Source organism: Prevotella dentalis DSM 3688, from assembly GCF_000242335.1.
GTDB classification, from domain to species: Bacteria; Bacteroidota; Bacteroidia; order Bacteroidales; family Bacteroidaceae; genus Prevotella; species Prevotella seregens.
Genome location: NC_019968.1, coordinates 288357 through 346027, shown reverse-complemented (window position 1 = coordinate 346027; position 57671 = coordinate 288357). Strand labels below are relative to the sequence as shown.

The 57671-nt window shown below is 59.4% G+C and carries 38 protein-coding genes and 1 tRNA gene (2 of these 39 cut by a window edge); 20 read left to right on the top strand and 19 right to left on the bottom strand.

The window, feature by feature from the left end:
- The 13 genes from PREDE_RS08715 to PREDE_RS08655 form a co-directional block, all read left to right on the top strand.
- Positions 1 to 1576: the 3' portion of a fasciclin domain-containing protein gene (locus PREDE_RS08715; protein WP_005846602.1), read on the top strand. Its footprint begins 23 nt before the window's first position; only the last 1576 of its 1599 coding nucleotides appear in the window; the start codon falls outside the window, past its left edge; the stop codon is at positions 1574 to 1576.
- 3 nt (positions 1577 to 1579) lie between these two features.
- Positions 1580 to 4741, top strand: a complete 3162-nt coding sequence (locus PREDE_RS08710; RefSeq protein ID WP_005846600.1) for a SusC/RagA family TonB-linked outer membrane protein — start codon at positions 1580 to 1582, stop codon at positions 4739 to 4741.
- 34 nt (positions 4742 to 4775) lie between these two features.
- On the top strand, positions 4776 to 6473 hold the full coding sequence (locus tag PREDE_RS08705) for a RagB/SusD family nutrient uptake outer membrane protein (protein WP_005846599.1): 1698 nt from the start codon (positions 4776 to 4778) through the stop codon (positions 6471 to 6473).
- A gap of 33 nt (positions 6474 to 6506) precedes the next feature.
- Complete coding sequence (locus PREDE_RS08700; protein WP_005846597.1) at positions 6507 to 8012, top strand: glycoside hydrolase; 1506 nt, start codon at positions 6507 to 6509, stop codon at positions 8010 to 8012.
- Positions 8009 to 9940 (top strand): sialate O-acetylesterase, encoded by a 1932-nt coding sequence (locus tag PREDE_RS08695; protein ID WP_005846595.1) that lies wholly within the window; start codon positions 8009 to 8011, stop codon positions 9938 to 9940. Before PREDE_RS08700 ends, PREDE_RS08695 begins: the two co-directional genes overlap by 4 nt.
- Before the next feature lie 48 nt (positions 9941 to 9988).
- Positions 9989 to 11524 (top strand): MFS transporter, encoded by a 1536-nt coding sequence (locus PREDE_RS08690; RefSeq protein ID WP_005846593.1) that lies wholly within the window; start codon positions 9989 to 9991, stop codon positions 11522 to 11524.
- On the top strand, positions 11514 to 12617 hold the full coding sequence (locus PREDE_RS08685; protein ID WP_005846591.1) for an endo-1,4-beta-xylanase: 1104 nt from the start codon (positions 11514 to 11516) through the stop codon (positions 12615 to 12617). The genes PREDE_RS08690 and PREDE_RS08685 overlap by 11 nt, the downstream gene beginning before the upstream one ends.
- A gap of 18 nt (positions 12618 to 12635) precedes the next feature.
- Positions 12636 to 13601 (top strand): glycoside hydrolase family 43 protein, encoded by a 966-nt coding sequence (locus PREDE_RS08680; protein WP_005846589.1) that lies wholly within the window; start codon positions 12636 to 12638, stop codon positions 13599 to 13601.
- Positions 13602 to 13716: 115 nt separating this feature from the next.
- Positions 13717 to 17634, top strand: coding sequence for a hybrid sensor histidine kinase/response regulator transcription factor (locus PREDE_RS08675; RefSeq protein WP_005846587.1), 3918 nt, complete (start codon positions 13717 to 13719; stop codon positions 17632 to 17634).
- A 350-nt stretch (positions 17635 to 17984) separates the two neighbouring features.
- Positions 17985 to 21275: a hypothetical protein gene (locus tag PREDE_RS08670; RefSeq protein WP_005846586.1), complete on the top strand. Its 3291-nt coding sequence runs from the start codon at positions 17985 to 17987 to the stop codon at positions 21273 to 21275.
- Positions 21276 to 21481: 206 nt separating this feature from the next.
- On the top strand, positions 21482 to 23188 hold the full coding sequence (locus PREDE_RS08665) for a glycoside hydrolase family 43 protein (protein ID WP_005846584.1): 1707 nt from the start codon (positions 21482 to 21484) through the stop codon (positions 23186 to 23188).
- A 16-nt stretch (positions 23189 to 23204) separates the two neighbouring features.
- Entirely contained in the window at positions 23205 to 25151 is a 1947-nt protein-coding gene (locus PREDE_RS08660) for an alpha-glucuronidase (RefSeq protein ID WP_005846582.1), read from the top strand.
- A gap of 104 nt (positions 25152 to 25255) precedes the next feature.
- On the top strand, positions 25256 to 27799 hold the full coding sequence (locus PREDE_RS08655) for a glycosyl hydrolase 115 family protein (RefSeq protein WP_015310386.1): 2544 nt from the start codon (positions 25256 to 25258) through the stop codon (positions 27797 to 27799).
- 57 nt (positions 27800 to 27856) lie between these two features.
- Here PREDE_RS08655 and PREDE_RS08650 read toward each other — a convergent pair whose 3' ends face one another.
- The 4 genes from PREDE_RS08650 to glmS all read right to left on the bottom strand — a co-directional run bounded on the left by PREDE_RS08650 (position 27857) and on the right by glmS (position 32165).
- Entirely contained in the window at positions 27857 to 29113 is a 1257-nt protein-coding gene (locus PREDE_RS08650; protein ID WP_005846579.1) for a type IX secretion system plug protein, read from the bottom strand.
- 68 nt (positions 29114 to 29181) lie between these two features.
- Positions 29182 to 29256, bottom strand: a tRNA-Val gene (locus tag PREDE_RS08645).
- Between the two features lie 136 nt (positions 29257 to 29392).
- Entirely contained in the window at positions 29393 to 30310 is a 918-nt protein-coding gene (locus PREDE_RS08640) for a GYF domain-containing protein (RefSeq protein WP_005846578.1), read from the bottom strand.
- 10 nt (positions 30311 to 30320) lie between these two features.
- On the bottom strand, positions 30321 to 32165 hold the full coding sequence (gene glmS, locus PREDE_RS08635; protein ID WP_005846576.1) for a glutamine--fructose-6-phosphate transaminase (isomerizing): 1845 nt from the start codon (positions 32163 to 32165) through the stop codon (positions 30321 to 30323).
- A gap of 212 nt (positions 32166 to 32377) precedes the next feature.
- Between glmS and PREDE_RS08630 the strand changes: the two genes are divergently transcribed.
- The 3 genes from PREDE_RS08630 (at position 32378) to pdxT (ending at position 35002) form a co-directional block, all read left to right on the top strand.
- Positions 32378 to 33490 (top strand): bifunctional hydroxymethylpyrimidine kinase/phosphomethylpyrimidine kinase, encoded by a 1113-nt coding sequence (locus PREDE_RS08630; RefSeq protein ID WP_005846572.1) that lies wholly within the window; start codon positions 32378 to 32380, stop codon positions 33488 to 33490.
- A gap of 97 nt (positions 33491 to 33587) precedes the next feature.
- Positions 33588 to 34460 carry a pyridoxal 5'-phosphate synthase lyase subunit PdxS gene (pdxS, locus tag PREDE_RS08625; RefSeq protein WP_005846571.1) on the top strand — a complete coding sequence of 291 codons (873 nt, stop codon included), beginning with the start codon at positions 33588 to 33590 and terminating at the stop codon, positions 34458 to 34460.
- A complete protein-coding gene (pdxT, locus tag PREDE_RS08620; protein ID WP_005846568.1) occupies positions 34457 to 35002 on the top strand; it encodes a pyridoxal 5'-phosphate synthase glutaminase subunit PdxT in 546 nt (181 codons plus the stop codon). The genes pdxS and pdxT overlap by 4 nt, the downstream gene beginning before the upstream one ends.
- A 579-nt stretch (positions 35003 to 35581) precedes the next feature.
- Here the strand turns inward: pdxT and PREDE_RS08615 are convergent.
- The 5 genes from PREDE_RS08615 to proS all read right to left on the bottom strand — a co-directional run bounded on the left by PREDE_RS08615 (position 35582) and on the right by proS (position 39706).
- Positions 35582 to 35782: a DUF4250 domain-containing protein gene (locus PREDE_RS08615; RefSeq protein WP_015310385.1), complete on the bottom strand. Its 201-nt coding sequence runs from the start codon at positions 35780 to 35782 to the stop codon at positions 35582 to 35584.
- Positions 35783 to 35794: 12 nt separating this feature from the next.
- Positions 35795 to 36367, bottom strand: coding sequence for a WG repeat-containing protein (locus PREDE_RS08610; protein WP_005846564.1), 573 nt, complete (start codon positions 36365 to 36367; stop codon positions 35795 to 35797).
- Positions 36368 to 36478: 111 nt separating this feature from the next.
- The gene (gene ald / locus PREDE_RS08605) at positions 36479 to 37579 is read right to left on the bottom strand and encodes an alanine dehydrogenase (protein ID WP_005846563.1); all 1101 of its coding nucleotides are present in this window, start codon (positions 37577 to 37579) and stop codon (positions 36479 to 36481) included.
- A gap of 232 nt (positions 37580 to 37811) precedes the next feature.
- Positions 37812 to 38207 (bottom strand): uroporphyrinogen decarboxylase/cobalamine-independent methonine synthase family protein, encoded by a 396-nt coding sequence (locus PREDE_RS08600; RefSeq protein ID WP_235777516.1) that lies wholly within the window; start codon positions 38205 to 38207, stop codon positions 37812 to 37814.
- A gap of 17 nt (positions 38208 to 38224) precedes the next feature.
- Complete coding sequence (proS, locus tag PREDE_RS08595; protein ID WP_015310384.1) at positions 38225 to 39706, bottom strand: proline--tRNA ligase; 1482 nt, start codon at positions 39704 to 39706, stop codon at positions 38225 to 38227.
- A gap of 269 nt (positions 39707 to 39975) precedes the next feature.
- Between proS and PREDE_RS08590 the strand changes: the two genes are divergently transcribed.
- From PREDE_RS08590 to PREDE_RS08575, 4 genes are all read left to right on the top strand, one after another.
- A complete protein-coding gene (locus PREDE_RS08590) occupies positions 39976 to 40644 on the top strand; it encodes an OmpA family protein (protein WP_005846556.1) in 669 nt (222 codons plus the stop codon).
- A gap of 92 nt (positions 40645 to 40736) precedes the next feature.
- Positions 40737 to 41456 (top strand): monofunctional biosynthetic peptidoglycan transglycosylase, encoded by a 720-nt coding sequence (gene mtgA, locus PREDE_RS08585; RefSeq protein WP_027952486.1) that lies wholly within the window; start codon positions 40737 to 40739, stop codon positions 41454 to 41456.
- Positions 41457 to 41559: 103 nt separating this feature from the next.
- Positions 41560 to 44133: an ATP-dependent helicase gene (locus tag PREDE_RS08580; RefSeq protein WP_005846553.1), complete on the top strand. Its 2574-nt coding sequence runs from the start codon at positions 41560 to 41562 to the stop codon at positions 44131 to 44133.
- 553 nt (positions 44134 to 44686) lie between these two features.
- Positions 44687 to 44971, top strand: a complete 285-nt coding sequence (locus PREDE_RS08575) for an HU family DNA-binding protein (protein WP_005846548.1) — start codon at positions 44687 to 44689, stop codon at positions 44969 to 44971.
- Positions 44972 to 45066: 95 nt separating this feature from the next.
- On the opposite strand, the gene rpiB is transcribed toward PREDE_RS08575, so the two are convergent.
- The 10 genes from rpiB to galK all read right to left on the bottom strand — a co-directional run.
- The gene (gene rpiB, locus PREDE_RS08570) at positions 45067 to 45504 is read right to left on the bottom strand and encodes a ribose 5-phosphate isomerase B (RefSeq protein WP_005846546.1); all 438 of its coding nucleotides are present in this window, start codon (positions 45502 to 45504) and stop codon (positions 45067 to 45069) included.
- Positions 45505 to 45624: 120 nt separating this feature from the next.
- Positions 45625 to 47646: a transketolase family protein gene (locus PREDE_RS08565; protein ID WP_005846544.1), complete on the bottom strand. Its 2022-nt coding sequence runs from the start codon at positions 47644 to 47646 to the stop codon at positions 45625 to 45627.
- Positions 47647 to 47666: 20 nt separating this feature from the next.
- Positions 47667 to 49238 carry an alpha-N-arabinofuranosidase gene (locus PREDE_RS08560; RefSeq protein WP_005846542.1) on the bottom strand — a complete coding sequence of 524 codons (1572 nt, stop codon included), beginning with the start codon at positions 49236 to 49238 and terminating at the stop codon, positions 47667 to 47669.
- A gap of 18 nt (positions 49239 to 49256) precedes the next feature.
- A complete protein-coding gene (locus PREDE_RS08555; RefSeq protein ID WP_005846540.1) occupies positions 49257 to 50855 on the bottom strand; it encodes a xylulokinase in 1599 nt (532 codons plus the stop codon).
- Between the two features lie 119 nt (positions 50856 to 50974).
- Positions 50975 to 52519, bottom strand: a complete 1545-nt coding sequence (gene araA / locus PREDE_RS08550; RefSeq protein WP_005846538.1) for an L-arabinose isomerase — start codon at positions 52517 to 52519, stop codon at positions 50975 to 50977.
- 80 nt (positions 52520 to 52599) lie between these two features.
- Entirely contained in the window at positions 52600 to 53301 is a 702-nt protein-coding gene (locus PREDE_RS08545; protein WP_005846536.1) for an L-ribulose-5-phosphate 4-epimerase, read from the bottom strand.
- Between the two features lie 68 nt (positions 53302 to 53369).
- Positions 53370 to 54047, bottom strand: a complete 678-nt coding sequence (locus tag PREDE_RS08540; protein ID WP_005846534.1) for an NUDIX hydrolase — start codon at positions 54045 to 54047, stop codon at positions 53370 to 53372.
- Positions 54048 to 54123: 76 nt separating this feature from the next.
- A complete protein-coding gene (locus tag PREDE_RS08535) occupies positions 54124 to 55875 on the bottom strand; it encodes a sodium:solute symporter (RefSeq protein ID WP_005846532.1) in 1752 nt (583 codons plus the stop codon).
- Between the two features lie 89 nt (positions 55876 to 55964).
- Positions 55965 to 57158 carry an aldose epimerase family protein gene (locus PREDE_RS08530; protein WP_005846530.1) on the bottom strand — a complete coding sequence of 398 codons (1194 nt, stop codon included), beginning with the start codon at positions 57156 to 57158 and terminating at the stop codon, positions 55965 to 55967.
- 333 nt (positions 57159 to 57491) lie between these two features.
- Positions 57492 to 57671, bottom strand: the final stretch of a protein-coding gene (galK, locus tag PREDE_RS08525) for a galactokinase (protein WP_005846528.1). 981 nt of this gene lie beyond the right edge of the window; 180 of the gene's 1161 nt are visible here — the last part of the coding sequence; the start codon falls outside the window, past its right edge; it ends in the stop codon at positions 57492 to 57494.

The following is a 57671-nucleotide window of genomic DNA, read 5'->3' as shown; positions in this document are numbered from 1 at the left end:
AGCCCTCATGGCTGCAGCCGGCGCCCTGCTGACGGCGTGCAGCGACTGGGCCGACCATTACGACGGCAAGGCAGACACCACCAGCAGCGAGTCGCTGTGGGCCAGCCTGCAGGCCAACCCCCAGCTCAGCGATTTCTGCGAAGTGCTGCAGCAGTCCCGCATCTTCCGCCACCATCGCCGCACGTCGGTGAGCTATGCCCAGTTGCTCGATGGCGGACAGTCGTTCACGGTTTTTGCGCCGGTCAACGGTACGTTCAACAAGGATTCGCTGCTCAGCCTTGTGCAGACCAACCGTGGTGACTCCACGGTAGAGAAGTTCTTCATCCGCAACCACATCGCCGCTTCTCCCAATTCGGCCGTTGGTACCGGCAGTGAGGTGCGGCTGCTCAATGGCAAGCACGTCAGTCTGTCGGCCGGCGACGTAGAGGGCACCCCCATCGCTACGGGCAACGTCCACGCCAAAAACGGCACGCTGCATGTGCTCGGAGCCCGGATGCCTTACCAGTACAACCTCTATGAGGCTATGACCGATCGGCCTGACTATCAGCCAGTAGGCGATTTCCTGCGCGTCTACAACGAAGACTATTTCGACGAGGATGCCTCTATCTCAAGCGGTCTTGTCGATGGGGTGCCCGTTTATGTGGATTCCGTTATCCATGAGCGCAATACCATGCTGCAGCAGATAGGGCTCCTTGCAGCCGAAGACTCCAGTTATTGGATGGTTGCTCCCACACAGACAGGCTGGAACAAGGCCTATGCCATGGCCCGCCAGTACTTTGTATACGACAAGACAGTGGACAAGCGCGACTCCGTGCAGCATTATTGGACCAATCGTTCATTGCTCGAAGACGCCATCTTCAACATGAACATCCAGCCCTCTTGGCGCGACTCGTTGAAGTCGGTGCAGTACAATGTGCTCACCCCGGAGTACCATGTCTTCTACAGGCCGATGGACGGCGGCATCCTGTCAGGGGCCACGCCGGTAGCCTGCAGCAACGGTACGTTGTATCAGACCTCCGACTGGCCTTTTACGCCCGAGCAGACTTTCTTCAAGGTGCTGCGCACAGAGGGTGAGCGCACGGGCTACATCACGTCTTATACCAGTTGCACCTACAACACCCGTTCCGTGTCGGCCGACTCTGTGTCGAAGAATGCCTATCTCGACATTCTGCCCCAGACGGCCACTTCCAACTGGACGGTCACTTTCCGTGTCGACAACACGCTGTCGGGGACTTATGACATCTGTGCCATCATCCTGCCGCAGACAGTCTACAACCCCAACCAGACCAATCTGCGTCCCTGCAAGTTCCGGGCCAACATCAACTATGTCGACACGGCTGGCGTGCCCCAAACCTATAATTGCGGCAACGTGCAGTTCACCACCGACCCGGCGCGGGTCGACACCGTGGTTCTGGCCAAGGGTTTCACGTTCCCAGCCTGCAACTTCGACCAGGACAACCTCAAGGTGAGCGTACAGCTCCGCTGTTCCATCCTGGCCCGTGAGACCTCCAGATACTCTCGCGAGATGTATCTGGACTGCATCTACTTACGTCCTTCAACCTCAAAAGAAGATTAAACGATGAAAAAACAAATACTGACAGGAGCCCTGCTGTTTGCAGTTGCGTCTGCAATGGCACAGAGAGACAGCATCACCATCAGCGGCGTTGTGACCGATGCCGCCAGCGGTACGCCCGTCCCCGGTGTGCGCATAGAGGCTTATGGCAACAACCGGCTCACGGCCATGACCAACGGAAAGGGTGAGTACAGCTTGCAGCTCCCGGCTTATGTCTCCTCGGTAACGATGATGGGTGTGGGCTATCAGGTGCAGCAGGTGCCCATTGGCCGCCATTTCAATCAAGTGAACGGGCTTCTTTACAGCGACAGCTTCAGCGGCAACTACAGTCGTCGCACCGTGGCCACCGTTGATAAGACAGTGACAGGATTTGAAAATAATGCCGAAGAGAGCATCGATCCACTCATTCATCAGCGGCTGGGTGCCGACGTGCGAACCATGTCGCGGGGCGGCAACGAGGGCGTGGGCTATGTGATGTTTATCGGAGGTCTCAATTCTTTCCAGAGCAACGCCCAGCCGCTGGTTGTGGTCGACGGCGTCATCACTGACCTGCAATACGGCAGCGGCATGCTTCACGACGGCTATTTCAACAATATCCTCTCCAATTTCAATGTGAACGATATTGAGAAAGTGACGGTACTGAAGAATGGAACAGCCATCTATGGAGCCAAAGGAGCCAATGGTGTTATCCTCATCAATACCAAGCGCAACAACAGTATGGCTACCAAGATAGACGTAACCGTCAACGGACGTTACGAGCTCACGCCACGCCTTCCCGAGATGCTGGGAGCTGAGGACTACCGCATTTACGCCACTGAATTGCTGGGCAACCAGACCGATGACGTGTCGGCGTTGCGTTTTGTCAATACAGATCCCACCTATTATTATTACAAGCCCTATCACAACCAGACCAACTGGAAGAACGAGGTCTATCGCAACAGCTTCTCCAGCAACTATGGCATCAATGTACAGGGCGGCGACGAAGTGGCCAGCTACAACCTGTCTGTAGGTTATAGCATGGCTAACAGCACACTGAAAAACAACGACTTCTCGCGGTTCAACATGCGTCTCAACACCGACATCTCTGTGCTTAAGAATCTTGACCTCAGGTTCGATGCCAGTTACAGCGACGTCAACCGCAACCTGCGCGACGACGGCATCCCCAGCGATGTCACGGGTTCCACCATCACTTCGCCGGGTTTCCTGGGTCTCATCAAGGCTCCGTTCCTCTCGCCCTACGCCTATGATGTCAGTGGTCACCGGAGCAATTATCTCTCCGCTGCCGACGACTATCTCTCCGAAGTGTACGGTTCGGATGTTTCTCTGGCCAATCCCAACAGCATTTTGGAATTTGGCGAGGGCAAGAACCGCAATACTTTCGGCAATCGTTTCATCACCCTGAGTGCTACGCCGCGCTATCAGTTCAATCGCCATCTTTCTCTGAGCGAGCACTTTTGCTTCACCTTGCTCAATACCAACGAGAACTATTACCTGCCGCTCACCGGCGTTCCGGCGTTCAGAGTGAAGAGCATGTCCAACAGCTATGTCAACAACATGGCAGAGAGTCTGGCCGGCCGCCAGAACAGTATTCAGAGCGATACGCGTCTGGCGTGGGACAATCGCTTCGGGGCCCACAGTCTGAACGTCTTCGGTGGTGTGCGCTATCTCTCCAGCAACTACAAGCTCAATGTACAGCGTGGCTACAATACAGGCAACGACAAAACCCCCAACATGAGTACTTCCCTGCAGTACAAGTCGACCGAGGGGGCCGACAACAAGATCCGTGACATCACTTGGTATGCCAATGCCGACTATAACTTTGCTGAGCGCTACTATCTCGCGGCCACGCTGTCGGCCGAGGCTTCCAGCCGTTTTGGCAGTGCTGCAGCAGGACTGAATCTTTTTGGCACCGTGTGGGGTCTCTTTCCCAGTGTCGAGGCAGCCTGGGTACTCAGCAATGAAAGGTGGTTTGACACCCGTGGTGCTGTCAATTACCTGAAACTCAATGTGGGCTTCGATGTGACAGGAAACGACGACATCGACTACACGGCTTCTCGTACTTACTTCGTGGCCAACAACATGTTGGGCAGAAGTGTCGATGGCAAGTCCATTGGCAACATCGGCAACGATGAGCTGAAGTGGGAGACTACCCGTCGGTTTACCGCCGGTCTCACGGGCAACTTCTTCAACAATCGTCTCTCTCTGGGCATCCATGCCTACAAGAGCTGGACAAGTGACCTGCTCACGCTGGGCCGTCTGGCTTGGACCAGTGGTATCAAGCAGAACTGGACCAACGGTGGCAAGCTCGAAAATGTGGGCTTCGATGTCAGTGCCTCCTGGCGTATGCTCAACGAGAAAAACGTGAAGTGGGAACTGTCTGCCAGTGTGGGCCATTACAAGAACAAGCTCACCGCCCTTCCCAATGACAATGTCCCCGTGGAGACTTCGCTCTATGGAGCCACGGTGCTGTCGCAGGTAGGGATGCCCGTGGGTGTGTTCTACGGTTACAAGACAGCCGGTGTCTTCTCTACCCAGGCCGAAGCCGATGCAGCCGGTCTCTACCTCCTTGACGAGAGTGGCAACAGGCAGGCTTTTCGGGCGGGCGACATGCACTTTGTCGATGTAGACGGCAATCATGAAATCAATGCCAAGGATCGGCAAGTCATTGGCGACCCCAACCCCGACTTCTATGGCAATCTCACCACATCGATTAGCTGGAAACGTTGGAATCTTACAGCCATAGCCAACTATTCTTTGGGAAACGACATCTACAACTATCAGCGTTCCGTCATCGAGGGAGGCAGCTATTTCTACAATCAGACCACGGCCATGAACCAGCGTTGGACCACCGAAGGGCAGCACACGTCCATTCCTCGTGTGAACTATTCTGACCCGATGGGCAACAGTCGCTTCAGTGATCGCTGGATCGAGGATGGTTCCTACCTGAGTCTGCGCACCGTGACGCTCAGCTACACATGGCCCATGGACTACCAGTATCTCAAGGGACTCACGCTCTGGGCCAGTGTCGGCAACCTCTTCACGCTGACCCATTACCTGGGCTCTGACCCCGACAACATTCTCTCGGGTAGCGTGCTCAGTCAGGGCATCGACCGTGGGCTCTTGGGTCATGGGCGCAGTTTCTCGATGGGTGTCAAGATCAATTTGTAAGGCCATAGTGCCATAACTTTCAACCAAACATATCATGATGAAACGTCATATCTCTTTCCTGGCCCTCTTGCTTCTGCTGGGTTTGTCCTCGTGCTCTGACATGCTCAACACCCATTCAGACCTTGTAGAGTTTGCCGAAGACAACAAACTCGACACCCCCGAGGACTCCGTCTACAGTGTCATGGGCATCCTGCACCAGATGCAGAAGATTGCAGACCGCACTGTGTTGCTGGGCGAGCTGCGTGCCGACCTCATGGAACCCACGGCCAAGGCCTCTGCCGATCTCAAGGCCATTGCTTCCTGCATCGTTCCGGCCACCAATCCCTACAACAGTATCAGCGATTACTATGCAGTCATCAACAACTGCAACTATTTCCTGCACCATGTCGATACCACGCTGCGCAAGCGCAATCGCAGTGTCTTTGCCCGTGAGTATGCCGCAGTAAAGGCTTTCCGTGCTTGGACTTATCTGCAGGCGGCCCAGGTCTATGGTGCCATTCCTTTGCTCACCGACCCCGTCCTTACGGAGTCTGAGGCCCGTGAGGCCATGGCCAAGTCACCGTCCGACATCCCGGCTATTTGCAACTACTTCATCTCCGACCTTGCGCCAGAAGTCGATACTGAGCTGCCGGCCTATGGCAGTATCTCTGCGCAGGAGTCGTCCAGGTTCTTCATTCCTGTGCGTGCTTTGCTCGGCGACCTCTGTCTTTGGGTCGGTCGCTATCAGGAGGCAGCACAGTATTACCACGACTATCTTACCAGACAGGGTCAAGAGATTGTCACCGGAACCAGTGGGGCAAGATGGGGAGATACATCGTACAAGGGTGTTGTAAATGGCTATACCACAGACATACAGTCTTCAAGCGGCGGCGAGGTGCTGTCGTATATCCCCATGGAGTCTTCGGTCTTCAATGGGGTCAAGAGCGGGCTGGCCACTATCTACAACTCCATTTCGGAAAACTATTCCTACTTCCAGGCCAGGCCATCTGCCCGTCTGCGCGAGCTGAGTGCTGCCGAAGACTATTGCATGGTGTATGAGGGTATGGACTCCCACCGTGACACCATTTATGTACCCAAGGTCAATCTGCTTAGTTCCGATGCTGTCGGCGACCTCCGTTTCTTTGCAAGCTATATCCATCGGGTTGAGCTTCAGGGAGCCCATTCACGTTACTCCTCCGACATTCAGATACTGCGCAAGCTCAACAACAATGGTATTACCACCTATCGTCGCACGGTAGTTTACCTTCATTTTGCCGAGGCACTCAACCGTGCGGGCTATCCGCAGTCGGCCATGGCCGTACTGAAGTATGGGCTGTACCCCGAGGCCATCGACAATTATGTAGACTCTGTGGAGCGTAAGGCTGCCGGTACGTTGCTTAGCTTTTCCCAGACCGTGTTCACTCGGAACAACACCCAAGGCATTCACAGTCGTGGTTGTGGTGACAGCGACGCCAATGCCCACTATGTGTTGCCTCAGCCCGAGACTACGCTGGCCAGCCGGGCCGACACAGTAAACTGGCAGGTTCCTCTTGTCGAGGATATGATTATGCGTGAGCTGGCCCTTGAAACAGCTTTCGAGGGCTGCCGCTTCTACGACCTCATGCGGGTGGCCCTGCGCCGTGGTGAACCGGCCTATCTGGCCACACCCGTGAGTCTGCGTGCCGGACAACGCGACGAGTCGCTCTTTCAACTGCTCATGACCCCTTCCAACTGGTATCTGCCCAAGAACTAATCCCATCCTAAGATCGAACAACAAGAACGAATCATGAAACGCATACAAAACCTCCTTGGCCTGTTGATGGGCATGGCCGCTTTGCCAGCTATGGCCCAGACGGTCAACATTACGGTCAGCTCCGGCCGTCTACACACCATCACCGGATTTGGTGCGGCCGCGATGAGCGGCCCTATGGCCCCCATCAATGATGTCAGTGTCATTGACAAGCTCTACGGTCCCGACTCCGAGGTGGGGCTCAACATCCTTCGCATGGAGGTGTCGCCCAATACCATTGGCGATGTCACCACTCCTTGGGACACGCCCTACGACTGGCACGGGTTCCTGCCAGCCGTAAAACGTGCCCGACAGTATGGGGCTATCATCTTTGCCGCACCTTGGAGTCCTCCCGCCAGTTTCAAGACCAATAACAGTGCACGCGGCCAGCTCGCCGACGGTACCATCGGCAAGCTCCGCCGCGACAAGTACAAGGATTTCTTCCCTTGGCTCAACACTTTCATGCGCTATATGCGCAACAATGGGGCCCCGGTCGACGTAGTGTCTATCCAGAACGAGCCCGACTGGCATCCTGATTACAGCGGTTGCTACTACACTCCGCAGGAACTTGATACGCTGGTTCGCGAGTATGGTTCCCGTTTCGACAAATCGTCTGGAGTCAAGCTGATGAGTGGTGAGGCCCTGGGCTACACGCCCAATTATTATGCGCCCACGCTCAACGATTCCGAAGCTCGACAGTACATTGACCTGCTGGGCGGCCACACTTATGGTCATGCTCCGTTCAAATACATGAAACATGCGGCTGCCATGGCCGCCCCCTACGGCATCGGCGCATGGATGACAGAGCACATCGTAGATCCGCGGGCCGACACCGACGGCGACAGCCAGTCGGACACCAAGGTTCGCGACCTTCCCACTTGGCACGAGCAACTGCTTTTTGCCGAGGATGTCAACGAAACGATGCTGGCCGGTGGCTCGGCCTATGTCTACTGGTACATGGTGTCCCATTACAGTTTCATTGGTAGCGGTGAGACTACCATTCAGCCTGGCAACACCTATGGCAAGGTGCTCGACCGTGGCCGCATCATGGGGCAGTTTGCCCGGCACCTTGTGGGGGCCACCATGCTCGACCGTAACAGTAGCATCAACAAGGAGGCCCAAACCTTCGAGTCATCGGCTTTCATCAAGGGCGATTCGCTCATCGTCAATGCCATTGACACGCTGCCACGCCCCCTCACGCTCAATCTCGTATTGCCCTATAAAGCAATCTCCGGCGAGCGCATCACCTCTACCGAGGGCCATATTGGCATCACCGAGACACTGCTTGTCGAGGCTCCCACCCAGCGGTTCAGTCTTCCTATTCCGGCACGCAGCTTCTCCACGTTCATTTTCCGCATCGACCGTTCTGCCACAGGCATCTCGGAGCCAGTCTGTATGCCGCGCATGGTCGACGATGCGTGGTACAATCTGCAGGGCCAGCGTGTGGCCCGCCCACAGCGCGGCATATACATCCATCAAGGACATCAAGTAGTGGTACGATGAAAAAAACGCTCCTTCTTCTCTTCTGCTGTCTCTTGGCCTGTGGGGTACAAGCCGAGGTCGTTCCGGCCCGCATCTTCCAGAGCGGCATGGTATTGCAGCGTTCCAAGCCTGTTCCGGTGTGGGGCACGGCATCGCCCGGCGAGCAGTTCACCATTGTGTTCAACAAGAAATCCTATGTCGTTCGGGCCGATGCCAAGGGGCGGTGGCGCGTGGATTTGCCCGCCATGAAGGCCGGTGGCCCTTACACCATGACCTTCGCGCACTGTCAACTCGACGATATTCTTATCGGCGATGTCTGGCTCTGCACGGGTCAGTCCAACATGGACCTCCCCGTGAGCCGTGTACAGCCCCAGTATCCTGGGTTCACCGAAGATTATGCCAACGACCGCGTGCGTCTGTTGCGGGTCGATCAGGTTGCCTCCGTCAGTGGGCCGCAAACCGATTTTAAAACCTCGGGCTGGCAGACGCTCACGCCCGCCAGCTCCCGTGATTTCTCGGCTCTGGGCTATTTCTTGGGTCGTCGACTGCAATCCGAGACAGGCATTCCGCAGGGCATCATCTGCAACAGCTGGGGCGGAACACCCATCGAGGCTTGGCTCCCGGCCGACTCGTTACAGCGCGACTTTCCGCAGTACACGGCCCGCACCTCGCTTTACACCCCCGACTATGTGGCTTCTCAGACACGTGCCAACCAGTTGATGAACGACCGTTGGCAGCAGTTGCTCGATGAGACCGACCCTGGCATGCACCAAGGCTGGACGGGACTTGATTTCGACGACGGCACATGGCCCGCCGCCAACCAGTATGCCCGCGACTGGGCCCAGGTGGATGGCCGAGGTGTCGTGGGATCAGTCTGGATGCGCCAGCATGTCCATATTGATGCTGCCCACGCCGGCCGGCCGGCCTTGCTTGTGCTGGGCATGCTCTATGATGCCGACCACACCTACGTCAATGGCCGGCGCGTGGGTGTCACCTATTACCAGTATCCACCGCGTCGCTATGCCGTGCCGGCCGGTTTGCTGCACGAGGGCGACAATGTGATTGCCGTTCGTTTTGTCAACAAGACGGGCACCCCCGCTTTCACGCGGGGCAAGAAATACCAGCTTGAGTTCACTCCCGACGACGTGCTTCAGCTCTCCGAGCAGTGGCGCAGCCACATCGGAGCCCGCATGCCCGCCTGTCCGCAGCAGGATGTCACCACGCAATACCTGCCCACCGTGATGCACAACAGCATGCTCCATCCGCTCATTCCTTATGCGCTGGCAGGCGTGGTGTGGTATCAGGGTGAATCCAATACCGACCGTGCCGGCGAATACCGCACGATGCTGCGTAAGCTCAAAGGCGACTGGCGCACTCAGTTTGCCGACTCCAGTCTGTCTGTAGTCATTGTACAACTGGCCAATTTCATGGCTCCCAGTTCCCAGCCGCAGGAGTCGGGATGGGCCGAGTTGCGCGAGGCCCAGCGACTCTCTGCCCTCGAAGACCCCCATGCCGCACTGGCCGTGGCCATAGACTTGGGCGAGGCCAACGACATCCACCCCTTGCGCAAGCGAGAGCTGGCCGACCGCGTGGCTTTGGCCCTTGACCGGCTGCGCGGCAACAGGCACGCAGCCTTGTCGCCCCAGCCAGTGGCGGCTCGGCTGATGAGCCGTGGAGTAGGGGGGCAGTCCCAACCGTATGTGGTGGTACGTTTCGACCAGAAACTGCGCCCGGCCGACACTTTGAGCGAATTTGAGCTGCGGAGCGAAGACGGGCGGTTCCACAATGTGGAGGCCCGCGTATCGGGCAATACGGTGGTCATTGCCTTGGGTACCGTGTCCCGGCCCACGGCCGTGCGCTATGCTTGGAAGAACAACCCCGAACAGGCCAACCTCTACAATCCCGAGGGTCTGCCCGCCTCGCCATTCCAAATTACCGTCGAACCCTAAGTATTTCTCCCGAACTCCACTGTTTCGTTTTTGCTTCAATCTCTGCTTATGCCCGTAAACCAACAGAAACTACCGGCCCGCGAGAAGATAGGCTACGCCATGGGCGATGCCGCTGCCAATCTCGTTTTCCAGATGATGCTGATGTTCCAGCTGATGTTCTATACCGACGTGTTCGGTCTCGAAGGACTTGTAGCTGGCACCGTGCTCCTCATAGCCCGCGTGGCCGATGCCTTTGTCGATCCGGCCGTGGGCATTCTCTCCGACAAGACCAGCACGCGCTGGGGCAAGTACCGGCCGTGGATACTCTGGACGGCATTGCCGTTCTGCGTGTTCTACGTGCTGGCTTTCTGGAATCCCGGCATTGCCGACAAGGCCCTTGTAGCCATCTATGCCACGGTGAGCTATGTGCTGCTCATGTCGTGTTACTCGATGGTCAATACGCCCTACTGCTCGCTGGGCGGTGTCATGACGAGCGACATCGGCGAGCGCACCTCGCTCAACACCTACCGTTTTGTGGCCGTGACCATCGGCCAGATTGTGGTACAGGGGGCCACGCTGCCCCTTGTCGACCATCTGGGTGGTGCCAACCGGCAACAGGGCTGGCTGCTCACGGTGGGGCTCTTTTCCGTATTGTCGTTCTGCTGTCTCATGGCCACCTTCCGCATTACGCGCGAGCGTGTCTCGCCGCCGCCCTTGCAGCAGACAAGCCTGCGTGAGGATCTGCGCGACACCATCTCCGATGCTTCGTGGCGTGCCGTGGTGCTGCTCACGTTCTTTCTGTTCATTGCCTTGGCCATGTGGAACTCGGCCATGAGCTTTTATTTCCGTTATGCCGTAGACCACAAGTCGCTGGCCGACTTCTTGAATGTGTTGGGCATGCAGGTGGACAGGCATTATGCCTACAGCGTGGGCTTCTCCGTCTTCAACATTTCGGCCGCTCTCGTCCAGTTGTTGGGCATCCTCTGCCTGTCGCAATATCTGGCCCGCCGCTATGGCAAGAAAGAGGTGGTCACCGTCTGCCTGTTGCTCACGGCCCTGTTTACAGCCCTGTTTTGGATTCCCCAGAAGACCGACGTGCCCCTCATGTTTGTGCTCAACCTGCTGCGCAGTCTGGCCTACGCCCCCACCATTCCTTTGCTCTGGGCCATGATGGGCGACGTGGCCGACCATGTGGAGTATCTCTCCAACCGCCGATCCACGGGGCTTTGCTTCTCCGGCATGACGTTCTCGCTCAAGCTGGGGCTGGGCTTCGGCGGCGTGCTCACGGGGTTCCTGCTCTCTGTTTTCGGCTATGCGTCGGGCGACGGCTCGGGGGCCGTGCTTGTGCAGAGCGAGATGGCCGAGACGGGCATCCGGCTCACGTCGAGCCTTGTGCCGGCACTCTCGCTGGCCGTGGGCGTGTGGGCGTTGCACCGCAGCCCCATCACCAAGGTCTACAATGAGCGGATGCAGTCCGAACTCTCCGGCCGCCGCTGGATTCGGCTGCTGGGTGCCGGCCGTTACACATCGGGCGCAGGGGCACCCACACCCTCTGCCGTCTCAGTTCAATCATCCGTCAAACATTCTGTTTCCAATGAAGAATAAACTCATGCTCTTGTCGGCTTTCTGGGCCGGCCTGGCCGCTCAGGCCCAACAGCCGGGGCTGAAAGACGCCCTCGGCCCTTACTTTCAGGTGGGCGTGGCCCTCAACACCCGCATTACGGCCGGCGGCGACGCGCAGGCCGATGCGCTGGTCGACCGACATTTCAACACCATTGTGGCCGAGAACTGCTTCAAGGGCGGCGAGGTCACCCCCCGCGAGGGAGTCTACGATTTCACGGATGCCGATGCCGTGGTGAGCTATGCCGAGAAGCACGGGTTGCGCCTCATCGGCCATTGTCTGGTGTGGCACTCGCAGGCTCCCGACTGGTTTTTCAAGCATGCCGACGGCACCGTCGTCTCGCGTGACGAACTGATTCGCCGTATGCAGACCCACATCCGCACCATGGTGGGCCGCTACAAAGGCAAGGTCTATGGCTGGGACGTGGTGAACGAGGCCGTCGAGGACAATGGCGAGTTCCGCCGGTCACCTTATTATAATATCATCGGTCCCGAGTTCATCGACATTGCCTTCCGCACGGCCCATGAGGCCGACCCCGATGCCGAACTCTACTACAACGACTACTCCATGGCCAAGCCTGGCAAACGGACGGCCGTGTGCCGCCTCGTGCGTCACCTCCAGTCCGAGGGGCTGCGCATCGATGCCGTGGGCATGCAGAGCCACCAGGGACTCGATTATCCCGACCTGGCCGACTATGAGGCCAGCATCGACAGCTTTGCAGCCTGCGGTGTTAAGGTGAGCTTGAGCGAACTCGACCTCAACGTGCTGCCCTCTCCCCGGAATTTCGGAGGGGCCGGCATAGAGCAGAATTACGCGTTCCAGCAGCCGATGAACCCCTATGCCGACGGAGTCCCGGCCGACGTGCAGCGGCAGATCGACGCACGCTGGATGGACTTCTTCCGCATCTACCGCCGCCATGCCAGCCAGATAGAGCGCGTCACACTGTGGGGACTCACCGATGGCGGCTCCTGGCTCAACGACTGGCCCATCCGTGGACGCACCAATTATGGGCTGCTCTTCGACCGCCAAGGCAGGGCCAAACCGGTGGTGGATCAGATTGTCAACCTCTTCAAATAACGCCAAACCCTTATTCTTATGAATCATCCCCGTTATCTTTTTCCCGAGGACTATATGGCCGATCCCTCGGCCAACGTGTTTAACAACCGCATCTATATCTACCCCTCCCACGACAGGGACAGCGGCTCTGCCGAGGACGACGACGGCGGTCACTTCGAGATGCGCGACTACCATGTGCTCTCGCTCGACCAGGTGGAACAGGGTCCCGTGACCGACCATGGCTGTATTCTCTCGCTCGAGCAGGTGCCCTGGGCCGGCCGTCAGATGTGGGACAACGACGTGGTGGAGAAGAACGGCAGGTACCATCTCGTCTTTTCGTGCAAGGATAAGAACGATGTTTTCCATCTCGGTGTGGCCGTAGCCGACCGCCCCGAGGGCCCCTTCGTTCCCCAGCCCGACCCCATTCGCGGCTCCTACAGCATTGACCCTTGTGCCTTCAAGGACGACGACGGGGCCGTTTATGTCTATTTCGGCGGCATCTGGGGCGGCCAGCTCCAGTGGTATCGCGACAACAAGATGCTTAAGGCCGAGCGGTTGCCCGAGGGCGATGAGCCCGCCCTGCCCGGCCGGGTGGCCCGTCTCACCGACGACTGTCTGCAGTTTGCCGAGGCTCCGCGCCCCGTGCCCGTCGTCGATGCCCAAGGCCGTCCGTTGCGGGCCGACGACCCGCAACGCTTCTTCGAGGCCAGCTGGATGCACAAATATCGGGGTCGCTACTACTACTCCTACTCCACGGGCGACAGCCATCTGCTTTGCTACGCCACAGGCGACAACCCTTATGGCCCTTTCACCTACCGGGGCGTGATTCTCGATCCCGTGGTGGGCTGGACCACACACCACTCTATAGTCGAGTTCAGGGGCTGTTGGTACCTGTTCTATCACGACTGCGTGCCCAGCCGTGGTACCACTTGGCTGCGTTCGCTCAAGGTGCAGGAGCTGTACTACGACGAGGACGGCGCCATCCAAAAGGTGAGCAATGACTGATTTTTGGCAAGGAAAAGCCCTCGTCGGCGTGGAAAAAGGGGCGGACGTGCAGAATGCTGTCATATTTTGTGTAAATTTGCATCGGTAAAACCATGCCGCCTAACCTTTTCACCTGATGAGGAGAATCTTTTTATTATGGCTCTTTGTCCTGGCCGTCGTCGGTCAGCGCTTGCAGGCCCAGTCAGGATATTTCTATGATTCAGACCGGGTCTCCAGTAATCTCATTACCCAAATCATTCAAGACCGTGCCGGCCAGATATGGATTGCGAGCGACCGTGGACTGAACAAGTTCGACGGCTACCGTTTCACCAGTTACCTGCACAATTCGTCCAATCCGCGCTCGTTGATGAGCAATGCCGTGTCATGCCTGTTTGTCGACCGGCAGGGCAACCTGTGGGTGGGAACCGGTGACGGCCTCATGCGCTACGAGCCCCACTCCGACGACTTCCAGCCCTACGCCGAGCCTCATCAGCCACGCATCAGCAGCATGGTGCAACTCCCCGATGGCCGGTTGCTGGTGGGCACGGCCGGCTACGGCCTCTTTTCCGTGGACGAGCAGAACCACCGGCTGACACCAGTCCACGGCTATGCCAGCAAGGCCGAGGACCATTATTACAGCCGCATCTTCATTGACGGGCAGGGTAATTTCTGGCGGGGCGGAGCCAACAACGTGTTCACCTGCCGCGATCGCAGCGGCCGCATTGTCGAGCGCAGGCTGGGTCAGGGCAAGGTCGAAGCCTTCATTGGCTATGCCGGGGGCGTGCTCATTGCCACTCGCAGCAGTCTGTTCTTCGTCAAGAACGGCCGGCTGGCCGAGTGCCCCATCGACGTGAGCGAGATGCTGGCGGCTCATGCCACCTACAAGTCGATGGCGACTGACCATTGGGGCAACCTCTACATCGGCACGCTTGGCTCCGGTCTCTTCATCGTGCCCAAGGGGCAGCGCAAGGCCCAGCGCGTGGCCAATCCCATTTCATCCTTCAATCTGAACACGGCCAACGTCTATGCCCTCTTTGTCGACCGCACCAACAACCTCTGGGTGGGCTGCCAGAAGAAGGGCGTACTCATGATTCCCGACCACAAAGCCATCTTTTCCAACTGGGATTTTGCCGCCCAGGGGCATCCCGTGGGCTCGTCGGTTTCGTCGGTCTGCTTCGGCGACGGGGGCACGGTGTGGACGGTGGTGCAGAACAATGGAGTCATTGGTTTCAACCGTGAGGGCCGCATCACGGCCCACCCGGCCTCGCCGGCCAACGCCTATTCCATCTGCCGCGACCGCAAGGGCCGCTACTGGCTGGGGGCCGGGCGCGGGCTCTACAGCTACAATCCGGCCACCGGCGGCTCGCAGCTCGTGGCACCGTCGGATGGCGATTTCGTGAACCAGGTGGTCGAAGGCAGCGACGGCAATCTCTATTTCTCCACTTTCGGCAAGGGCTTCGGCGTCTACAACCCCGACACCCGGGCCGTGCGTCATTACTCCATGTTCCAGAAGGGCAGCCCCGATGGCAGCCTCTGCAACGACTGGATACACTGCATGCTGCCCACCGCCGACGGCATGATATGGCTCGGCACGTCGTCGGGCCTCTCGGCCTACAACACGCGCATGGGTAGCTTCCGCCTGTTGCCGCCCGACTTCTTCGCGGGTACATCTGTCACCGCGCTGGCCCGCAACACCGACGGCAACATGGTGGTGGGCACCGGGAAAGGCCTCTACCTGCTCGACGTGCGCCGCCGCCGCATGCTGCCGTTCCCCGGTGCGGAGACCTTGAGGGACGAGGCCTGGCGCAGCATCGTGGTGGAACCCAACGGCGATTTCTGGTGTGCCACGTCGATGGGCATCTGGCAGTACCAGCGCCGCCGCCGCAAGTTTGTGGGCTATGTCCACGGCAACGGGCTGTCGTCGCGCGAGTATGTGTCGAACACCGAAGCCAAAGGCCCCGACGGGCGCGTCTATTTTGTCACCGGCTCGGGCCTCACCGTGTTCCGCCCCGCCGACCTCGACCGGGCCAAATGGACGCTCGGCGAGATTCACCTCACCAACTTCCTCATCAACGGCGAGCCCATCAGCGGCTCCACCCTGTCGTATGGTTCGCAGATTGCCGACGGCCCGGTCTTCGACAACAACCACTTCACGCTGTCCTATCAGGACGACAGTTTCGTCATGGAGTTCTCGTTGCTCAACTACAACAATGCCGAGAACATCACCTATTACTACCGCATCAACGGTGCCAGCAAGTGGCAGCACACGGGCGAGGGCGTGAACAGCGTGGCCTTCAACCACATGGAACCGGGCTCCTACAGCATCGAGGTGCGCGCGTCCGACTATGGCATGCTCTCGCCGGTCAAGGTGTTTACGGTGGTCATCCGCTCGCCGTGGTATAGCTCCACACTGGCCTGGATGGTCTATCTGCTGCTCATCGGCGCCTTCGCCTACCTGGCCCTGTTCTACTATAACCGGCGTAAGACCCACCAGTTTGAGGAAGACAAGATGAAGACCCTCATCAATGCCACCCACGACATCCGCTCGCCGCTCACACTTATCATGGGTCCGCTCCACTCGCTTATGAAGCGCGAGGGGCTGGATGGCGCGGCCCGCGAGGAGCTGAGCCTCATCGAACGCAACGCCAACCGCATTCTTTCGCTCGTGAACCAGATACTCGACCTGCGCAAAATGGACAAGAAACAGATGCACCTGCACTGCCAGGAAACCGACCTCGTGGCCTTTGTGGGCGGCGTGGCCAAGATGTTCGAGTTTGCGGCCCGCGAGCGCAACATGGAGTTCCGCTACGAGCATCCCGAGGGTAGCCTCATGGCTTGGGTGGACCGCCAGCAGTTCGACAAGGTGGCGAGCAACCTGCTTGCCAACGCCTTCAAGTACACTTATGACGGCGGCATCGTCACCCTGCGCCTCAGCGAGGGCCACGACGGCGAGGCCGGCACGCCGCTGGCCCACTATGCCCGGCTGGAAGTCGTCGACAGCGGCGTGGGCATCAAGGAGGGCAATATAGACCGCATCTTCGACCGTTTCTTCCAAGGCGTGGGCAAGGGCAGCGCGCATGTCGAGGGAACGGGCATCGGATTGAACCTCTGCAAGATGGTGGTGCAGATGCACCACGGCACCATTCATGCAGCCAATCGCACCGGCGCGCCGGGCAGTGTGTTCTGCGTGCGCATACCGCTGGGCAACAGCCACTTCACGGCCGAGGAGCTCAAGCCCAAGGAGGAGCCCCCCATGCCGGAGAAAAGCGGCAGGAAACGCACGGGAAACTACCGGGTGCTCATCGTCGACGACGACCCCGAGATACGCCTCTACGTGGCTCGGGAGCTGGGCGAATACTATAAGTTCGAGACGGCGGCCAACGGCAAGGAAGCCCTGAAACTGCTGCTCACGGAGCATTTCGACTGCGTGGTCTCCGACGTGATGATGCCCGAAATGGACGGCCTCACCCTGTTGCGCATGATAAAGACCAACAGCAACATCAGCGACGTGCCGGTTATCATGCTCACCTCGAAGAGCGACGTGCAGCACCGTCTGGAGGGTCTCAAGAAGGGGGCCGACGCCTACATGGCCAAGCCCTTCAGCCTCGAAGAGCTGCACGTCACCATCAACAACCTGGTGAACAACGTGCTGCGTCTGCGCGGCAAGTTCTCCGGCGCCCAGCAGCAGAGGGACAGAGTGGTCGACATCCAGGTCGAGGGCAACGACGAGCAGCTCATGGACCGCATCATGAAGAGCATCAACGAGAACATGGACAATCCCGAATTCAACGTCGATATGCTCACCCGCGAGGTGGGGGTGAGCCGCGCCCAGCTGCACCGCAAGCTCAAGGACATGACCGGCATCCCCACGTCGGAGTTCATTCGCAACATCCGTCTCGAGCAGGCGGCCCGTCTGCTGTGCGAGCAGAAGCTCAACATCGCCCAGGTGTCGCTCGAGGTGGGCTTCTCCAACCAGGCCCATTTCTCCACCGTCTTCAAGAAACACTTCGGCATGTCGCCCTCGGAATACATCGTCCGGAAAGGCGGCAAGTAGCCGCCCCGGGGCCTCCCGCCCGTTGCAGGAGGCCCGCGTGCCCGTTCGGCCCCGTCGCGCAACCTCCGCGACGGGGCCTTTTCGGTGGTACAATTGCGCCGTAACGGCCGCGCGATTACGCCGTGACGGCTGTGCGATTGCGCCGTAATGGCCGTGCGAATACGGCTTGTTTCTTGTGGCATATCCCCGCTTTGGCGTGCACGTCATGCGGCTGCCAAGGCCCCCGCAGGGAGAATCTACAAAAACAAAATCATCTGAAACAAATCGAAAAGCCCGTAACACCCTCCGTTCATTACCTTTGCAACAGTTTTATAAAGACCTAATCATCAACAACAAAGACCCAGAGGTTTATGAAGAAAGAACTATTACTCAGTTTGGGCTTGCTGGCCATGATACCCGCCGGACTGCGCGCACAGGCGCTGGTCAGCGAGGGATTCAACGCCGAGCAGACCAAGACGGCCACCGACGTGGGCTATTATGAGTTTATCAACCAGCTCGAAGGAGACAAGTGGGACCTAAGCACCGCCGCCAAGAGCGAGGGCGCCGGCTCGCTGCATTTCTACAACAGCGACGCGGCGGAGGGCACCACGTGGCAGCGCTCGGTGAAATTCCGCAACCTGCCCATCGAAGAAAACACCACGTATCGCGTGACCTACTACGTGCAGGGCTCCAAAACCTACAACCTGGACGGCACAAGCGACAAGGGCACCAAGGTGGACTGCAAGCTCATGCAGGGCGTCGAGGACGACGACCTGCCCTTTATTTCGCCCGGCGGCAAGGAGTTCCGCTACAACGACACGGGCTTCGACGAGAACGGTTTCACGAAGTTCACGCACATGTTCTATTACAAGGACGCAGCCACCCAAGCCGCTTATTACAAGGCCAACAGGAACAGGGAGATGGCGGCCGAGGCCAAGGACAAGTTCTTCCTGGCCCTGAGCGTCTACAATCCCGGCGACTTCTATCTCGACGGCGTGACGGTGGAGAAGGCCGGCGTGAGGGCCGTCACCTTCAACTACGACGTGATACGCGTGGACTTTGGCTTTGCCACCAACAACAAAGAACTGCTTGCCGCCGCCGGCGTGGACAAGCTGGTGCTGCCCGAGGGCACCTGCACCGTGAGGATGGACGGCAGCGAAGTGAAGGTGCTCACCACCGAACTGCATCAAGACGGCTACCTCTACGTGTTCCTCGACGACCGGTATCCGCAGACCGGCAACGAGCGGATCGAGGTGAGTTTCAGCAATCCCACCGATGCGGCCTACCAGCTGAAGTACAGCGGCGACATGGCCCCCGAGGGCGTGGTGCCCAATTTTGCGGGCGAGACCGGCGCGCTGGACGCCAACATTACCGACATCAACAGCTCGGCTTACGACCTGCCCGTGATGAAAACCGCCGACCCCGAACAGGGCAGCTTCAACCTGCCGGTGGTCCAAAAGGAGTTCAAGATGAGCTTCAACAAGAAAGCCGATGCCTCCCGCATCGAGGCCACGCTGGACGGCGAGAGGCTCACCGTGACGCCCAACGAGGGCTTTGCCACCGACTTTACCTTTACCCGCACGGGCAGCGGCGACCTCACGGCTGGGCAGCACGACCTGACGGTAACCAGAGTCTACCCCGAAGCCATGCTCGACGAGGCCGTATTTACCAAGGTTACGCTGGAGCTCAGCTTCGGCCAAGTGAGCGGAGACCCCAACGACACCGCCTACTACGTGATGGCCGACAGCATCACCCAAGCCATTGCGGCCAAGGGCGAGGGCACCATCCCCATGGGCTGGTCGGTCTATAACGGAGCCACCGCGGTGCCCCAGGGCACCAATCCCGGCAGCGGCCCGCGCAGTTTCAAGTTTGGCGAGGGCGGCGACTTCGTGGGTGCGCTCTATCTGCGCACGGCGGCGGCCGACGACGGTGGCTGCGGCATCTATGGCGAGACCGAGGGCTACGAGGTGAAACTCGAAGCCGGCAAGAAGTACAAGCTGGCCTACAACGTTGCCGCCTGGAAGGGTGCGCCCTATGTAAAGTTCCAGCTCATCGGCCCCGACGGCAGCGACGCCCTGAGCCGCGTGGATGCCGCACTGCCCAACATGAACGGCTCCAAGGGCACCGTCTCGGGCTCGACACGCGTCGAGGTCAGCCTGCAACCCAAGGCCACGGGCAACTACAAGCTGAAATGGACACCCGCCACCGATGCCGACGGCAAGCAGGGAGCATGGGTGGAGGTGTTGCTGGGCAACGTGCGGTTGCAGTATCTGCCCAATGTGATGGGCGTGGAAGAGACCACACAGCTCAACAATGCCCTGGCATTGGCCAAGGCCGCACTGGACGAGAATAAGGCCGAACGCTATGCCGGCACGGACTTCGACGCGCTGAAGGCCGCCGTCGAGGAGATCGACGGCAAGGTCTACACGGCTCCGTCGGTCTACAAGGCCGTCACGGCACGCCTCACCATGGCTGCCACGGCCCTGAAAGACCACCGCGTGCTCTGCGACACCTACGACCCGATGGTGGAGGCTGCCCAGAAAGCCCGCGACATGCGCACCGGCACCAAGTTTGAGAACCACAGCTCTTACGCCAACGTGGTGGCCGCAATTGCCAAGTACGAAGGCAAGGTGCTGACCGACAACGACGAGCTGAAGACCGCCATCGACGAGCTGAAAACCTCGACCGCTGCCGCCACCAACATCGGCCGCGTGGTAGAGACGCTCACGGCTTCCATGGTCAGCGGGCTAGCCGTGGCCCAGAAACTCGGCTCCGCCACCGACGAGCTCGCAGCAGCTGTAAACCGTGCACTCACCGACGATGCCGACGTGAAGCAGCAGGTGAAAGACGCCATCAGGCAGGGACTCTATGCCCAACTCAAGGACCCCAACAACACGCTCTTCGCCGAGAAGACCGACGAGACCACGCTGGAGAACTATGTGGACAGTTTCAACTGCTCGGTATTCGTGAACAATCCCGACATCTATGTCACTGCTCCGGGCGATGTGGCCGGTGTGGTGAACTCCGAGAACACGCCGGGCTGGACCATCACGCCGGGCGAAGGCTGGACAGGAGGCTTCGTCTACCACTACCCATGGGGTGGCAACGCCCAGTACAAGTATGCCAAAGGCACCTGCGACGTGGCCAACTCGATGATTGCCTCGTGGGGCTTCGGCTACACGGCCGAACAGCAGATTACCGACTTGCCGGCCGGCACCTACAATGTCTTCGCACGGGCTTTGGAGCGTGGAAGCGGCAACACCGACATCTACTTCCATGCCGTTACCTCGGCCAAGGACGACAGTGTGATGGTGCCCCAGGCCGCGGCCAGCGTGGAGCCCTCGCTCGACAACGGCAAGTATTGCGCCATCAAAGACGTGGTGGTGACCGACGGCCAGCTGAAATTGAAGTTCACCTGCGGCGCAGACACGCGCTCGTTCTTCGACGGTGTGCTGCTCGTGCTCAAGGGGTCGGCCCCGGGCTACGACTATGCCACGGGCATTCGCGGCGTGGTGGACAACGGCGGTGCCGGCGTAACCAGGGAGGAATACTTCGACCTCTCGGGCCGCAAGCTCAATGCCGGCACGGCCACGGGCGTGACCATCGTGAAGCAGACCTTGAGCGACGGCCGCGTGCTGACCAAAAAAGTGCTGAAAAAATAGGATAGGACAGACCGGCCCTACGACCGTGGGGCCTCCGACGGGCGCCGGCGACTCGCAGACAGCGGGCTGTCGGCGCTGTTGTTGGGGGAGGCGGTGCAAATGCGGTGTTTCCTGTCGGATGAGACAAATAGAAAACAAAAGAAAACATGCGGCTGGCCCGTTGAGGCGGCTTTTCCTTATCTTTGCACCACCAAAAACATCCAAACATGACCATGACACCAAACCATCAACTCATGAAGTCTGCAAGATTCCTAACCCTACTCATGGCGGCCGCCTTCTCGGCCGCGGCTGCAGGACAAACGGCGCATTTCAAATACTTCAGCTATCAGGGCCGTGATGCCCGGTTCGACAAGCCGCTGGACGCGACCGGCCAGTATCTCAACCCCGTGCGGCTGGGCTTCTATCCCGACCCCTCGGTGTGCCGGGTGGGCGACAACTATTACCTGGTCAACTCCTCGTTTTCGTTCTTTCCGGGCGTGCCCCTGTCGGTAAGCAAGGACCTGGTGAACTGGAAACTGCTGGGACATGTGCTCGACCGGCCGTCGCAGTTGCCGTTGGACGGGCAGCGTGTGTCGGGCGGCATCTACGCGCCGGCCATCAGTTACAACCGGAAGAACAAGACTTTCTACATGATTACCACCAACGTGGGCCGCGGAAACTTCTATGTGAAGAGCAAGAACCCCGCCCGGGGATGGAGCGAACCCATCTATCTGCCCAAGGTAGACGGCATTGACCCCAGCTTCTTCTTCGACGACAACGGCAAGGGCTACATCGTGCACAATGCGCCGGTGACCGGCCAGACCGAGTACAGCGGGCAGCGGGCCATCCGCCTGTTCGAGTTCGACGTGAAAGGAGATTCCATCAAGGGCGACTTCAAGGAGATACTGCGCGGAGGCACCCACGTGCAGAAGAATCCGATATGGATAGAAGGCCCGCACCTCTTCAGGCGGGGCGGCCACTACTATCTGATGTGTGCCGAGGGCGGTACGGGCGACTGGCACAGCGAGGTGGTGCTGCGGGCCAGGCAGCCGCAGGGCCCCTGGGAGGAGTGTCCACACAATCCCATCCTGACCCAGCGGCAGGGACTCGACCCCGACCGCCCCGAAAGGGTGACCTCGGCCGGGCATGCCGACCTGGTGGAAGACCAGACCGGACAGTGGTGGGCCGTATTCCTGGCCTGCCGCCCCTATGAGAAAGACTTCTACAACACCGGCCGCGACACCTATCTGCTGCCCGTGACGTGGAAGGACGGCTGGCCCATGATACTGGAGAAAGGCAAGGCCATTGCCACCGTGAACGACATGCGGGGCATCCAGACGCGGCTCAAGACGGTGAACCGCCAGCGCGAAGACTTGGTGTCGGGCAACTTCGGCTATGCCGACGGCTTTGCTGCCGACACGCTGGACAGCCGTTGGTTCTTCCTGCGCAACCCCTCGGACTTCTGGAAATTGGGCAATGAAGGCCTCGCCATCAACGCCCTGCCCGCAAGCGTGTCCGAGCGCGAGAGCCTGTCGGCACTGTGGGTGCGCCAGCAGCACACGGCGTTCACGGCCGAGACGCGGGTGGACTTCTCGCCGCGGACAGACGCCGGGCTGGCCGGATTCGCCCTGTTGCAGAACGAGGAATACAACTTTGTGTTTGGCAAGACCTGGCTGGACGGCCGCACGGCCCTGGCCCTCTACCGCACGGAAAAGGGCAGGACGCTCATCGCTTCGGCCTTTGTTCCCGACAAGGCCGTGAAGTTGAAGATAGAGGGCCGCGGCCGCTACTACGACTTTTGGTACGCCGTGGACGGCGACGAGGCGTGGAGTTTGCTGGCCCGCGGCGTGGATGCCGTGAACCTGAGTACCCACCGGAGTGGCGGATTCATCGGGGCCTGTATCGGCCTCTATGCCACCACCAAGAATCAGTAAACCTGTGAACGCTTGGATGAAACGCGCCGGACTGCTGTTCGGACTGCTGGCCTGGACGCTCTGGAGCCGGGCCGACGACGGCCGTCTGCTGTGGCTGGGCGGCACCGCTCCGGACTCTCCCTGCCGGGTGAAGGTGCGGGGGATCGGGCCTACGGCTCCGCATGCGACGGAGACCACGGTGGCCTTGGCCCGTGAGGCACTGGCCGACGGCTATCGTGGTTCGGATGTCACGCTGGTGCTCGACACGGCGGCGCGCCTGGGCGACGGCTTCCGGCTGCAGGGCCCGCGCCCGGCCACGGTCACGGCCAGCAGTGCGGTGGGGTTGCTCTACGGAGCCTACGCCCTGCTGCGCCGCCAGAACACACAGGCGGAGACCGGCCCTTATGACTGCATGGAGCGTCCGGCCCTGACCCTGCGCATGCTCGACCACTGGGACAATCCCGACGGGAGTGTGGAGCGCGGCTATGCCGGACGGAGCATTTGGAAGTGGGAGCAGATGGCCGCCGGCCGGATGAGCGACAGTCTGCGGGCCCGTCTCTGCCTCTACGCCCAGGCCAATGCCTCGGTGGGCATCAACGCCGTGGTGCTCAACAACGTGAATGCCAGTCCGAAGATGCTTAGCAGAATCTATCTGGACAAGGTGCAGGTGGTGGCCGATTTGCTGCGTCCCTATGGTATTCGCGTGTATCTGTCTGTGAACTTTGCCTCGCCAATGGCCTTGGGTGACACGCGCACGGCCGACCCGCAGAACGCCCGTGTGCGACGCTGGTGGCAGCGGAAGGCAGCCGAAATCTATGCCCTGATGCCCGATTTTGGCGGGTTTCTGGTCAAGGCCAACAGCGAGGGACAGCCTGGTCCGGGCGATTACCACCGCACGCATGCCGAAGGAGCCAACATGCTGGCCGATGCGCTGGCCCCTTACGGGGGAAAGGTGGTGTGGCGTTCGTTTGTCTACGGCGCAGGTCACAGGCATGAGGATCGTGTGAAGCAGGCCGTCTCGGAATTTGCCGGACTGGACGGACTGTTTCGCGACAACGTGATGTTGCAGTCGAAAAACGGGCCGCTCGACTTCCAGCCACGTGAGCCCTATGCCCCCATCTTCGACCGGATGGAGCGTACATCGCAGCTGGCAGAGCTGCAGATTACACAGGAATACCTGGGCCAGTCAAGGCATCTGGTGTATCTGGCACCGATGTGGAAAGAGTTCTTTGAGCAGGTGAAGCCGTCGCGGTTAAAGGGTGTTGCCGGCGTGGCCAACGTCGGCGACACGGCCAATTGGTGCGGGCACCCTTTCTCACAAGCCAACTGGTATGCCTTCGGGAGGCTGGCCTGGAACCCCGAACTCTCGGCCGAAGCCATTGCAGACGAGTGGTTGAGGCAGACCTTTCACACGGCGGACGCACGCTTCCTCGCTCCTGTGGGCATGATGATGATGACTTCGCGCGAGGCTTGCGTGAACTATATGATGCCCTTGGGACTGCACCATCTCTTCAAGTTCGACCATCACTATGGGCCGGAGCCCGGTGGCTTCAAGGCCAGTTATCCGCGGGAGTGGTGTCCCGTGTACTACCACCGGGCCGACTCGGCCGGCATTGGCTTTGACCGAACCGTGGCCACCGGCAGCGGAGCCACGGCCCAATACCGCGAGCCCTATGCTACGCAGTACGAACGGCTGGAGACCTGTCCCGAACAGTTGCTGCTGTGGTTCCACCATGTGCCCTGGGACTACCGCATGCAGTCGGGCAACACTCTGTGGCAGGAACTCTGCTGCAAATACCGGCTGGGCGTGTCGATGGTGGAGGTGTATCGTGACTTTTGGCGCAGCTCGACGCGCCCCTATGTCGATGCCGAGTGTTGGCAACAGGTGGACGGACTGCTGCAGGTGCAGCTGAACGACGCTCGGGAGTGGCGTGAGACATGCCTGGACTATTTTCAAACTTTCTCCCATCAACCCATCGAATAGACATGACACGGTTTGGAAATCTGGCAGCCGCCCTGCTGATGGCCGCTCCAACGGCTCACGGTGTCAACATTCAACAAAGAAAACAACGCCGAAACCATAAGACCATGAGACACGGTATGAAATGCCTCTTCCTTTCACTCCTTTCGCTTTTGGCCCAATTGGGCTTGTGTTCTAACACGCTCTGGGCAGCCGACCGTCTGGTCAGCTTCAAGGCTGGCGACGTGGATTTGTCCCGGCCCACCATTTGGGTGGATGCGGCCGACCAGAAAGGCGTGCTGCTGGCAGCCCGTAATCTGGCACTCGATTTTGGGCGGGTGACCGGCCATGATGCCACGGTATCGGTCGCTGACCGAGGTGATGGGGCGACTATCGTGGCGGGCACGCTGGGACACAGCCGGGTGATAGACAGAATGGCACGTCAGGGAGGGATCGACGGCAAGGCCTTGCAGGGAAAGACAGAGAAATATATCATCACCCTTGTGGGGCAGCAACTGGTCATTGCGGGCAGCGACCGGCGCGGCACTATCTATGGCATTTACGAGCTGAGCCGGCAGATTGGCGTGTCGCCTTGGTACTGGTGGGCCGATGTGCCCACGGTGCACCATGACAGTATTTATGCCTTGCGGGGTACCTATACCGACGGTGAGCCTGCTGTGCGCTACCGTGGAATCTTCATCAACGATGAGGCGCCGTGCCTCACTTCATGGGTGCAGCACATGTTTAAGACGCGCCGTGGCGGACACGAATTCTATGCACGGTGCTTTGAATTGCTGCTGCGACTGAAAGCAAACTTCATGTGGCCGGCCATGTGGGCCTGGGCTTTCTATGCAGACGACCCACTCAACACGAAGACTGCCGACGAGATGGGCATCGTCATGGGCACGTCGCATCACGAGCCGATGGCGCGCAACCATCAGGAATACGCCAGTCAGCGCAGTTTGTGGGGGGCGTGGAACTATGCGACGAATGAGAAAAATCTGAATCGGTTCTTCCGTGAAGGCTTTGAGCGCATGAAGGGCACGGAGGATGTGGTGACCATCGGCATGCGTGGTGACGGCGATGCTGCCATGAGCGAGGAGGCCGACACGCGGCTGCTGCAACATGTGGTGGACAACCAGCGACGCATCATTGCCGACGTAACGGGCCGCCCGGCGCAGGAGACTCCGCAGGTGTGGGCTCTTTATAAAGAGGTGCTCGATTACTACGACAAGGGCATGCGGGTGCCCGACGACGTGACGTTGCTGCTCTGTGATGACAATTGGGGCAACGTGCGTCGGGTGCCCTCGGTCAAGGAACGCAACCGTAGGGATGGCTGGGGACTATATTACCATGTAGACTATGTGGGGGCGCCGCGCAACACCAAGTGGCTTAACGTGACTCCTACGCAGAACATGTGGGAACAGTTGCAGCTGGCTGCCCAGTATGGCATCCGCCAGATGTGGATACTGAATGTGGGCGATCTGAAGCCCATGGAGTATCCCATCCAGTTCTTCCTCGACATGGCTTGGAACCCGGAACGTTACGATGTGCAGGGAGTTTTGGCGCACACGCGCGACTTCTGCGAGGCGGCTTGGGGAAGAGAGGCGGCTGTCGAGGCTGCCCGCATTCTGAATTTGCAAGGCAAGTATGCCGGTCGGTGCACGGCAGAGATGCTGGATGCAAGAACCTATAACCTGGAGTCGGGCGAGTGGCAGCGAGTGGCCGATGACTATATGCGGCTGGAAGCTGATGCCTTGCGCCAGTTTGTGTCGCTGCGTCCGGAGCAGCAGGACAGCTATCGGGAGCTGATACTCTTCCCGGTACAGGCCATGAGTAACCTTTATCAGATGTATTACGCTCAGGCCATGAACCATGCACGTTACGCCTTGGGCGACCCGTCGGCCAATCTGTGGGCCGACCGCGTGGAGGCGGCTTTCCGTCGTGACTCGATGCTTTGTGCCGCCTACAACCATGATATTGCCGGAGGCAAGTGGAAAGGAATGATGACACAGAAGCACATCGGCTATACCAGCTGGAACGATAACTTTGCCAAGGACATCTGCCCCAGCGTCTATCGGATAGAGAATGACGGGTGGGGGGCATACAGTTTTGCCGAGCGCGACAGCCAAGTGGTGATGGAAGCCGTCCACTATCAGGAGGCCAACGCCGACGGGGGCGGGCAATGGACGGTGTTGCCCTACGTGGGACGCAGCGAGGATGGCATAGCCTTGATGCCCTATACAGTGGGTACGGGCCGCTCAACGCTGGCCTATCGTTTCAGCACGGTGTCGCATGTGCCCACGGTGAAAGTGCATGTCATCGTGAAGTCAACGCTCGATTATCTGAACCAAGGCGGGTTGGTGTTCGTCGTGAACCTCGATGGCAAGAGTCGTGAAGTGAACTTTAATCGCGATTTGAACGAGCAGCCGGAAAACGTCTATACCAAGTTCTACCCCACGGTAGCCCGTCGTGTCGTGGATTGCGTGGTGGAACTGCCGCTTGGCAATCAGACCGTCCATACGCTGACACTCCATCCGAAGGATCCGGGCATCGTCTTCGAGAAGATAGTCGTAGACCTTGGCGGCTATCGTCCGCAATACCTGTTCGGTGTGGAGTCGCCCTACACCATCTTTGTAGACGGACTCCACGCCGCTGGCCGACGGCCTTGAAGCATCCTGTAAGACTGCTGCCGGGAGCAGTGCCGAAGGCTTGGGCAGCCGTCCGGGTCAGTGGTTGGGCTGGCTGTTTGCCCGGCATTGGCCATAGCCCACCAGCCGGTCGGTGCGCCCACCGGCCTCGCGGAAGTAGACCAGAGCCTGATAGCGGTTCTCCGTCTGGTAGAAATTGCCCTCCGAGGGCACAGGCACCGTGGTGCCGTCGGCCTGCAGCAGCAGGTATTGATAGCTGTAGTAGCCCTGCTTGAGCCATACGGCACCCTCGTAAATCTGCTGTGCATCGTCCCATTGCATCCGGTACGGAGGCAGCATTCGGTCGTTGGTCCAGGCCCCGTTGAGATACACCTCGCCCGGCAGCTGCGGCGACTTCAGCCGGAAATGCACCATTGCATATTCCGAGAGTACGTCGTTGCCGTCGTTGTCTGAGTTGCGGATGCAGAAAGCTCCGTCGGCATCTTCGTCGTAGATGTAGCTGGGGCGCGGCTCGTCGGTCCACACGCGTGCATGGTACATCTGCCCGTCCCAGTCGAGGCTTTCCAGTCCGAGCGTGGTGTGATTCATGTCGAGCATTTCGAATTTGTGGTATTCATTGCCGGCATTGAAGATGAAGTCGCGGTTGTGATCCCAGCGCAGTCCGTCGTTCATTACATATTGCGGCTTGCTGTTCACCACGGCATTGTCCCATCGTCCGTTCTGCATCACCACCGTCTTCACCTGTGTAACGGGGTTGGTCACGCGCAAGTTGCCGTAGCCTACGGTCATTGCCACTTGCTGGTGCCGGCCGTTCAGGTCACGGTCTGTATTGGTTGTCACGGCCATGCCCACTTTCATCTGCGGCTCCACCACCATGAAGCAAGCCGTGAGCATCTCGCTGTTGCCGGCATCTTCGTCGTAGACGGTGACCTTGTAGTTGCCGCTCATCTTCAGCCGGCAGCGGTCGTTGGGAATCTGCAACCGGTAATGTGTGTAGAGCTGGTTGGTGTTCACCGAGGGGCTGTAGTCGTCGATGGTGTTGCCTTCGGCAAATCCTGCACAGTAGTCGCTGGCAAACAGCTCCTCCGACACACTCCAGTCGGCCTCGCAGTGTTCCAGCCGATAGGTATATCTGTGGTAGTCGTGGGTCAGGTCGTCAAAGGCGATGACGATGGGAGTCTCCTGTCCCAGGGTAATGAGGGGGATGTCCTGCCAGTTGTTGCCCGCCGTTACCTGCAGTGTGGCCACGCGTGCACTTTTCACCTCGTTGCGCTGGGCGAGGGCGGCGAGGGGCGGGAGGGCGGTGAGCAGCAGGGCCAGAATAGCCTGTTTCATAGTGAAGCCATGATTTGATAAACCCAAAAACGGGCGGTTGAAACTCAACCGCCCGAATGCTTGATAGGTAGGGATAATCGGGCTCGAACCGATGACCTCTGCAATGTGACTGCAGCGCTCTAAACCAACTGGGCTATACCCCTATCGTCTTTGTTATTTCTAACTTGCGTGATGCAAAGGTAGCTGTTTTCCCGGGAACGGCCAAACAATATGGCTTTTTTTTGTGCCTGGCCTTGCATTTCCTTGTCTTTCGAGGAGCGGCAAAGCCGCCCGGCAGGGTCATTCGCCCTTGAAAAACCGGATGATGTCGTCTATCAGGGCTCTGATACCGCTCGAAGTGGTGCTGTCGGTGTGCTCGCTCACCTCTTTTTTCACTTGTTTGCCCACATGGTCGATGATGGCGTCTCCTATCTGTTTGCTGAGCGAGGTGGTGTCGGCATTGGATGTTTGCCTATCGTTGCGGCCGGGTTGTTCGGCTGCCTGGCTGTTATTGTCGTCATGGCTGCCCCTTTCTTTTTCATCTGTCTGCGACTGATCGAAACCCGTAACCGACGACACAGCCGAGGCAATCTTCTCTTCGTCTGCGGTAAACACCTTCCCCAACAGTCCGTAGGACGTGGTGATGGTCTTGTTCTTGCCAACTTGAATGGTGGTGGTGGAGAAGAAAACGTAGTTGTGGTAATCCAACATCTGCGTGAGCATCTCGTTTACCAATGGCCTGGCCACCATTTGCCCGAGCATGCTCCACCCCTTTGTCACCGGGTCAGCATCGTCTGCTTGTGTGCTCTTGGCCAGAGCTTTCATCAGGTTTTCGTTGATGACCTGTTGGTGTTCAGCCTTGTTTGGCCGGGTGACGCCCAAGAGAACGAACAGGGCTAGCAGCCCTACACCAGCCCATTTCAAGGCTTTGTGCACGTCGCGCTGTGGTTCGGGTGTGCCGTCTTCCGGCTGCGGCGTGGGATTTGGAGCGGGCTGTGAAGCAGCCGTTTTCGCAGGATTGAAAGGAGGGGGCGGCGGGGTGGGAGTGCCGTCCGCGCCTTGGACGAGGCTGCGCAGTTCTTCTACTTGCCAGGCGGGAGTCCATTGGCTCATGCCTTGGGCCCACACCAGCGTGTCGGCCGTGAGGCCGCGTTGCCGGAGCTCCTCGAGGGTGAAGGGCCCCTGCTGTACGTTGTTGATGAGAATGAAATAATTCATGGTTGTCGGCTTATTCTACAGTGACACTTTTGGCCAGATTTCGGGGCATGTCCACGTTGAGTCCTTTCTCCACAGCGATGTGGTAGGCCAGCAGCTGCAACGGAATCACCGAGAGCAGCGGGGCCAGCGGGGCCAACGTCTGCGGCACGCTGATGCACTGGTCGGCAATTTTCGACACCTCGGTGTCGCCTTCTGTCACCACGGCAATGATGCGTCCGCCGCGGGCTTTCACCTCCTGCATGTTCGAGATAATCTTTTCATAGCCCTCGTGATGGGTGGCAATGAAGAGCACCGGCATCATGTTGTCCACCAGAGCAATGGGCCCATGCTTCATCTCGGCGGCCGGATAGCCTTCGGCATGGATGTAGCTGATCTCCTTGAGCTTCAGTGCACCTTCCAAGGCCACGGGGTAGTTCCATCCCCGGCCCAGGTAGAGAAAGTTGGTGGCATAGGTATAGGTACGCGCGAGCTGCTGTATCTGGTCGTTGCGGGTGAGCGTCAGCTCAATCTTTTCAGGGATGCGAGCCAGCTCTTGGGTCAGTTCTGCCAGCTCGTCGTGGGCTATGGTGCCCTTGGCATGTGCCAGTGCAAGCGTGAGCAGCGTCAGGCAGGTGAGCTGTCCGGTAAAGGCCTTGGTCGAGGCAACGCCGATTTCCGGCCCCACGTGGATGTAGACACCCGTCTCGGTCTCGCGGGCAATGCTCGAGCCCACGGCGTTGACAATGCCGAAGATAAAGGCCCCGCGCTCTTTGGCCAGTTTGATGGCGGCCAGCGTGTCGGCCGTCTCTCCGCTCTGGGAAATGGCGATGACCACGTCCGAGGAATAGATGACCGGGTCGCGATAACGGAACTCTGAGGCATAGTCTATCTCTACAGGGATCTTGCAGAAGTGCTCGATGAGCTGCTTGGCAATGAGTCCGGCATGCCAGCTCGTGCCGCAGGCCACGATGACCAAGCGCGTGGCCGAGAGCAGTCGGGCGCGGTTGTTGCGCACCGCGCTCAGGATAACGTCCTCGCCGAGTAGCCGTCCGCTCATGCAGTCGTGCAGGCAACGGGGCTGGTCGAATATCTCTTTGAGCATGTAATGGGGGAATCCTCCCTTGTCGAGCATGTCGAGATCGACGTCGATTTGCTTCACGTTCACGTCCACTGGCTTGTTTTTCAGGTCGATGATCTCCAGTGGCTTGCCCGGCTGGCACACGGCAATCTGCTCGTCGTCCACGTAGACCACATCCTGCGTGTACCCGGCAATGGGCGTCACGTCCGAGGCGATGAAGAACTCCGACGAGTCCTTGCCGATGCCGATGACCATGGGCGAGCCCTTGCGTGCGGCCACGACAGTCGACGGGTCGCGGCGGTCGATCACCACGATGGCATAGGCGCCGATGCACTTGCGCAGGGCATGGCGCACGGCCTCGGCCAGCGGGCACCGGTGCCTCTTCTGGGCATACTCAACGAGTTGCACCAGCACCTCGGTGTCGGTGTCGCTCTGGAAGTGGAAGCCGCGGGCCTGCAGCTGGTCGCGCAGCAGGGCAAAGTTCTCGATGATGCCGTTGTGCACCATCGCCAGATTGCCCGACTCGGACACGTGGGGATGGGCGTTGCGCACGGAAGGTTCGCCGTGGGTGGCCCATCGGGTGTGGGCTATACCCACCACCCCCGAGCAGTCCTTGTCGGCCGCCGCCGTCTCCAAGTCGCTCACTTTGCCCTTGGCTTTGTAGACATGGAGCTCGTCTTTCCGGTTGATGAGCGCCACGCCGGCCGAGTCGTAGCCCCGGTATTCCAGCCGGTGCAGTCCCTGAATCAATATGTCATAGGCCTCGCGCGTACCTATATATCCTACTATTCCACACATGTTTGTTTTTGTTTGGTCCGTGGGCCGCGGCCTCCCGCATCCGCCCTTGTCGTTGTTTGCGCGGGCAAAGTTACGAAAAACTGTGCATTCGCAGTTCTCTGCGGGGCAAAAATGTATGCGTTAAAAAATCGGTTTTTTTGTGCACCGCCCAAGGGAATGCCGGCATAAAGCCTTATCTTTGCACCCCTGAATCCTTATGTTTACGACCGATTATGTCCACAACATCCATACATTCCGCGACCTTGCGGCCGGCGGTGCTCACCATTACGGGGTCTGACAACACCGGCGGGACCGGCATCCAGGCCGACATTCGCACCATTGCCGCCATGGGTGGCGAGGCTCTGACGGCCGTCACCTCGGTCACCGTCCAGGATGGTCGCGGCATCCAGACCATCATGGACCTGCCCTGCGACCTCGTGGTGGGCCAGACGAGGGCCGTCGTCGAGGCCCGCCACCCGCATGTGGCCAAGGTGGGCATGGTGCGCGACGCCCGTACCATCCGGGCCCTGCGCGCCGAGTTGGCAGGCTGTCGGCAGCTGGTGCTTGTGCCCGGCATCGTGTCGTCGCGGGGCGAACGGCTGCTCGACGATGAGGCTTTGGCGGCCCTGCGGCGGTGGCTTATTCCCGAAGCCGCCATCCTGTTGCTGCGCTGCAACGAGGCCGAACTGCTGCTGGGCCGCCCCATTGCCACCGATGACGACATGCTGCGGGCCGCCGAGGCCCTGACGGACATGGGGGCGGGGGCGGTGCTGCTGCGCGGCGGCCACCAGACGGCCCGCCGGCTCACGGCCCTGCTCCTGGCCGACGGCCACCCCCGTTTCTTCTCTTCGCAAAACACAGACGGCTGGCAGCGCCACGGCGTGGGCGGCGCTCTCTCCTCGGCCATTGCCACCCGTCTGGCCCTGGGCGACGACGTGCCGACGGCCGTGACCCAGGCCCACGCCTATGTGCACAGCCGGGTGGTCTATGCCGTGGAGGGGCACACAGCCAGCCAGCGGCCGGCCGACCTCTACAATGCGCTGATGACACTCGTGGCCGACTACTACCGCACGTCGCACACCGTCTCGTTCTACGCCGAGCGGCTGGCCATCACGCCGCGCTATCTCTCGCAGGTGACGCGCCGCGTTGTGGGCAAGTCGCCCAAGCAAGTGGTCGACGACTATCTGGCCCAGGAGGCCTCGGCCCTGCTCCTCGGCTCGCGGCTCACCATAGCCGAGGTGGCCCGTCAGCTCGGCTTCTCGTCGCCGGCGGCCTTCAGTCGCTTCTTCAGCGAGAGCCATGGATGCGCTCCCCGCAGCTTCCGCAACGGCTCGGAACACTTGTGATTTTCGGTGCAATACGTTTCGGTATGGGAACGGCCGCTTGGCCGTTCCCTTTTTTGTGCATAGCTTTGCGGCCGCAAACTTTTAAAGAAAACGCAGAATGGAAGACAGAACAACCCTGAACCGCAACCTGGCCCAGATGCTCAAGGGCGGTGTGATTATGGACGTGACCACTCCCCAGCAGGCCCGCATTGCCGAGGCTGCCGGCGCTTGTGCCGTGATGGCGCTGGAGCGCATACCGGCCGACATCCGTGCGGCCGGCGGCGTGTCGCGCATGAGCGACCCCAAGATGATACGTGGCATCCAGGAGGCCGTGACCATTCCGGTGATGGCCAAGTGCCGCATCGGCCACTTCGTAGAGGCGCAAATCCTGGAGGCCATCGAAATAGATTACATCGACGAAAGCGAGGTTCTCTCGCCTGCCGACGACGTATTCCACATCGACAAGCGGCAGTTCCGTGTGCCCTTTGTCTGTGGTGCGCGCGACTTGGGCGAGGCCTTGCGCCGCATCGGCGAGGGGGCCACGATGATTCGTACCAAGGGCGAGCCCGGCACGGGCGACGTGATACAGGCCGTGCGCCATCTGCGCCGCATGCAGGGAGACATCCGTCGTCTCGTCTCTCTCTCGTCCGACGAGCTCTATGAGGCGGCCAAGCAGCTGGCTGTGCCCTACGAACTGGCCCTCTACGTGCACGACAACGGCCGTCTGCCCGTGGTCAACTTTGCAGCCGGGGGCGTGGCCACACCGGCTGATGCGGCCCTGATGATGCAGCTGGGGGCCGAGGGCGTGTTTGTGGGTAGCGGCATCTTCAAGAGCGGCGACCCCGAGAAGCGGGCACAGGCCATCGTGAAAGCGGTCACCAATTACGACAACCCCGAGATGCTGGCCGCCCTGAGCGAAGATCTGGGAGAGGCTATGGTGGGTATCAACGAGAGCGAGATTCAGCTCCTCATGGCCGAGCGCGGACAATGAGCATTGCCGTACTGGCCCTGCAGGGGGCCTTTGCCGAGCACTGCCAGATGCTCGCCCGCCTGGGGGCGGAGCCGTTTCTCGTGCGCAACCGGGCCGACTGGCAGCGGCCTTGCGACGGTCTTGTGATTCCCGGGGGCGAGAGCACGGCCATGCTGCGCATCATCCGCGACCTGGATCTCTGCGAGCCTGTGCGTGCGGCCATCCGGGGCGGGCTGCCCGTTCTGGGCACCTGCGCCGGGCTCATCATGCTTGACGCCGGCCATCTGGACACCATGCACATCCGCGTGCGCCGCAATGCCTATGGCCGTCAGCTGGGCAGCTTTGCCACCGAGGGCGAGTTCCGGGGTGTCGGGCGCATCCCCATGACGTTTATCCGTGCGCCCTATATCACGGAGCTGGGCCCGGGAGCAACGGAGCTGGCCTCTGTAGACGGCCACATCGTGGCCGCCCGCGAGGGCCGTCAAGTAGTCACCGCGTTCCACCCCGAGTTGGGAGACGACACGCGGGTGCACCGGTATTTTCTTGATCTTTGCCGCTCGTAGCTATCGTTTGACCTCAAAAAACTCTGCGTCTCCGCGTGTAGGAGTCTGCTGCTTGGCGCACGCAGGGCTGTCCTTTGGTGCACGCAGAGCCGCAGAGTTTAAGGAGGACTTTTCTAAAAATTGGCGTTCTTTGCCGAACTCTATCTCTAAAAACTCTGCGGCTCTGCGTGCTATCCTTTCGTTGGGGGCACGCGGAGGCGCAGAGTTTTAGAGTTTTTCTTGCCAGAGGTTGTGGGAGAAGCGCGGAGTGCTCCGCCGTCTCCTTGTCTCTGCGTGCGAGCAAATGCCGTCTCTGCGTGGGGTCTCGATGATGAGTTCTCACGCGGAGGCGCAGAGTTTTTTGAGTTTTTTTGCCAGAGGTTGTGGGAGAAGCGCGGAGAGCTCCGCCGCCTCCGCGTCTCTGCGTGCGAGCAAATGCCGTCTCTGCGTGGGTTCTCGATGATGAGCTCTCTCGCAAAGTCGCGGAGTTTTTAGAGTTTTCTTGCCAAAGGTTGTGGGAGAAGCGCGGAGTGCTCCGCTGTCTCCGCGTCTCTGCGTGCGTTCCAAAGAGGCCGTCCCAGCGTGCTCCCTATGTGGGGCTCACCGGTTGTAGCCCTCTGGTCTGAACTGGTGCTGTTTCTCGCTGTACACGTAGCCGTGGCGGCGCAGATAGGTTTTCAGCTCGCGGGGATTGCGGTCAAAGTTGTAGCAGAGCTCCTCGAGCGAGGAGAATTCCTCGTCGCGCAGCAGCATATTGATGCTCGACACCAGGATGGCTGGGTCGTGGGGTAGGTAGTCCATGGTCGTTTTTGTTTAAAGTTCAACGCGGTTGCCCTCGGTGTCGATGTAGAATTGCTCCTTGCCCAGCGTCACCTGCATGGACGAACCGTTGAGTGGACCGATGTCGTCGTATATGGGTTTCACCACCTCGCGCCCCTGCTTGTCCACCAGTCCGAGCTTTCCGGCCAGGCGCACTTCGCAGAGGTCGGGGTAGTGCTCGCTGTAGTTGGACTCGATGGCTTCGTACTTCACGGGGCAGACGACGGTGCCCTTCACGTCGACGATGCCGTATTTCTTGCCGTCGCTCACGATGGCATAGCCACCGCGGAACTCCTGCACGCTCTTGAATCCGCTGGTGCGGCGTAGCTTGTCGGCCTGTTTGGCGTAGTCGATGCTGCCGTCGGTGTAGTACACCTCGGGCTCGTCGTGGGGCCGCAGACCCAGGTAACCGCCGATGGCGGTCACGATGACCACGCCAATGATGATGAGATTGCGCACGAGTCGGCGGCGGTATGCGCGGTCGGCGGCCTCGTTGGCCGCAATCTCGGCCTCCATCTCGCGACGGCGTTCCTCCATGTTTTTCTCCGGGTTGATGTTCTGTTCCATTTTCGATTGTCCGTTAAAGTTGTGCGGGCAAATTTAGAAAAAGATTCCGAATTGGCCAAGGAATCGCATGGAAAACGCGCCGTCGCCGTCGCATGCGGCGCAGGGCGGGCCTTACTGCGGCTGGTAAGGCAGGTCCCAGGCCTCGGCCACGGCCTCGAAAGTCACCCGTCCGTCCACCAGGTTCAGGCCCAGGGCCAGCGCGGGGTCGTCGTGGCAGGCCTGCTGCCAGCCCTTGTCGGCCAGGGCCAGGGCGTAGCGCAGCGTGGCGTTGGTGAGGGCCATGGTCGACGTGTGGGGCACGGCCCCGGGAATGTTGGCCACGCAATAGTGCACGATGCCGTCTACCTCGTAGACGGGCTGGCCGTGGGTGGTGGGTCGTGAGGTCTCGAAACAGCCGCCTTGGTCGATGGCCACGTCCACGAGCACCGTGCCGGGCTGCATCTGTCGCAGCATGTCACGCGTGATGAGGTGGGGGGCCTTGGCTCCCGGCACCAGCACGGAGCCGATCACAATGTCCGTTGCGGGCAGCTGCTGGCGGATGTTGTGCTCGCTGGAATAGAGCGTGTGCACGTTGGCGGGCAGCTCCATGCCCAGCTGCCGCAGCCGTGGCAGGGAGATGTCGGTGATGGTCACGGCGGCCCCCATGCCGGCTGCCATGCGGGCCGCCGCCTCGCCCACGGTGCCTCCGCCCAGCACCAGCACGCGGGCGGGCTCCACTCCTGGCACGCCGCCGACGAGCTTGCCGTTGCCGCCCTTGGTCTTTTGCAGGTAGTAAGCGCCGTTCAGGGCGGCCATGCGCCCGGCCACCTCGCTCATGGGCACCAGCAGGGGCAGCGAGCGGTCGGGCAGCTGCACCGTCTCGTAGGCCAGGCACACGGCCCTGCTGTGCAGCATGGCCTCGGTGAGTGCACGGTCGCTGGCAAAGTGGAAATAGGTGAACACGAGCTGCCCCTGCCGCACCAACGGGTACTCGGGCTCGATGGGTTCCTTCACCTTCACTATCATGTCGGCCGCCTCGTACACGGCTTCGATGGTGGGCAGCACGGCGGCTCCCACGTCGGTATAGTCCTTGTCGCTGAATCCGCTGCCCTCGCCGGCCGTGTGTTGCACGTAGACACGATGGCCGTGGCCCACCAACTCGCTGACGCCGGCAGGCGTCATACCCACCCGGTTCTCGCCCTGCTTAATCTCTTTGGGGATACCAATTCTCATAACTTGTCCTTAGTTTAGGTGTTTGACAATACGGAATGCAAGATACGAAAAAATCGGTTACGCTGTTCGTCGGGGCCGCAAAATCGTGCAAATTTTAACACTTCGTCCTGCCGGCCCGCCGCGGAGCCCTCGCGTTTGCGGCGTAATCGCGCGGTGTTTGCGGTGCAATCGCAATGCGTTTACGGCGCAACGGGAGTGCCGTTACGCCGTAATGACGGGGCGATGAAGCCTTTCACTTCCACACTTCGGCGGCAATCTGCCGCACGAGGTCTATCTTGGCCCACTGCTCTTCCTCGGTGAGCTTGTTGCCAATCTCGCACGAGGCGAATCCGCACTGGGGGCTCAGGTAGAGCCGGTCGAGTGGGATGATGCGGGCAGCCTCGTGGATACGGGCAATGACGGCCCGCGGGTCTTCCAGCTGGGGCGACTTGGTGGTGACGAGTCCGAGTACCACTTTCTTGCCCTCGGCTACTTGGCGCAGCGGCTCGAAGCCCCCCGAGCGTTCGTCGTCGAACTCCAGATAGAAGGCGTCCACGTTCTCGTGGGCAAAAAGAAAAGGCGTAGGGCCGCGCGACACGTCGCGCGGCCCTACGCCGGATGAGGTAAAATGCCTTATAATTGCGCCCAAGGCGGTGGGCGCGCCGCTTAGTACGAGCGGGCGATGATGACCCGATGCTTGGCGGGCTTGCCGCTCACCATGTCGGTGCCGGGGGTCTGCTCCACGCCGAAAGGCACGCAACGGATGGTGGCCTGGGTGTCTTCCTTGATCTTGGCCTCGGTCTCGGCCGTGCCGTCCCAGTGGCAGAGGAAGAAGCCGCCGCCCTTGACGCGCTCCTTGAACTCCTCGTAGTCGTCGCATTCGTAGATGTGGCTGTCGCGATAGCGGCGTGCCTTCTCGAAGATGTTCTGCTGAATGTCGTCGAGTAAGGCCTCGACGCGCTCCACAATGCCGTCGAACGACACGTTCTCTTTCTCGAGCGTGTCGCGCCGCATCACCTCGATGGTGTTGTCTTCCAGGTCTCGGCCGCCCATGACGAGGCGCACGGGCACGCCCTTGAGCTCGTAGTCGGCAAACTTGAAGCCCGGTCGTTTGTTGTCCGAGTCGTCGTATTTCACGCTGATGCCCAGCTCCCGCAACCTGTCGATGACGGGCTGCAGCTTGGCCGTGATGGCCGCCAGTTGCTCGGCATTCTTGCTGATGGGCACGATGACCACCTGGATGGGGGCCAGCCTCGGCGGCAGCACGAGGCCGTTGTCGTCGGAGTGAACCATGATGAGGGCACCCATGAGGCGGGTGGACACGCCCCAGCTCGTGGCCCATACATACTCGGGCTTGTTCTCCTTGTTGAGGAAAGTCACGTCGAAACTCTTGGCAAAGTTCTGCCCCAGGAAGTGGCTTGTGCCGCTCTGCAGGGCCTTGCCGTCCTGCATCATGGCCTCAATGGTATAGGTGTCGAGGGCTCCGGCGAAGCGCTCGGACTCGCTCTTCACACCCTGTACGACGGGTACTCCCATCCACTGCTCGGCAAATTCGGCATACACCTTGAGCATCTTCCGGGCCTCGGCCTGGGCCTCTTCGGAGGTGGCGTGGGCGGTGTGGCCCTCCTGCCAGAGGAATTCGGAGGTGCGGAGGAACGGTCGCGTGCGCATCTCCCAGCGCATCACGTTGCACCATTGGTTGCACAGGATGGGCAGGTCGCGGTAGGAATGTATCCAGTTTTTGTAGGTGTTCCAGATCATTGTTTCCGATGTGGGCCGGATGATGAGCTCCTCTTCGAGCTTGGCCTCGGGGTCCACCACGATGCCTTTGCCGTCTGCTGCGGACTTGAGGCGGTAGTGGGTCACCACGGCGCTCTCCTTGGCGAAGCCGGCTACGTGCTCGGCTTCCTTGGCGAAGAAGCCCTTGGGGATGAGCAAGGGGAAGTAGGCATTCTGCACGCCGGTAGCTTTAAACATCTTGTCGAGCTGGGCCTGCATCTTCTCCCAGATGGCGTAGCCGTAGGGTTTGATAATCATACATCCGCGGACGGGGGCCGCCTCGGCAAGGTCTGCCTTGGTCACCAAGTCGCTGTACCACTGGCTGTAATTGTCGGCACGCTTGGTTAAGTCTTTCAGTTCTTTAGCCATTTTCAAAATATTTGTCTGTAGGCACGGTGCCACGGTTTAGGGAAATTCCTACGGCGACATAGGCATTTCCCCGCCGGCCCGATGCTTTCTATTGTTTAATTTTGCCGCAAAGTTACTAAAAAAACTTTGATAACGGGCCCGCCTACCGAAAAAAGAGCTACCTTTGCACGAAGTTTGACGAGGCAAACGGCCGGCCGACGGCGGCCCGGAAACAGATGGATTTACAAGCATAACAAGGTTAAAAAACAAGTATAACAAGGATAAACAAGATGAAAAGCGTTAAGATTGCAACAGTAGGATTGTGCATGCTCACGGTGTGCAGTTGTTCAACCAAGATGGGTACGGGCACCCTTATCGGCACAGGTGCCGGTACGGTGCTCGGCGGCATCATCGGAAAGATAGCCGGCAACACAGCCGTGGGTGCGGCTATCGGCGGTGCCGTGGGTGCCGGCGCCGGTGCCATCATCGGCAAGCACATGGACAAGGTGGCCAAAGAGACCGCTGCAGAGGTGCAGAATGCCAAGGTGGAGGAGGTAACAGATGCCAACGGACTGAAGGCCGTCAAGGTGACTTTCGACTCGGGCATCCTCTTTGCCACCAACAAAGCCACGCTGAATACCAACAGCAAGAACGACTTGGCCAAGTTCTCCGGCGTGCTGAAGAAGAACGCCGACTGCCATGTTGACATCCTGGGCTACACCGACCGGTCGGGCGGCGACGCCATCAACGTGCCCCTAAGCCAGAAGCGCGCGCAGAGCGTGGCCGACTATTTGAGCTCGTGCGGCGTGAGCAAGTCGCAGCTGAAAAACGTTGAAGGCAAGGGTAGCCAGGACGAGATTGAGAACAAGACCGTGTCGCAGGCCAACCGCCGGGTGGAAGTTTATCTCTATGCTTCCCAGGCAATGGTGGACGCCGCCAATGCCGGCACGCTGCAGTAAACAGCGGCAATCCTTCCGTCAAACATTCATCGGGGATGCGGGCCGGCACGGCCCACATCCCCCTTTTGGCATGAATCAGCGTGCTCAATGGTATGTTCATAGTTAAAAAAATGGTGCGTTGGGCCTTGAGCCTCTTCTTTGCATCCACCATACTGGCCGTGGTGGCCTATCGTTTTGTCCCTGTATATGTGACTCCCCTGATGGTAATCCGCTGCCTGCAGAACGGCAACCTGACGATGCACCACCATTGGGTGCCGCTCGACGAGGTGTCGCCGCACATGCCCGTGGCCGTGATGGCCAGCGAGGACTCCCGTTTTCTGCTGCACCATGGCTTCGATTTCAACGCCATTGGCAGTGCAGCCAAGCGCAATCTGAAGCACAAGGGCGGCAAAAAGTTCGGTGCCAGCACCATCTCGCAGCAGACGGCGAAGAACGTATTCCTGTGGCCCGGCCGATCGTGGGTGAGAAAAGGCTTCGAGGTTTACTTCACGGCGCTGGTCGAACTGCTGTGGAGCAAGCAGCGCATCATGGAAGTTTATCTCAATTCCATCGAGATGGGCGACGCCATTTATGGCGTGGATGCCTGCGCCGAGTACAACTTCGGCAAGACGGCAGCCGAGCTCTCGCGTGGCGACTGCGCCCTCATCGCTGCCACGCTGCCCAACCCACGCCGGTTCTCCTCCCGGAATCCGAGCGGCTACATGCGCCTGAGGCAGCGGCAAATCATGGCCAACATGCGCTATATCCCCACTTTCCCCAAGGAGGGCGAGGACTACGACCCCCGCACTGCCGTGGGTGGAACCTATAAATAAGGAGTTAAGAAGTTACGGAGTTAGGGAGTTGAGGCAAAGGGCCTGGCTTCCTGACGACTTGACAACTCGGCTCCCGGACATCTTCATTCAATCCTCAAGAAATATGCAAAGTGAAGAACAACTGCTCGAACAGCTCAACGAAAGCCAGCGCGCGGCCGTGACTTATTGCGACGGCCCGCAGCTCGTCATTGCCGGAGCAGGGTCGGGCAAGACGCGTGTGCTCACCTACAAGATAGCCTGGCTGCTGGCCCACTACGACATGAAACCCTGGAATGTGCTGGCCCTCACCTTTACCAACAAGGCCGCCCGCGAGATGCAGTCGCGCATTGCACAGCTGGTCGGTGGCGAGCGGGCCCGCTATTTGCAGATGGGTACGTTCCATTCGGTATTCTCGCGCATCCTCCGTGTGGAGGCCGACAGCATTGGATACCGCAGCGATTTCACCATCTACGACGAGAGTGACTCGCGTTCGCTCATCAAGAACATCGTGAAGTCGATGGGGCTGGAGGACAAGACCTACAAGCCGGCTTCCGTCCATGCGGCCATCTCGGCGGCCAAAAACCGGCTGTGCATGCCCGAACAGTATGCCGAAGACGGCGACCTGCTGGCCCGCGACAGGCATCACAACATGCCCGAGACGTTCAAAATCTACGCATCGTACCAGCAGCGACTGCGCCAGGCCAACGCCATGGACTTCGACGACTTGCTGGTGAACACCTTCCAAATGCTGCGCGACCATGAGCCGTTGAGGCAGAAATATGCAGAGCGGTTCCAGTATGTCTTTGTGGACGAATACCAGGACACCAACTACGTGCAGCAGCAGATTGTGACCAAGCTCACCCGCGACCACGGCCGCATCTGCGTGGTGGGCGACGACTATCAGAGCATCTACGCTTTCCGTGGGGCAAAGATAGACAACATCTTGAACTTCAACCGCATCTATCCCGACGCCCGGATGTTCAAGCTGGAGCAGAACTATCGGTCCACGCAGCTCATTGTGGCGGCCGCCAATTCACTGATGAAACACAACTCGCGGCAGATTCCCAAGGAGGTGTACAGCCGTAAGGAGGAGGGCGACAAGGTGACCATTCTGGAAACCATATCCGACAAGCGCGAGGCGGCCATGGTGTGCCGGGAGATTCGGCGCATCAAGAATCAGGAGGGGTGCCGGTGGAGCGACTTTGCTATTCTCTACCGCACGAATGCGCAGAGCCGCACCTTCGAGGAAGAAATGCGCAAACCCGAGGTGGGCATGGGCAGCCACTACCGCATCTATGGCGGGCTGAGCTTCTACCAGCGCAAGGAGGTAAAGGACGTGATAGCCTATTTCCGGCTGACCGTGAACCCCAACGACGAGGAGGCTTTTCGCCGCATCATCAACTATCCGGCGCGGGGAATCGGCGACACCACGGTGCAGAAGATTGTCCGTGCGGCCGAGCAACACGAGGTGAGCCTGTGGGAGACGATTGCCCGTCCGGCCGCATACGGACTGGACGTGAACCGTGGCACGCTGGGCAAGCTGGCCGCCTTCCATGCGCTGATGAGCGGATTCATGGCGAAAGCACAGACCACGGACGCGCTGACTTTGGGCGACGAGATCATGGTCGAGAGCGGCATCAAGGCCGACCTGGCCGCTGACAAGACGGTGGAGGGCGACAGCCGGCGGCAGAACATCGACGCGCTGATTTCGGGAATGGCCGATTTTGTGCAGGCCCAGCGCGAGGACGACCATGCCGACGAGGCCCGGTTGCAGGACTATCTGGCCACTGTTTCGCTGATGACCGACCAGGATTCGGACGACGGCTCCGACGACAAAGTGACGCTGATGACCATCCATGCGGCCAAGGGACTGGAGTTCCCCACGGTGTTTGTGGTGGGCATGGAGGAGAACATCTTCCCGAGCACGCTCTCTGTGAGCACGCCCCGCGAGCTGGAGGAAGAGCGCCGACTGCTCTACGTGGCCATCACCCGGGCCGAGAAGCACTGCTATCTCACCTGGGCCCACTCGCGCTGGCTTTATGGCAAGATGGACAGTTTTGTCAACCCGAGCCGGTTTATCAACGACATTGACCCGGAGTTTGTCACCGTCCAGACGGAGGGCGGGCGCGTCGGGGGCAATCCCTTTGGCGAAGACCGGCCGCGCCGTCGACCTTGGGACGAGGACAAACCTGCACGCCGCCGCCCCTGGGACGACGACTATGAGACCGACCAACCCTATACGGGGGCAAGGGTCTGGGGAGGCGAATACCGCCGCATGAGCGGGCGGATGCAGAACTCCCGCCCTGTGGCCGGGCAGTTCATGGCCGACCCTAAGCCTAAGGAGACGGCTCCGCACCGCCCCGAACAGGCCGTCAATCCGTTCTCTTCGTCGTTTGAGGCGAAGCTCCGGCAGAGCGGGAAGTGGCAGAGCGTGTCGCGTGCCATGACCGGTGGCGGGCGTGCCGAGCCAGGATCTGCCTCTCCGGTTTCGGCCGGCGCGGGTTCTGCCCCCTCTGCTTCGGCGGGTACGGGGGCCGGACTCCATGCGGGTCAGGTCATCGAGCATCAGCGTTTTGGCCGTGGCACGGTGGTCGGCGTGGAGGGAACGGGCGAGAACCGCAAGGCCACGGTGGACTTCGATACCACTGGCCGCAAGCAACTGCTCCTGAAATTCGCCAAGTTCACCATTGTGGGCTAAGGCCCTGCCGCCGGCTTTCTTCCCCAAAAACCAACGCCCCGTTGGGGCGTGCGGGCCGGCACGGCGGACGGTCCCTACGTCAACCCCATGCGCATTCATGGTGCAGCCTCTGTGAAATCTGTGGAATCTGTGAGACATCTTGCGCCATCATACGGTTGCGCAACGAAGAAAGTCTCACAGATTCCACATATTTCACGGATATGTGCATGGCGTTTCACGGCTGCCTCAGATTGCATTCATTCTGCGGAAAGCGTTCGACGGAGGCCGATGGGCGGCATGACCAACCTCTGTCGGCAGGGTATGGCTTGATGGCTCGGTTTATTTTGTATCGAGAATACGCGTTAAACGCGGTGCGAACACGGCGCAAACGCAGCGTGAAAACGGCGTGATCGCATCGCGAAAATGGCGCAAACGGCCGGCGATTGCGGCGTGATTGCACTGCGGCAGCGGCACGTTCGTATGGCGGCAACGGCTTTTCGGCACTGCGGCGCGGCGGTTTTCGGATAAAAAGCAGTATCTTTGCAGACAGATACAAACCAAAAAACAAAAGACAATGAACAGAACCCAATTGATTGATGCCGTGGCGGAGCGGGCCGAACTCTCGAAGAGCCATGCCGCCAAGTACGTGAATGCCATCCTCGGCGTGATGGCCGACAACCTGTGTGAGGGCGACTACGAGATTGCCATCCCCGACTTCGGCCGCTTCAGCGTGAAGCATGTGGCCGAGCGGCAGGGCGTGAATCCGGCCACGGGCGAGAAGATAACCATTGAGGCCCGCGACAAGGTGGTGTTCAAAGCCTCCGACAATCTCAGCATCTTCTCGCGCAAGCACGTGTAACCGGCGAGGCTCTGACGGCATAACAGACCCGGAAAAACGGCAGCCCCCATCCGCTTTTGGTGCGGATGGGGGCTGCTGGTGTGTGGACGGCGGCGTCAGACCGGCATCTTGTCTATGCGTCGCTGATGGCGCCCGCCCTCGAAGTCGGTGTTCAGAAACTCGTCCATGATGCGGCGTGCCATGGCCTCATCGATGAAGCGGCCCGGCATGACGAGGACGTTGGCATCGTTGTGCTGGCGGATGAGGTGGGCGATTTCCGGCATCCAACTCAGGCCGGCACGAATGCCCTGGTGCTTGTTGAGCGTCATGCTGATGCCCTCGCCCGAGCCGCAGATGGCGATGCCCGGATAGACTTCGCCCTGCTCGATGCCGCGGGCCAGGGCGTGTCCGTAGTCGGAATAGTCGCAGCTCTCTTCCGAGTAGGTGCCATAGTCCTTGTAGGCGAGGCCCTTCTCGTCGAGATACTGCTTGACAAACTGTTTCAGGGCGTAGCCCGCATGGTCGCTGGCCAAGCCTATGGTCTTGATGTCCATGAGCTGATTTGCAAGGTTTGGAGTTAAGGAGTTAGGTAGTTAAGGAGTTAAGACGTCACGCATCAAGACACGTTTGTCCTCACTCCTTGGCTTCTTGGCTCCTTAACGCCTTGGTTGCCTTTAGGCCAGGAACGCCTTGACCTGGTTGTAAACGTTCTCGCCGGTGTAGCCAAGTTTCTCGTCGAGCACCTTGTAGGGGGCCGAGAAGCCGAAGCTGGTCATGCCGAACACCTTGCTGTCGGGCCCTATGCCCACGAGTCCTTCGAGCGTAACGGGGAGCCCGGCCGTCATGCCGAACTTCTTGATGCCGAAAGGAAGCACAGCTTCCTGGTACTCGGCGCTCTGGTTGCGGAAGAGACCCTCGGAGGGAGCACTCACCACACGCACACGGATGCCGTCCTTACGCAGGGCCTCGGTGCCGGCCTCGAGGGTGGAAACCTCGGAGCCACTGGCCACAAGAATCACGTCGGGGTTCTCGTCGGAGCCGGCCACGACGTAGGCTCCCTTGGCAGCCAGCTCGTAGTCGGTGCCTACGGGCAGCTTGGCAATGCCCTGGCGCGAGAGGATGAGAGCCGTGGGCGTGTCTACATTTTCCATGGCGAGCTTCCAGCAGACGGTAGTCTCGTCGGCGTCGGCCGGGCGGAACACGCGCACGCTGTCGCGTCCGGCATGGTTCTTCATCTTCTCCATGAGGCGAATCTGGGCTTCCTGCTCCACGGGCTCATGGGTGGGGCCGTCCTCGCCCACGCGGAAAGCGTCGTGGGTCCAGATGAATTTCACGGGCACTTGCATCAGTGCAGCCATGCGCACGGCCGGCTTCATGTAGTCGGAGAACACGAAGAACGTGCCGCAGGCAGCGATGACACCGCCGTGGAGCATCATGCCGATGCACATGTCGGCCATGGTGAGCTCGCTCACTCCAGCCTGGAAGAAGGCTCCGCTGAAGTCGCCCCGCACGATGCTGGTGGTCTTCTTGAGGAAGCCGTCGGTCTTGTCGGAGTTAGAAAGGTCGGCCGATGCGCAGATCATATTGGGCACCTGCTCGGCAAGTGCGGTGAGGCAGGCTGCGCTGGCAGCGCGTGTGGCCGAACCCTCTTTCTGCTCCACCTTGCTCCAGTCTATCTTGGGCGCCTTGCCCGAGAACCACTCGTCCATGAGGGCTGCCTTGCCGGCATTGGCCTTGCGCCACTCGGCCTCTTCGGCCCGGCGGGCTGCCACGATGGCTTTCAGCTCTTCCTTGCGGGCGGCATAGACGGCCTTGACGTCTTCGAATACGACAAAGGGATGCTCCACGTCGCCGCCAAGATGCCTGATGGTGTTGGTATAGGCGTCGCCTCCGAGGGGTGCGCCGTGGGTCTTGATGCTGGCTTCGTAGCTGCTGCCGTCGGCCTTGAGGGCGCCCTTGCCCATGATGGTCTTGCCGATGATGAGTGTGGGGCGCTCCTGTTCCAGCAGGGCAGCGTCGAGGGCCTTGCGAATCTGGGCCACGTCGTTGCCGTTGATCTCCAGCACATTCCAGCCCCAAGCCTCGTACTTGGCCTTGGTGTCCTCGGTCATTACCACCTTGGTCTCGGTGGAAAGCTGTATGTCGTTGGAGTCGTAGAACATGATGAGGTTGTTCAGCCCAAGGTTGCCGGCAATGCGTCCTACGCCCTGTGAGATTTCCTCCTCCACGGCGCCGTCGCTGATATAGGCGTAAACCTTGTGCTGCATCATGGTGTGGCCGAGGCGCGCCTCCAGGAACTTCTCGGCTACGGCAGCACCTGCAGCCATGGCGTGTCCCTGTCCGAGCGGGCCCGACGAGTTCTCGATGCCGCGTGCAACGTCGAGTTCAGGGTGGCCGGGTGTCACCGAACCCCACTGGCGGAACTGCTTGAGGTCGTCCATGGAGAAGAAGCCACGCAGGGCCAGGCCCGCGTAGAGCATGGGGCTCATGTGGCCGGGGTCGAGGAAGAAACGGTCGCGACCGGTCCATGTGGGGTCGTTGGGGTCGTAGATCAAGTACTCGGCGAAGAGCACATTGATGAAGTCGGCACCGCCCATGGCGCCGCCGGGATGTCCGGAATTGGCTTTCTCGACCATAGAAGCAGCCAGGATGCGGATGTTGTCGGCTGCGTGGTTCATTGCTTGAATGTCGTTCATTGTTATGATATGATTAATGATTATTTGAGGGTGACAACGATGATGGATTTGGCCGGAACGGTCAGCCGCACGTTGTTCTTCTTGATTTTGACGTCCTTGAAGAGGGTGGGGCGGATGCGTCCGGGGTTGTCGAAGTCGTTGTAATCGGTCATGTTCTTGCCGGAGAGGATGCTGCCGCTTGCTGTTTTGGGCGAAGCACCCTCAAGCGTGAACTCCACCTGCTGGGCCTTGTCGAGGCTGGGGTTGACCAGTGAAACGACGATGGTGCCGTCGGTTTTCCGGGCGGCCGAGAGGGATACGGCGGGAATCTTGCCGGCTTTCATCTGGTACATGTGGCCGCCCTCCACGTCGATGGAGTCGGTCTTTACGTCCATGGGCAGGTAGGTGGCCTCCTGAAAGTCCTTGTACATCTGGAACACGTGGTAAGTCGGGGTGAGCACCATGCGGCCCGTGCCCACGGTATCGGTGAGAATCATGCTCTGCAGCACGTTCACCACCTGGGCGATGTTGGCCATCTTGACGCGGTCGGTGTGACGCTGGAACACGTTGAGCGACAGGGCTGCAACCATGGCATCGCGCATGGTGTTCTGCTGATAGAGGTGCCCGCGGATGGTGCCGGGTTCCTCGTCCCACCAGGTTCCCCACTCGTCGACGAGCAGTCCGATGCGCTTCTGCGGGTCTTTCTGGTCCATGATGTCGCTGTGACGTTTGATGACGTCCTCTATTTGCAGGCACTTGCCGATGGTCCAGTAGTACTCCTGGTTGCTGAATTTGGTGGCCGAGCCCTTGTGGTTACTCCAGTCCTTGACGGTGTAGTAGTGGAGTGAGAGGCCGTTCATGCGGTTGCCCACGTTGTCCATGAGCACCTTGGTCCAGTTGTAGTCGTAGTCGCTGGCCCCCGAAGCAATCTTGTAGAGCCGGTGGTCGTCGTAGTTGCGGCAATAGACCGAGTAGCGACGGTAGAGGTCGGCATAGTACTCCGGCCGCATGTTGCCGCCGCAGCCCCAGCTCTCGTTGCCCACGCCAAGGTATCTCACGTTCCATGATTTCTCGCGGCCGTTCTTGCGGCGCAGCTTGGCCATCGGCGTGTCTCCGTCGCTGGTCATGTACTCCACCCACTTGGCCAGCTCCTCGACGGTGCCGCTGCCCACATTGCCACTGATGTAAGGCTCTGCGCCAATCAGCTCGCAAAGGTTCAGGAACTCGTGCGTGCCGAAAGAATTGTCCTCTATGGTGCCGCCCCAGTTGTTGTTCTGCATCTTGGGCCGCTGGTCGCGCGGGCCGATACCGTCCATCCAGTGATACTCGTCGGCAAAGCAGCCGCCGGGCCAGCGCAGCACAGGCACCTTGAGATCTTTCAGGGCCTGAAGCACGTCGTTGCGGTAGCCCTGCGTGTTGGGCACCCGGGAGTAGGGGCCCACCCACAGGCCGCCGTAGATGCAGGAACCAAGATGCTCGGCAAACTGCCCGTAGATTTCGCGGGGAATCTTGTGTACGCCCTGGGTGGCATGGATGGTGGCGGTGGCGTCCTGCCCCATGGAGGGCAGTGCGATGACTGCCGAGAGGCAGAGGGTTGTGATGGTTTTCTTCATGTCTTGTTGCGGATATGATTAGTGAGCGTCCTTGTAGGCCACAGCCGCCTGCTCGATGGCAAGGCCTTTTTTGTAGTTCTCAATATAGACGTCGAAGCCCGCCACGTCCTCGGGGGTGGGCTTTACCTCGGTGCCGGTGTTGCCGGCAAACACCTGCTGGTCGAGGAAGTCGGCCAGCGACTGTGCGCCTTTCTTGTTTACCAGATAGGAAGCCAGCAGGGCAATGCCCCAGGCGCCACCCTCGCCGGCAGTCTCCATCACCGAGATGGGAGAGTTGAGAGCGGCAGCGAGGAACCGCTGACCCACGCCGGGAGTCTTGAAGTAGCCGCCGTGGCCGGTGATGCGGTCTACGCCGACTTTCTCCTCCTTGAACAGCACATCGTTGCCAATCTTCAGCACGCCGATGGCTGCATAGAGCTGGGTGCGCATGAAGTTGGCCAGCGAGAACTTGTCGTTGGCTGCACGTACAAAGAGAGGGCGGCCGTCTTCGAGCTCGGTAACAGGCTCGCCCGACACATAGTTGTAGGAGAGCAGACCGCCACAGTCGGCATCGCCGTCGAGCGAAGCCTGGAAGAGGCGGGTGTAGAGCTCGTTCATGTCGACCTTGATGCCCATGAGTTCCTCGAACTGGCGGAAAAGGCCCACCCAGTCGTTAATCTCCGAGGTGCAGTTGTTGCAGTGCACCATGGCGACGGGACTGCCGTCGGGGGTGGTCACAATGTCGATCATCTTATAGGGTTTGGAGAGGTTCTTCTCCAGCACAATCATGGAGAACGAGGAGGTGCCGGCCGAAACATTGCCCGTACGCTGTTTCACGGCATTGGTGGCGGCCATGCCCGTTCCGGCGTCGCCCTCGGGCGGACAGAGTGGTGTGCCGGCCTGTAAATGTCCCGACACGTCAAGCCGACGTGCGCCCTCGGCTGTCAGTGTGCCGGCATTTTCGCCAGCCACAAGCACTTGGGGCAGGATGTCGAGGAGCTTCCAGTCGAAGCCCTTGGGAGCCACAAGGCGATTGAATTTCTCGACCATCCCGGCATCGTAAGTCTTGGTTTCAGGGTCGATGGGAATCATGCCCGAGGCGTCGCCGATGCCGAGCACCCGCCGGCCCGTGAGCTGCCAGTGGATGTATCCGGCCAAAGTGGTGAGGAAATGAATGTCCTTGACGTGCGGCTCCTCATTGAGCACACACTGGTAGAGATGCGAAATGCTCCAACGCAGGGGCACGTTGAAGTTGAAAAGATCGGAGAGTTCGGCGGCCGCCTTGCCGGTATTGGTGTTGCGCCAAGTACGGAACGGTACCAGAATTTGCTGTTGCTCGTCGAATGCCATGTACCCGTGCATCATGGCGCTGATGCCGATGGAGGCCAGCTGCTCCAGTTCAACGCCGTACTGGCTTTGGACGTCGGCACGCAGTTGCGCGTAGCAGTCCTGCAGTCCTGCCCAAATGTTGTCTATGCTGTAAGTCCACAAGCCGTCCACAAGCTGGTTTTCCCATGTGTGGCTGCCTTGGGCTATGGGTTTGTTTTCCTGGTCGATGAGCACGGCCTTGATACGGGTAGAGCCAAACTCTATGCCCAGCATTGCCTTGCCGGCCGCGATGGTTGATTTTGCATCCATGATGGTTCAGATAATGAATAAAGAAGCGTTAGGGAGTTGGTAATGGAGAATGGAGAAAAAGACAGGCCGGAGAGGAAGCGCAGGATGTTCCTGTCCTGTCCTCCCCGGCCACGAATGGATTATCTCAACGACTTGTTGAGCATGTAGTAGATCTCGTTCCAGCGGAGCTCCTTGCGGAACTGCTGGTAGTCGGTGTCCTTGTTGATGATGCAGGCTTCGATGTCGGCAATCTCTGCAAAGTCGCGCCAATACTCGTCGGTCAGCGAGAAGCTGAAGCAGGAATGATGGGTGCCGCCAGCTTCCATCCAGCAGCCCACGCCAACCTCGAAAGTGGGTTCGGGAATCCAGAGGGCGGAGGCCACGGGCAACTTGGGCAGGGGCTTCGACTTGATGAGATTCACATCGTTGGCAATGAGACGGAAGCGGTTGCCCATGTCTACTATGGTTGCCGTGATGCCATGGCCCTGCTTGGTGGTGAACACCAGACGGGCCGTTGGGGTCTTGCGCACGCCAATACCGAGGAAGTGCACTTCCAGGCGGGGCTTCTCCTCGGAGATGGCGGGACAAACCTCCAGCATGTGCGACTGCAAGATGGATGTGTTCTCGCCGTCGAAGTTGAGCGTATAGTCCTCCAGGAACGAGGTGCCGCCAGGCAATCCTTGGCTCATGAACCATGTGGTGCGATAGAGAGCGGCATCCTTCCAGTCGCCCTCGGCGCCGAAGCCGTAGCCCTCACTCATCAGACGCTGTGAGGCAAGGCCCGGAATCTGGTCGAATCCGTGGCCGGTCTTCTCGACGTCAACGTCGCCGAGATCGTCGAAATTGGTGGTGAAACCCTTGGCACCGAAAGCCTTGAGCACGGCGCGGAGAGTGAGTTCAGCCTTGGCGGAGTTCCAAATCTTCTTGTATTCCACGGTGCTCTTGTCTTTCAGGGCATCGGCTACGACATACTCCTTGAAGTACACGTCGTGCACGAGGGCGTCAACTTCCTCGTCTTTCACCTTGTCGAAATACTCCAGCACGGTGGAGAACTGTACGTAGTCCACATGGTAACCCAGTACTTGCTCGAAAGCAACCTTGTCTCCATCGGTCACGGCTACGTTGTTCATCTGGTCGCCGAAACGGATGATGAGGCAGTCTTGAGCATCGGCCACGCCGGCGCAGACGCGCTCCCATACGGCAATATGCTTCAGGGTCTTTTCGTCTTTCCAGTAGCCGATGACGGTCTTGCGGGGCTTGCGCAGACGGGAGAGGATGTGGGCATACTCGCGATCACCATGGGCACTCTGGTTGAGGTTCATGAAATCCATGTCCATCGTGTCCCAGGGAATCTGCTGATTATACTGTGAATGGAGGTGGAGCAACGGCTTGCGCAGGATCTGCATGCCCTTGATCCACATCTTGGCAGGTGAGAAAGTGTGCATCCAGCAAATCACGCCCACGCACTTTTTGTCCACATTGGCGCGGCTCATTACGTCGGCCACCTCCTTGGAACTGTTGGCAGTGCCGGCATAAACCACCTTGATGGGCAGGAGGCCAGAGTTGTTGAGGCCCTCGACCATCTCCTTGGAGTGGCCGTCTACCTGTACCACGGCATCGCCTCCATAGAGGAGCTGCGCGCCGGTTACAAACCAAACCTCAAAATCTTTAAATGTTTCAATCATAGTTTTTTATGTTTTAAGTGAAAATTATATTTGCTGAAGTTAATATGTCAGGGATGAAAGCGTGGAAGAACGCACGGGCATCAGCCTTTCTTCTTTTGCCCGTAATAGGCGTTGGGACCGTGCTTGCGCGAGAAGTGCTTCTCCACAAGCAACGGGTTCATCGTGGTCTTGGGGTTTACAGAGAACGATATAAAGGCCATCTTGGCCACTTGCTCGGCCACCACGGCATGGTAAACGGCCTCGTCGGCATTCTTTCCCCAAGTGAAGGGGCCGTGGTTTTTCACCAGCACGCCCGGTGTGTGCACAGGGTTGATGCCGTCCTTGCGGAAGCGGTCAACGATGACCACGCCGGTGTTGTACTCGTATTCGGCCATCTGGTCTTCGGTCATGGCATCCGTGCAGGGGATGGAATCGTGGAAGTAGTCGGCGTGCGTGGTGCCGATGTTGGGGATGTCAAGTCCGGCCTGAGCCCAGGCGGTGGCATAGGTGGAGTGGGTATGCACCACGCCTCCGACCTCAGGGAAGTTGCGGTAGATGACGAGATGGGTGGGCGTGTCACTGGATGGGTTGAGGTCGCCCTCCACCACTTTGCCAGTCTGCAGGTCAACTACCACCATGTCGCTGGCCTTCATGGCATCATAGCTGACGCCCGACGGCTTGATGACAACAAGGCCTTTCTCCCGGTCTATGCCGGAGACATTGCCCCAAGTGAAGAGCACGAGTCCATGTTTCACCAGGTCGAGGTTGGCACGGAATACTTTTTCTTTTAATTCTTCGAGCATGAAATATAATATGGTATAAAGGGATAGTGTATTTGTTAAAGGTTCTCGATGAGAGTCAGCCGGGAGGGCTACAGCTTGAACGACGGGTCCTCGTCGTAGGCCCTGCGGTTGAATCGGTAGAGGGCGGCACCGCGCTTGGAGGTCAGTTTGTCGATGAGCTCGGTCTTCTCGATGAAGTCAATCTGCTTGATTCGCTTGCGGAAGTTGCGCTTGTCAATCTCGTTTTCCAGCACGGCTTCGTAGACATGCTGCAGCTGGGTTAGCGTGAAGAGGTCGGGAAGCAGGTTGAAACTGATGGGCTCGGTGTTGATGCGGCGGCGCAGTTGGCCGATGGCATCGTTGACCATACGGTTGTGGTCGGAATAGAGTTGTGGGAGGTCTGGAAGCGAAACCCACTCCAAATTGTACTTCTCGCGCAGCTTGTCGTCGTAGTCTTTCACATTGATGAGCGCACAATAGGCCACCGAAATTACTCGTTCGCCCGGGTCACGGTCGATGGCGCCATAGGCACCCACCTGCCGCAAGTAGAGCTTTTTGAGTCCGGTCAGTTGAAAGACCACACGGCTGGCAGCCTCGGACAGGCTCTCGTCGTTCCCGACGAAACCACCGTAGAGCGACCATTCGCCGCGTCCGGGGTCCATCTGGCGTCTGCCAATGAGCAGTTTGAGTTTGTCTGCCTCGAATCCGAAGATGATGCAGTCTACGGAGACCCACACCTTGGAATGCTCGCTGTAATAGTTTGTCATTGTGTTGATGTATTGTGGATTTGACTTGAAAGGAGTTCCGGCCGGCGTGTTGTGTTGCCGGCCCGAACCGATGTGTTTACCAGAAATAGGCGTAGAATGCGGCGCAGAGTCCAATCACGAGTAGCGTGCCCAGGATGTCCCAGATGCTGAAACTCTCGCGGATGGTCTTCTTGTAACTGCCCGTGAAAGTGATGGCATCCACCTGTTCTTGCGAGGGGGCCTTGGTGAAGAACGATACCACGACCATGAGCACTATAATGAACACGAGCAGCCAGCACTCGAATACGAGCCAGTTGGTCTGCCAGAACCAGGTCGTGCTCTCCCAAAAGCCGGTAGGCAGGCCCAAGAAGCTAATCTGGTCGGCCGCCATCTTGCCAGTATCGGTGGCCACGTTGGTCATCAGGCGGAGCATGCCCACAAGGAATCCGCCGAAGAGTCCCCAGGCACCGGAGGCCGGTGTAATCTTTTTAGAGAACATGCCCAGCGTGAACACAGCCACCATGGCCGGCGCCAGCAGCGACTGAATGCCCTGCAGGTAGCTGTAGAGCGAGCCAAGACTCATCATGACCGGCATCCAAATCAAGCCCAGAAGCACCACCACTACCGTGGCGATACGGCCGATGAGCACATAGTGTGCCTCGCTCATATTCTTCTTCATGGGCTTGTAGAAGTCCTCGGTGAAGAGTGTGGCGCAGCTGTTGAAGAAAGCAGCCAGCGAAGCTACGAGGGCGCAGACGAAACCGATAGTCACGATGCCTTTGATGCCCACGGGCAGGATGTTCTTGACCATGAGGGCAAAGGCGGCGTCGGTGTCGCCCATGACGAACCCGTTGCCCTTCTGTGCCAGAGCAGCGGCAACCATGCCCGGGATGAGGAACATGAAGCAGGGGAGGATCTTGAAGAAGCCGGCGGCGATGGTACCACGACGGGCACGTGCGATGACAACGCCGGGATCCTCGCCCTTGGTCTGGCCAAGTACACGCTGTACGATGTGCTGGTCCGTACACCAGTACCAGAAACCGATGATGCTTGCACCGAGGAACACCACATAGCCAGGATATTCCTTGTACATCGGGTCGCCCGGATCGGTGTGGAACATATGGTTGATGCCGTAGCCGTCGTGCATGGCGCGGGCATTGTCCATCATGGCTCCCCAGCCCTCAACGATGCTTCCTCCACCCAAGGCCGACAGGCCAAGGAAGAGTACGAGGAACGAGCCGATGATGAGAATAGGCGTTTGAATGGACGAGAGTGTCATGACACCTTTCATGCCTCCAAAGACGGTGAACACGCAGGTAACGGCTATCAGGCCGATGGCGCCCACCCAGAAGTTCAGTCCCAGCAGGTACTCAAAGAAGATGCCGCCTGTGTAGGCCGTCACGCTCACCTTGGTGAGCACGTAGGCCACCAGCGTGATGATGCTCAGACCGTAGCCTGTGGCATTGTTGTATCGGAATTTAAGGAAGTCGGGCATGGTGATGATCTTGCCCAGTTTAGTGATGAGCAGTTCGTAGAAAGGCACGAAAACCCAGCCCAGGATCAGAATCATCCAGCCCTGCATTTCCCAGTGGGCCATGCCCACACCGTCCTTGGCACCCGTGCCGGCCAGGCCGACCAGGTGTTCCGAACCGATATTTGCTGCAAAGATGGCCATGCCAATCACATACCAAGGCTCGCCCTTGCCAAAGAGATAGTCCGACGAATTTTCACCCGCGGAGGCTTTCTTGTCTTTCATGATGGCGTGCCACACGGCCCAGATTACTCCCACCAGGCCGATGCCCAGCACGGCCCAGTCCAGCCAGAGAAACTCATTCGATGTCCAATTCATTGTTGTTGAAAGTGATTAATTATTTGTAATTTAGGATTTTGATTCGGTTTCTTTCTTGTGTCGGTTGCTTCCAGCTCCAACGTCGGACTTTATTTCACGCTGAACTTGTAAGCCAAGTGAGACACGTATTTCTGTCCGGGCTTCAGATAAGGATTTGAAATCTCCCAGCCTTTGGTCTTGTTGGCTATCTTGGTGGGGCTGTCGGGATACTTCTGACTCTCGAAGCACACGCTCACGTGCTTGGGGTATTTCACGCCGTGCTTGCAGGCAATGCCCGTGCCCTGGAAGTTGCCCGTGTAGACCTGGATGCCCGGCTCGTTGGTAAACACCTCGAGTAGGATGCCCGTCTTGGGCGAGTAGAGGCTGGCTGCCACCTGTGTGTCGTCGCCCTTGCCGTCCTTATAGGTGTTCAGGCACCAGTTATGGTCGTAGCCTGTGGCGTTCTTTATTTGGTCGAAAGTGGTGTCGACGATGGTCTCTCCAATGGCATGCGCCTTGCGGAAATCCATGGGAGTGCCCGTCACGTCCCTGATTTCGCCGGTGGGAATATACTTGGCATCGGCCGGGGTGAACTTGTCGGCGTTGATGTACATCACTTGATCCATGCCCTCTTTCGACGGGTCTCCGTTGAGGTTGAAGTAGCTATGGTTGGTCATGTTCACCACCGTCTCCTTGTCGGTCGTGGCTTCAAACACCATGTCGAGTGTGTTGTCGCTCTTCACCAGATAGGTAGCCGTAGCTTTTACGGTGCCCGGGAAGCCGTTCTCTCCATCGGGAGCCGTGATGGCAAAAGTCACGCTACTGTCGGTCAGGGCCTGAATGTCGTACACCTGATTCAGCCAGCCGGTGTTGCCCCCGCCGTGCAGACAGTTCTCGTTGTCGTTGGCGCGCAGCTTGTATTCCTTGCCGGCCACGTTGATTTTAGCATCTTTGATGCGGTTGGCATAGCGGCCCACGCTTGAACCGTAGTCCGAGGGGGTGTTTGCCGTATCGGCATACTGCCTGATGTTGTCATAGCCCAGCACCACGTCGGTGGGCTTTCCGTCCTTGTCGGGCACGCAGATGGAGACCACGCGGCCGCCATAGTTGGTGAGGCAAACTTCCATGCCCTGTGCATTCTTGAGGGTTATCAGTTCCACTTTCTTACCGTTCAGCGTGGTGTCAAAGGCTGCGGGATCGAGTCCCGAAACGGTTTCCTTGGCGGCATTGCCACCACCGGCGCACGATGCCAAAACCAGGACTCCCAGTCCGGCCAGGCACATGGCTTGTGTCATTTTTTTCATATAGATGGTATTGTTAGTGATAGTTCGTCATTTGGTGGTAAAGTTACAACATTTCCTCGAAAGTTGTATGCCTTTCCCATTCTTTTTTCACGAAAAGGGTATTTTTCACACTTTTTGATGTGAATCAAGGGTAGAGCAGCTTCGATGGGGCGGTCGGATGGGTGCCGCGGCCTTGCGAAGTACTCTCTCGAACGCAGGATAGGCAGCTGCCCGAGCCCCTAATGGATACAGGAAAACCCGTCACTGCAATATGCAATGGCGGGTCGGAATCCTCGCCTCGGCCGGCAAGGGCAAAACCGATTTGCCGGCCGAGGCCGTGGGAGATGCTTGGAGTTAGCAAATCTTGCGTGAGCCATCGCCAATCACCACCTCGATTACGGCGGGCTCATGACCGTACTTGGCATTGAACTTGGCCTTGGCATCGGCCACAAACCGGTCGTAGATTTCGTCTTTCACCAGGTTGATGGTGCAGCCACCGAAGCCGCCGCCCATGATGCGGCTACCCGTCACGCC

What these genes read in the sequence shown, in the direction of transcription:
- PREDE_RS08710 (WP_005846600.1), top strand. Translation starts at nt 1,580, where the DNA reads ATGAAAAAACAAATACTGACAGGAGCCCTGCTGTTTGCAGTTGCGTCT.
- PREDE_RS08705 (WP_005846599.1), top strand. Translation starts at nt 4,776, where the DNA reads ATGATGAAACGTCATATCTCTTTCCTGGCCCTCTTGCTTCTGCTGGGT.
- PREDE_RS08700 (WP_005846597.1), top strand. Translation starts at nt 6,507, where the DNA reads ATGAAACGCATACAAAACCTCCTTGGCCTGTTGATGGGCATGGCCGCT.
- PREDE_RS08695 (WP_005846595.1), top strand. Translation starts at nt 8,009, where the DNA reads ATGAAAAAAACGCTCCTTCTTCTCTTCTGCTGTCTCTTGGCCTGTGGG.
- PREDE_RS08690 (WP_005846593.1), top strand. Translation starts at nt 9,989, where the DNA reads ATGCCCGTAAACCAACAGAAACTACCGGCCCGCGAGAAGATAGGCTAC.
- PREDE_RS08685 (WP_005846591.1), top strand. Translation starts at nt 11,514, where the DNA reads ATGAAGAATAAACTCATGCTCTTGTCGGCTTTCTGGGCCGGCCTGGCC.
- PREDE_RS08680 (WP_005846589.1), top strand. Translation starts at nt 12,636, where the DNA reads ATGAATCATCCCCGTTATCTTTTTCCCGAGGACTATATGGCCGATCCC.
- PREDE_RS08675 (WP_005846587.1), top strand. Translation starts at nt 13,717, where the DNA reads ATGAGGAGAATCTTTTTATTATGGCTCTTTGTCCTGGCCGTCGTCGGT.
- PREDE_RS08670 (WP_005846586.1), top strand. Translation starts at nt 17,985, where the DNA reads ATGAAGAAAGAACTATTACTCAGTTTGGGCTTGCTGGCCATGATACCC.
- PREDE_RS08665 (WP_005846584.1), top strand. Translation starts at nt 21,482, where the DNA reads ATGACCATGACACCAAACCATCAACTCATGAAGTCTGCAAGATTCCTA.
- PREDE_RS08660 (WP_005846582.1), top strand. Translation starts at nt 23,205, where the DNA reads ATGAAACGCGCCGGACTGCTGTTCGGACTGCTGGCCTGGACGCTCTGG.
- PREDE_RS08655 (WP_015310386.1), top strand. Translation starts at nt 25,256, where the DNA reads ATGAGACACGGTATGAAATGCCTCTTCCTTTCACTCCTTTCGCTTTTG.
- PREDE_RS08650 (WP_005846579.1), bottom strand. Translation starts at nt 29,113, where the DNA reads ATGAAACAGGCTATTCTGGCCCTGCTGCTCACCGCCCTCCCGCCCCTC.
- PREDE_RS08640 (WP_005846578.1), bottom strand. Translation starts at nt 30,310, where the DNA reads ATGAATTATTTCATTCTCATCAACAACGTACAGCAGGGGCCCTTCACC.
- glmS (WP_005846576.1), bottom strand. Translation starts at nt 32,165, where the DNA reads ATGTGTGGAATAGTAGGATATATAGGTACGCGCGAGGCCTATGACATA.
- PREDE_RS08630 (WP_005846572.1), top strand. Translation starts at nt 32,378, where the DNA reads ATGTCCACAACATCCATACATTCCGCGACCTTGCGGCCGGCGGTGCTC.
- pdxS (WP_005846571.1), top strand. Translation starts at nt 33,588, where the DNA reads ATGGAAGACAGAACAACCCTGAACCGCAACCTGGCCCAGATGCTCAAG.
- pdxT (WP_005846568.1), top strand. Translation starts at nt 34,457, where the DNA reads ATGAGCATTGCCGTACTGGCCCTGCAGGGGGCCTTTGCCGAGCACTGC.
- PREDE_RS08615 (WP_015310385.1), bottom strand. Translation starts at nt 35,782, where the DNA reads ATGGACTACCTACCCCACGACCCAGCCATCCTGGTGTCGAGCATCAAT.
- PREDE_RS08610 (WP_005846564.1), bottom strand. Translation starts at nt 36,367, where the DNA reads ATGGAACAGAACATCAACCCGGAGAAAAACATGGAGGAACGCCGTCGC.
- ald (WP_005846563.1), bottom strand. Translation starts at nt 37,579, where the DNA reads ATGAGAATTGGTATCCCCAAAGAGATTAAGCAGGGCGAGAACCGGGTG.
- proS (WP_015310384.1), bottom strand. Translation starts at nt 39,706, where the DNA reads ATGGCTAAAGAACTGAAAGACTTAACCAAGCGTGCCGACAATTACAGC.
- PREDE_RS08590 (WP_005846556.1), top strand. Translation starts at nt 39,976, where the DNA reads ATGAAAAGCGTTAAGATTGCAACAGTAGGATTGTGCATGCTCACGGTG.
- mtgA (WP_027952486.1), top strand. Translation starts at nt 40,737, where the DNA reads ATGTTCATAGTTAAAAAAATGGTGCGTTGGGCCTTGAGCCTCTTCTTT.
- PREDE_RS08580 (WP_005846553.1), top strand. Translation starts at nt 41,560, where the DNA reads ATGCAAAGTGAAGAACAACTGCTCGAACAGCTCAACGAAAGCCAGCGC.
- PREDE_RS08575 (WP_005846548.1), top strand. Translation starts at nt 44,687, where the DNA reads ATGAACAGAACCCAATTGATTGATGCCGTGGCGGAGCGGGCCGAACTC.
- rpiB (WP_005846546.1), bottom strand. Translation starts at nt 45,504, where the DNA reads ATGGACATCAAGACCATAGGCTTGGCCAGCGACCATGCGGGCTACGCC.
- PREDE_RS08565 (WP_005846544.1), bottom strand. Translation starts at nt 47,646, where the DNA reads ATGAACGACATTCAAGCAATGAACCACGCAGCCGACAACATCCGCATC.
- PREDE_RS08560 (WP_005846542.1), bottom strand. Translation starts at nt 49,238, where the DNA reads ATGAAGAAAACCATCACAACCCTCTGCCTCTCGGCAGTCATCGCACTG.
- PREDE_RS08555 (WP_005846540.1), bottom strand. Translation starts at nt 50,855, where the DNA reads ATGGATGCAAAATCAACCATCGCGGCCGGCAAGGCAATGCTGGGCATA.
- araA (WP_005846538.1), bottom strand. Translation starts at nt 52,519, where the DNA reads ATGATTGAAACATTTAAAGATTTTGAGGTTTGGTTTGTAACCGGCGCG.
- PREDE_RS08545 (WP_005846536.1), bottom strand. Translation starts at nt 53,301, where the DNA reads ATGCTCGAAGAATTAAAAGAAAAAGTATTCCGTGCCAACCTCGACCTG.
- PREDE_RS08540 (WP_005846534.1), bottom strand. Translation starts at nt 54,047, where the DNA reads ATGACAAACTATTACAGCGAGCATTCCAAGGTGTGGGTCTCCGTAGAC.
- PREDE_RS08535 (WP_005846532.1), bottom strand. Translation starts at nt 55,875, where the DNA reads ATGAATTGGACATCGAATGAGTTTCTCTGGCTGGACTGGGCCGTGCTG.
- PREDE_RS08530 (WP_005846530.1), bottom strand. Translation starts at nt 57,158, where the DNA reads ATGAAAAAAATGACACAAGCCATGTGCCTGGCCGGACTGGGAGTCCTG.